We start from the raw sequence: 57,671 nt of genomic DNA, 5'->3' as shown, positions 1-57,671 counted from the left end.
ACAGAAACAGATAAAAACCCCGCTTCACTTTTGGAAAATTGAGTAAACTCTCTTTGTCCAACCGGGCGCAATTCAGAGCCAGCTCCAGATACAAAGTGCTCAACTTTTTTCCCTGCAGATCGGTTATGTTGTAAGTCATGTTCGTGGCCAGCAAAATATGCATCAATTTTATACTTTTCAAATATCGGCTCTAACACACCTTGGATGCCCGAGGTTTTACCATAACGTTTGCCGCTAGAGTACAAAGGATGATGACCAATCACTATATTCCACTTTGCGCTAGAGTGGGCTAATTGATGCTCTATCCAAGCTAATTGTTTAGCGCCATCTTGTTTTTGCGTTTCGGCATATTTAGCTCTGTGTTTATATTCTGGATTAAGTGGATTACTATCAATAAATAACACCAACATTTCAGCGTTGTCGCCAACCTTGAAGGTTTTAGCATAATAAGGATGAGGGAAAACCCAACGGCGACTACGTTGTGAATAGTCAATTTGTGCTTGCCAATTCCCAGCGTAATCATGGTTTCCTAAAGTAGGATACCAATCTACAAATAAATTAGGCCCGTGATAGATATTTTCAAAAGATGTTTGCCAATATGGGTCATCTACAGATGCCACACCCTTAGAGTAAAAATTATCACCTGTGGTGGTAATAAATTCACCGTCTAATTGGTACATGACCACATCCATCATTTCAGCTACAGGAACTTGCTGATAATGACCATTTCTTCCCCAATCTCCTAACACCAAAAAACTCAAACTGTCTTTAGGCATTGCTAGATCGCGCACTTGATGTGTTTGATAAAATTTTTGGTCATGCACATGTGCTGCATTCCCAGCAAAGCTCAATACAGACAAAACCATTACAATAACGATAACGATACGAGTTAACATTTGTTCTCCCACTAGCCTCATTTAACTAGGCCACAAAGAATATTTCAGCTTTACTTCACATATAACTAAATATGAGCATTCAACATTGAATGCTCAATTAAGGTATTGCCCTTCTTACAACATCCAATTAAAGCCAATTTCAAAGGTACGACCGTACTTTTCATACTGAGCATTATTATTGCGTTGATCAAAGTAGTTGTAGAAAGCTTCATCAGTGATATTGATGGCATTAAAATACACATGCATATCCTGATTGATAAAATATTTGCTGGTAAAATCTACTTGTTGGTGGGCATCTTCCATACGGATTAACTCGCCATCAATTTCTTCTAAGTTTTCACTTTTATAGGTCATGGTTAAACGCAGACTTAATAAGTTACTTTCGTAACCTATAGTCACATTACCAATTTTGTCTGATTGATTAGGTAAAGAGGTTTCATACCTTTCGCCGTCAAACATAGTCACAGCATCTGAACTTGAAAACGTACCATTGGTTGACAATAACAAACCATTATCAAACGCTTTAACCCAAGATAATTCAACGCCACTAACACTGGCCGACTCGCCATTAATAGGTTGCATTACTTCATCGAATCCATCCCACTGGGGTAAATCTGCTACATCAGCAATAATCACAAAGTTATCGATATTTTTATAGAAGTATCCAGCAGAAAGCACACCAATGCTGCCTGGGTAATATTCTAAGGTTAAATCAAAGTTATCTGACTCAAATGGCTCTAGTTCTGGGTTGCCGACTTCCGCTTCTCGCTCAGTAACAAACACCCCATCATCTTCTTCTGTTTTAGACTCAATGATTTGGAACGCTGCAGAATCTTCAAATTTCGGGCGCGAAATCGTTTGAGTAAATGCCCCACGACCAATCAGCTTATCGTTAAATTCATAACGGACATTCACACTAGGTAAAATATGGTCATAACTTTTTTCTACTTGCCAAGCTGTATTGACAACGTCTTCGAGATCAAGCTGCTCGTCTTCGATTAACTCAACTCGCATACCTGAAGTACTAAAATCAGTGTCTTCAAAACGTAAGCCAGCAACCAAAGTTAATTTTTCCCATTCCATACGGCCCATCACATAAGCAGCGAAAATGTCTTCGTTATTCACAAAAGACGCCCCATTAGATTCAAGCTCAGAATCTAATTCAGCTAATTCAAGACTAGAACGATTGTCTGCAAAATGACTACGCATAGCCGCTCTGTCTAAACCTGGACCAAAATCACCTAGCCCCCAATCAGGTTGGGCGGTGGCAAACATAGCCGGGTCAATTCCATCAAAATCACCGTCATAGATAAAAATATTGGCGGTGGCTGATTTTTCACGAGCACGGTATTTAGCCCCAAACTTCAATTCAACACTTTTACCCTGTATATCCCACAAACGAGTGAAGTCGATCTTCGCCATAGTTTCTGTGTCTTCGGCAAGATTCCTTTCAAAGCTCACTTCATCCAATTCATAATTACTCAAATCCATCGCCGCTGCATCTTGAGTAATCTGCGGGATTTGCCCCTGCATGTCAGAGTCGATAGCCATTTCGTCACCAACAAAGGTGTAGTAAAGGGCATCTGGCTCATCTTCATCTGCTTTTGAATAACCTAACTGATATTCCAGCAACCAGTCGTTTAATTGATGTTCAGCCCCGGCGGTAACAGAAAAAATAGTTTGGGTTTCTTCTCTGTCTTTACTGCCACGTTCGATTTCAGAGTCTTCGCCATCAAAAGTAAAAGTATTGGCCATACGATATTCATCATCGGCAAAGCTGCTATACAAGGTGCGTAGGTAATACTGATTGTTAAAATCAGGACGGTAATCCACATTCACTGCCGCACCGATTCTTTCCCGAGAAATACTGTAGTAACGTTGTTCTATTTCGTCGTCACCATTGGCTTCGATATTATCTGAACCAAAATCTCGTTTGGCATAAGACACAGCGCCGGCTACACCTAACACCTCGTTAAATACATGGGTACCACTGGCTGAAATTTTAGGGCTGGTTTCTGAACGTAATTGGTTTTGGCTCGCCTGCACATTCACACTGGCACTGGTACCTTGACGGTCAAAAGCACTAAGGCTTTTCACTTCAATAGAACCACCAATGGCATCGGCATCCATATCGGATGTGACTGACTTAGACACTTCTAAACTTTGAATCAACTCAGAAGGAATAACATCTAATGCTACAGAACGCACACCAGACTCAGGCGAAGGTACATTGACACCATTAATCGTCACATTATTTAAATTCGGATCGATTCCACGAATGCCAACAAAACGCCCTTCCCCTTGATCTCGCTCAATGGATAAACCAGGTAACCTTTGCAAAGCCTCAGCTGCATTGTGATCAGGAAACTGGCCAATAGCATCAGCCGACACAATAGACTTAAGCGTATCTGCCACTCGTTGTTGATTAATGGCACTGGCTTGCCCTTCTCGCAATCCATAAACAATAACTTGATCTAACTCTTTATCGGCTTTAGGTAATGTTATTTTTTGTTGTACTACTTGGCTACCTTTTACTGAAATGGGCACTTCTGTAGTCGGCACACCTAGATATTTCACCACTAAGGTGTAATCGCCATCTGCTAAATTAGCAAAACGAAAACTACCGTCTCGACGAGAAACAGTACTTTGCGCTAATTCTTTAATTTTGATTTCGGCGCCTTCAACAAAGCTGGTTTGACTATTGTTCAGTAGTGAACCTTGAATACTGCCATCATCAGCCAAGACTGACTGACTAGTGAATGCCGCTAGACATGCTAACGCTAAAGTGGTTTTTATCATTTTCATTGTTAAGCCTTTGTTTTCGCTTTTGGTTATGTTTGTGCTAAGTGATGGCTCGACAAACTAGACAGCAGGAGTGACAGTTTTATGACAGGCATAAAGTTTGTTGCAACATATAGCACTAAAATAGCGATTTAAGCCGTTTATAATTCAGCTATTGAGCTTATTTGACCTCCCTACAACAAGCTTATTTAAAGGGCTAATCTAGATTCAAAGACAAAATTAATATGCCGATATTCATCATATTGTCACTTTCCTGAGCCAATATGACCCGTGATAATAAAACTTAACCCCATCACTATGGGTGAATAAAATTAAGCAGTAAAAATTGAGTAGTAAAATGAACATCTCTTTATTAGCCCGCCACCAAAGATTATTTTCTGTGGCCTGTGCTTCTTTAACCTTGTCTTTAACTCTAGGAATAGGATTAGGTAAGCTAAAGCCCTTAATGGATATCTCTTGGTTAGATATTTTAGGGGAAGGCAGCATTGCTTTACTTTCACTGTTCTGGATATTTTTTATCTTGGTTAGCAGACCGCCAGGTAAAGTCACCACAGCTTTAACCTTAGGCCTAAGTTGCTTCTTATTTTCGGCTAACTTAGACTTAGTGGATGAATTCATTTTCTATCAAGAGTCAATTAGCTGGTTAAGCATGATTGAATCTATTCCAGCCGGCGTGGGCATGTTAACCATGAGTTATGCGTTATACCAATGGCACCAAGAACAATTGATCCTCAATAAACAATTACAAAAACGTGAAGCCAATTTTCGCCAGCACCAACAAGTCGATTTTATTACCACCCTATACGACGCAGAATATATGCGTCATCAAATAAACAGCGAATTACAAAACAAACAACAAACGAATTTTTCAGTGGTGATGTTAGATATCAATAACTTTGACCTATTTAACCGTCGTTTTGGTCATCAACAAGGCGATAGTTTACTCCGTGAGATATCAGATTTAATTCTAATGAATTTACGCAGCACAGATTTAGCCTGTCGCTATGCCGGCGACCGTTTTATCTTATTATTTCCTAATACTGATTTAGCATTGGCACAAAAAATAGCCACACAAATAAAAAAAGCGATTAGCAATATCGCCTTCAAACCAGAATTAACCGCAGATCCTGTTTACCAACAACTCACCTATGCTGTAGAAACAGCCATGTCAGGTGATGCGGCAGAGAGCTTATTACAAAGAGTCAGCCGGCGTTTAGAGTTATTTAAACAAGGTCAACAGCTGCATGAATAAAAGGCCCTATTTTTGTGTAGACGACAAAACGATCCCTGCCCACCAACTAGCGGCCAGTGTGCTAGATTTTTCTCGGTCAAGACAGGTCAATAAAGACAGGTTACTCAGAGGAACCGGCATATTTACTGAAGATTTGCTGTCCGAGAAAAAACTCAGCATCCAACAAGTATTAAAACTCCTGAATAATGCACAACAATTAACGCCAGGCAATGACTGTGCTTTTTTACTAGGCAAACGCTTGTTTCCCAGTAATTATGGAGCAATATCCAATGCTCTGATGCATAGCCGAGATTTAGCAGAAACACTCAGGGTATTAGCTGTATTAGGTAGTCAAATCTGTCCTTTTTTTGCCGCAAAAGCCCATTCAACCGCTGAACGTCAATATTTATTAATTACCGATACAGTGGGCTGTAAAAACCAATTACAGTTTTTAGCTGAATTATATTTTAGCGCCTTAGTTTCGGCCACAAAGTTAATATTCGGCCAACGTATCCCCTTTCACTTTGACTTACCTTTTACAAGGCCTATATACATTCAAGAATATGAAGTCCATCTAGGTCATAGGGTTCGTTTTTCACAACCTATGATGAGTATTAGCTTCGATAAAAAATGGTTAGCCGCCAAATGCCAACACCCTAGTCACAGTTTAAAATGGCATGCCATCAAACAAGCTAAACAATTAACCATACCACAACAGGGTTTTTTACAAGCCGTACGCCGCTGTTTAGTAGCACAGCATAATATTGGCTTACAACAAATAGCTGATAGGTTTGAGATGAGCCCAGCCACATTCAAACGAAAACTGAAACAACATGGACATAGTTTTCAACAACTACATGACGAGTTAGGTAAACAACAGGCCATATTTTTACTGCAAATTCAGCAATTAAGTAATGAACAAAGCGCCAGCTTAATGCACTTTAACGACCTATCTAACTTTAGACGTTCAGTCAAACGCTGGACCGGCCTCACTCCTAGTCAATTGAGATTTATTAACTGACACTTGACCTAACTAGCTAGAGTCAGCTACTCGTTTTCCTGTGGTTTATGCTATCGTATTGACATCACCAGACCAGAATTCAAGTTAACTAGAAAATTGGGAGGTTCAAATGGCCCAGTGGCTAAATGCAACATTAATGAGCAGGACAGATTGGAATGACCATTTGTTTAGTTTGCGGGTTGCCTGTGATGATTTTCCTAGATTCAAAGCCGGACAATTTACTAAGTTTGGTCTTGAACAAGATGGCAAAGTTTTGTCTCGACCTTACTCGCTGGTCAACTCCCCTGATGATAATGAGTTAGAAATTATCGCCGTCCCTGTTGCAGACGGTGAATTGTCCCCCAAGTTACACCAATTACAAATTGGTGATCCTTTAAAAGTGATGGCACCGGCAACGGGTTTTTTAGTGATGGATGAAATACCTAAAAGCCGAGACTTATGGTTAATGGCTACTGGCACAGGAGTGGGTCCTTTTTTATCAATTTTAGCCACTCAACAAGTGTGGCAAGATTATGAAAACATTATCTTGGTCTATGCCGCTCGTTACGAACACGATCTAGCCTACAGCCAACTGATTGACTCTTGGTCTACCAAATATGCCGCCAAATTTCACTTTGTGCCAATTGTCAGCCGAGAAAATAAAGAGGGTAGATTACGCGGCCATATCCCAAACCTACTAAAATCAAGACGTATTCAACAACAAGTAGGGTTAGATATTCACCCTGCTAACAGTCAAATTATGTTGTGCGGTAACCCTGACATGCTCAAAGACGCCACACAAAGCTTAATTGAAATGGACTTAACTAAACACCTTAGACGTTCACCCGGGCAAATATCTTTAGAACGATATTGGTAAAAAATCGCATAGACAAACTAAAAGCAATAAACAGGAAGTAGGAGATAGAAACCAGTAAAAAATGAGATTAGAGAGAGGATTATCGCCAGACATCAAAGCCCGTTATTCCTGCATGTAGTTAGCAGGGATCCATTGCAAGCAGCCGCTAGTTTCGAGCTTAAAAGCAAAGAACTAAAAGCGATTCACCACAGAGGAAAAGAAGCAAACAGCTGACTTAATAGGATTATTTATATGATCCGTTACAATGAGTTCCGACTTATAATGTTCAAAGAACCTGACACAGAAGGCTGGTTAGAAGATTAAATCAAAAAATTATTAAATTTGAACTCAGACTCTTTTTATTTGCTATGTTTTTAAGGGATCTAACCCCGATATGTTTTCAATAATAAATTGAGCAACCACTACAAAACATAACCTGCTCAAATATATAATTCAATCATTCAAATCAACTTGCCCCTTGCCCAATTCCGTTTAAACTGGTTATTCTAAAAAACTGTTAAGGCGCTATTATGAGATTTATTTTTGGGTTAATGGTTTGCTATACGTTAATGGCTTGCCAATCAACTGTAGTCGATGCCAAAAACACAGCTAGCGAAGCTGAATCAGTAGGGTTTTCATCCGAACGCCTAGCTAGAATTGCCCCTGCGATTCAGGAGTATATTGACCAAGGCAAATTGGCAGGCACTTTAACCTTAGTAGCCAAAGATGGGAAAATAGCTTACCTCAACGCTCAAGGCATGCAGGATAAAGCAGCAGGCATTTCCATGCGTGAAGATAGTATTTTCAGAATTTATTCAATGAGTAAACCTGTCACTGCAGTCGCTGCTATGACGCTCTGGGAACAAGGCAAGTTTCACATGTTAGACCCCATCTCTAAATATCTACCTAAATTCAAAGACATGAAGGTCTATGTCAGTGGGTCGGGTACTGAAATGGTGTTAGAAGATGCTAAAAGCCCTATCCGTATCATCGACTTGTTCATGCATACCTCGGGATTAAGTTATGGTTTTACCGGTAGTGAAGTGGACAAGTTGTATCGACAGTTATTTTCAAAACCCGAAGAACTCACACCAGAAAATTTTGCCGGAAAAATTGCGGCCCTACCCCTTAATCATCAACCTGGCACAGCATGGCATTATGGTTTGTCAACCGACCTAATTGGCTTTTTAGTGGAAAAAATCAGTGGTAAAAAGTTGGGTGAATATATGCAAGAAAACATATTTTCACCACTGGGTATGCTAGATACAGGTTTTTATGTGCCTACAGATAAAGTAAACAGATTTACGCAGATTTACACCGCGGATCAAAAAACAGGTCATACCATAGTGATGCAAAATGAACCTCTAGGTGACTTCAAAAGTGATCCCGCAATCCACAATGGAGGCGGTGGTTTAGTATCTACCATTCAAGACTACTTTACCTTCGCCCAAATGATGCTTAACGGTGGTGAAATTAATGGGGTTAGAATTTTAGGCCGAAAAACAGTTGAATATATGACAACCAATCACTTGCCCAAACAACTGATACCTTTTGAGCATTACGCTCCAGGTGAAGGATTTGCCCTAGCTATGTCGGTAACAGTTGCCCCTGAGATGTCTGGTTTTATGAGTTCGAAAGGAAACTTTGGTTGGGCTGGCGCGGCATCAACGTACTTCAGAGTTGATCCAGTAGAAAAAATTGTAATGATCACTATGACGCAATTTATACCCGGTGGGTTTCATCGGTATAACGATGATTTTAGAAATCTTGTTTATCAAGCTTTGGTTGACTAGCTCCCATAAGGGCTGCGTTTTAATAAGCACAATGAATTTTTATCAGCAAAAATTTGTTATAAATTGTATTGCTAGTCTAATAGGTTTATCGGTATTTAGTTATTTTGTAGTTAAATTGAATACCGATAAACCTATTGAATTATGTTGTTAATATTTAGCTTGAACGATACTTCTTATCCAGAATTCAGGTTAAATAAGTCAGTGTCACTTTAAAGGGATATTAGTAAAAAACACACCAATAAAAACCCCGTAAACGTTGCTTTAAAAAGCTTTTATGTCATTGCGTTACAATAGGTATTTCTGTAAATATTCCTGTGATTTAACGTTCATTCTGCCCCCAATATTTACAGAGCGTTCAGCTCTGCGTTCTCGCAAATTGCAAAGTAAACAACCTCCTACAAGGACTTTAGTTATTTCTCACTAGATATTCGTATATTCAAGTGCCTCAGTTCTTCCAAGCATCATAGATCTATCGATTATCCAAAAGGTACTCTGTCACCTGAATACAAAAATGATCAAAGCGACCACCAATTGCACCTGCAAAGTAGAGCGCTAACTCAGATAAATTTGGTTGAATATATTAGGTTACGGAATATTAAAATTCTAGAGTAAATAGTTGCACTCAATATTTAATTTAGGGTAAATTATTTTGAGTGCTTGGTAAAAAAATTAATGACTTACACCATAGGTACTGATTAGCAAAATAAATTGATACTAGAAGGAGTCAATCGATGCAACGTGGATTTACATTAATTGAATTAATAATTGTTATTGTTATTTTAGGGATATTAGCGGTAACGGCCTTGCCGAGAATGGTTGATTTGTCCGATGATGCTAATCTGGCAACAACCAAAGCGTTTGTCGGTGCGTTTAAATCTTCTGTTTCACTGGTGCGAACAACTTATTTGGTTCGGGGTACCAATCCTGTCATAGTCAAAGGTGGGTCTGTACCAATAGATTCCGTATCTGAATGGCCTACAGGCAGTGGCAGCGGAACTCAGTTCTGCGTCAATTTATGGAATAGTCTGCTTGATCAGGATGAAGCGGTCAACGGTGTTGCAAATCCAAACGCAGCTTTATCCGAGGGCTGGAACGCATTTGGAACTACCAGTTTCTGTGCCTATGGAAAACAGTTTGGTGATCGTACTTTTTCGGGTGGGGATTTACCGCATTTTGTTTATTACATAAGAGATGTGGGCTCATTTTCTTTTGGGGGGCAAACTTACGGTGGAAGTGCTGGCGAAATTCAAAAAATTAATTTGTAATGTTTTAGTGAATTCAATAATTATACCAATCCGTATTGATAAGTGTGCACTTAGCGAGAATTTAAATGAGCTTAATTAAGGCGCTTGAATGAAGGAATAGTGGTGCTCTTTATTTTCACAAAAAGATTCATTCAAGCGGATTGGTATAAGTTGGGTCTGAACATACAGCGAACAAAATATTAAAGGCTGTGTGTATATCCGTTTATTTATATGATTTACTGAGTCAGGTTCAATACGCCTCTTTTATTCCCTTCTACAACAATTTGCTAAACACGTTACTCAAGTACTTTATTAAAGTTTGTGTTCTTCACTTTTTCGTTTAGGCTGTATTAAGTTTTTGTTTCTGAATATTTTAGCTACCGATACAATAACTTCAGTCATCTCGTGAATCATTTACGTTATAAGGTTTAAGCACCATGCTAGCACTCACAATTAAGCAAAAAATCGTTGTTACACTAATACTGTTAGTGGTTATAACAGCGGTGTCCATAGGGACCTTGAGTACTTTTACAGCACGGAATACCATTTCTGAGAGAGTATTAAATACTGAGTTGCCTAACACTGTGATCAGAATTGCCTCCGATATCGATTCACAAATCAATAAAATGCAATTAATTGCAGAGCAGATTGCCAGTGACCCATATATTCATGATTGGATTAAACAAGGTGAAGGCCCTAAAGGCGAAGCGTTATTAATTGAAAAGTTAAACCTATTATTAAATGAATACAGCTTATCTTCAGTGTCTTTTGCTGACAAGGTAACCAATAAATATTGGAGTCATGAGGGCTTTAAGCGAGTCTTAACCTCAGGCAAAGCTGACGACTGGTATTTTTCATATAAAGAAACTAATACCGAAAATATGGTCAGTATGCATACCTCTTCTAGAACTGGAAAAACTAACCTTTTTGTTAATTCGCAGCAAATCGATGGTCGAGGATTAGCGGGAGCGGCTCGTTCATTTGATGATGTGGTCGAGATGATAAAGAATTATCAATTAGAAAAAACGGGGTTTGTGTATTTACTCGATGCAAATGGTTTTATTCAATTGCATAGTAATTCACAAGTAAAAGCAAAAACCACGCTCACCCAGCATTATGGCAAAGAACTAGGTGCAGATTTACTGCAAAAGAAAGCCTTTAGTTTGGTTGAATTAACACACAATAAGGAAAATATACTATTAGCCACAGGCTACATTCCCAGTATGGATTGGTATTTAGTTGCCGAAATCCCTAAAGGTGAGTTATTTGCATCAATAAATAGTGCAATTTTTACAATTATAATTTGGTCTTTAATCATAGTTATCATTAGTTTTGTATTGGCAAATATTATTTCTTCTTCTGTGGCTAAGCCTATTAGTGAACTAGCAAGCTTGTTTCAACGATTAGGTGAAGGAAAATCAGACTTATCTTACCGTTTATCAACCAAAGGGCAGAAGGAGATAGCGTTGGTCGCAGATGGATATAACAAGTTTGTGGATAAATTGGAAAAAGTATTCAATGAAGTAGCAGAAAACGGTATCGCATTACGAGATGTGTCGAAAAAATTAAAGCTAGATGCTGAATCGACTATGCACGATGTTGAACTAGGCACTCAGAGTACTATTCGAGTAGCCCAAGAGCTAGAAAATGTCAGCGCCAGTGCAACAGATGTGGTTTCCAATGCAGATGCAGCTAATGAGATTAGCCAAAAAATTGCCCATAATGGCAAAAAGATCGCTGACGTGATATCAAATTCACAACAAGAGATTACTCAATTAGCGAGTAATATTAATGAAGTATCTGCGGTTATCAAATCATTGACCACCAATACAGAAATTATTGCCGGAACACTCACCACGATTCAAGGGATATCAGATCAAACTAATTTACTGGCCTTAAATGCTGCAATTGAGGCAGCGAGAGCTGGAGAGCAAGGACGAGGTTTTGCAGTGGTTGCAGATGAAGTACGTACCTTAGCTCATAGAACCGCAAATTCTACTCATGAGATTCAAGGGATCATGGATGAGCTTACACGATCTTCTGAAAATGCCACAACAGAGATTAATTCAATTGTTGAACAATCCAAATCATCTTCCGCTTCAATTGGGATTGCCCAAAAAATCATTCAAGAAAATCGTGAATTATTTGAACAAATTGGCATCAGCTGCGGGCATGTATCTAAAGCCGTTGGAGGACAATCTAATGCTATCGAGACAATTAATAGTCACATGGATGAAATACGTGCAACATCCTCTCGTAATGTGGACAGTGTGCACCAGATCACTAATCAAATTAGTAGCCTAGATAAATTAGCAAGTGATTTAGAATCGTTAACGAATCAATATCAAAAATAACCTTATCTGTGGGGTCATAGCATTTTCATCAACAGGGGAAGCTGTGCCAACACTGATTTGAACCGCCAACTCATTACATTAATGGGTTTCATCAGCCTGCTTATCCCCTTTTTAAAAACGGGGACGAAGGCTAGTAAATCCACCCCACTTTGAGCATAGGCTGTAGCTTATTACAACATATAGCATTTTTCGTTAGTCAAATTTACTCCACCGTGGAAATACATCCATCACCCGTGATCTTGCGTATATACGGGGTTGAAACTATTTCTAACAAATAATCATGGCTGTTACTTTAATCACCAACAAATATAAAAAGTAAACCATTGATTTAAACATGTTTTTATTATTTCTTCACAATAAATATCACTGTAAATAGTTGTAGAAAAAAAGGTAAAATCTGTAATTAGAGAGAAGATTATTGCCAGACATCAAAGCCCGTTATTCCTGCATGTAGTTAGCAGGAATCCATTGAAGTCAGTCGCTAGATTCGAGCGACGAGCTTAAAAGCAAAAGATTAAAGCCTCCTGTGTCAGGCTAGTTGTCGCCTCTGATTTAAAAATAAAGTGGATTAATGCTACTTAACCTGAATTCTGGATAAGCCGAGCCTCTCGATAACGCTCTTTTTGCGCCTAACTGCGTTGGATTGTCTAACAATAGCACGCTATTGCGTACGACAATCCGCCTTGCTAGGCACGAAAAATTTCGTCACCGAGTAAACTTTAGGTTCTCATAAAGCAAATTAAATTAGTAACCATTTGAATTTCATAAATAAATCAAGTTGAAACGACACTTGTTATCCAGGACTCAGGTTACTTATCCTGATGTGATGGTCTCCAATTATAAAAAATACACTTGTGGATATTCACATCTGAAACATAACCCCCTAAACTACGCCCCTTAATGAATGCAGAGGTGTAAATGTTTAAGGCAGTTTCAAAAGGGACAATAGTCGCACTAGTCTTTATTGCTTTTATTGGGCAAACAATGGCCCTGATTATGACGACGCCTTGTGACAATTCATTAGACGCGCACCACTCTGCTGTGACTGAACGAATAGCACCTACAGATCTCACTTCAATTGATACTGAACTAGTAACCCCATGCTGTGATGTAGAATGTTGTGACCTCGATTGTATTTGTATTGCCAATGCCTGTTCATCAATTATTTATCTACCAACGTTTTACAATTTAACAAGCGCTGACTTTGCCACCTTGCTAATTTTTAGACAGACCACGGAGCAAACGATCTCTTTCGCCTCTTTGCTATACCGCCCCCCTATTTTTGCTTGATAAGCACCCCACAATTAATATTTTAGATATTCAGTAGGACTATTGTCTGTACTGAATGATTAGCAAAGATCACCCAGAGGTAACCATGTATAAAACGTCGTTAATAACAGCAGTTGTCATACTGTTAATTCCCACATTTAGTATTGCAAATGAGGAGCATCATCAATCAGAAAAGTATGCTAAACCGCTACACCAAGAAGACCAAAAACACCATGATGAACATGAGCATCACCATGATCATGACGAAACAAAAATGGAAACCATTCAAGTTCGAGCTTCACGTTTAGGGCGTATCGTCACTAAATCTGCCACCCGAACCGAAATAATCAATGGCGAAGAAATCCAAGAAAAAGCCCTAATGCGCCCGGGTAATATTTCTATGTTAGTGGCTGAAACCGGAGGTGTCAGAGTGCAAACCACGTCACCTGCATTAGGTAGTGCTAACATCAGATTGCAAGGGCTTTATGGTCGATATACACAGTTGTTGAGTGATGGCTTACCTTTATATGGTGGCCAAACGGCATCCATTGGCCTGTTACAAATTCCCCCTACCGATTTGGCAAATGTAGAAATAATTAAAGGATCGGCGTCTTCTTTATATGGTGGCTCTGCGCTTGGTGGAGTGATTAACCTTATTTCTCGCACACCTAGAGATGAATACGAAGGTGAGGTGTTAGTGAATCTTACCTCTAAAGACGGTCAAGATATTACCTCTTATTTTGCAGCACCGTTAATCAAGGGTTTAAGTGCATCCGTTACAGCCGGCGTTCATCACCAAGCAAAACAAGATTTGGATAACGATGGTTGGCTCGATATAGCGGGTTATCAAAGAGGCAGTGTACGCCCACGTTTATATTGGAGCGACAATGACGGAGCCAATTTATACGTCACTCTAGGTGTTATGTCTGAACAAAGAAATGGCGGCACCCTAGCTACAGCTACACTACCTGACGGCAATGGATTTACCTTAGCTCAAGACACTAAAAGAACTGATATTGGTTTTATTTACGATCAAGCATTGGGTGCAGACATGAACGTCAATGTGCGTGGCTCGGCAATGGGTCAACAGCACCAACATCAATTTGCTAGCCTACTTGAAGATGATAACCACCAAAGTTATCTAATCGAATCGAGTCTATCTGGCTATTCTGATAAAACCGCATGGTTAGTGGGAGCAGCGTTACAAACTGAGCGTTTTGACTCAGAGACTTTTTCAGAATTCAATTACTCGTACAAGGTGCCTGGGATATTTTCACAGTTAGATTATGATGCAAGTGATGATGTTTCTATGTCGTTTAGTGCTCGTACCGATTGGCATAGTGAGTACGGCACTCAAGTCAGTCCGCGTATTTCTTTGTTATATAGTCCAGACAACTGGACCATAAGAGGCGCATACGGACAAGGCTATTTTGCCCCTAGCCCTTTTATTGAAGACATAGACGAAGTGGGTTTGTCACGCCTTGCGCCACTAGAAAATCTACAAGAAGAGCGCGCTTCTACCGCATCCATAGATGTGAGTTATGCAATGGGTAGCCTAGAAAGTAGCGTGACATTGTTTGCCTCAAATATTGATAACGTCACGGAGTTAGACCTAATAGATGGCGCCAATGAGTTTTCCGAAAAACAAGTGCGTATCGTTAATGCCATGGGCGAAAGTGAAATTCGCGGCGCGGAATTATTATTACGTTATAAGTGGCAAGATATTAAATTTACCGGTAGTTACTTATACACAGACGCCACTAAAGAAGCAGAGTCTGGCATTGGCCGCCAGCCATTAGCTCTAACCCCAGAACACTCAGCCGGTCTAGTGATTATGTGGGAAGAACATGGCAGTCATTTGCTTGGTTTTGAAGCTTATTATACCGGTACCCAAGAGCTAGAAAATAATCCCTACAGAAATCGCAGCGAGGCCTATTGGCACTTAGGGTTACTAGGTCAAATTACCATAGGAAAAATCAGCTATTTTGTGAACGCCGAAAATTTGTTAAATGTGCGCCAAACGGAACACGAGTCACTGCTGCTGCCACAACAAGCCCCCAGTGGCCGCTGGACCACAGATATTTGGTCACGCAATGATGGCTTTACAGTTAACGCAGGGTTACGTTTTCAGTTTGGCGATTGAAGCCCTTAGATAATTATCGGTAAAGACGTTTTAAATGCTTTTAGGGGAAATTGTACTTTAGACAAGAGCTCCCCCTAAAGGCAAAACATGTGCTGTTTACTTTAAAATCAAGGAATAGCGGATCTTGTATCAAGGGTGATTTTATTCGCATGTATATCAGCCCATATGGGCGATATTTCCATGTTAAACACGGCACCGGTCATCATATTATCGACCCTTCACCTTGTTATCCAAACAGCCCCAAATAATCATGGCTGTCACTTTAAACAGTCACCAATTGAGTATTTTACTACTTTGGGTGTATTGGTAAGTTGTTTTTTGCGGCTAACTTAGGCAACTTGTTAGGCATTCCGCTCCTGAGACCTGACAAACTTAATTAAATCCGATACAAGTAACTGTTGTAATATTCGTCTCGCAGGCTCTTTACGTAATCCAAATTTATGCATTAACCACTTGTATAGATAAAGCAGATCAAGAAGCTCACCTTCGGAATGACAGCAACTTTCAAGATTACCTATACCCTTTAAATCAATTCCATAATTGTCGATAAGGTCGAAATATAATTCGTCTAAGTCGTCACCATTTAGGTCTAAATCAATAACAATAGAGTCAGATTCAATTATCTCTTTCTTAAGAGAATGTTTACTCAAAATTGAAATCAACTCATCAGAATTCATCGTATGCCTAACAGTTATTAGTCGGAAGTCGGGTTAAATCCAAATTATTAACCGCCCTATTTTATTCCCAACAAATTGCTTTTTTCTATCTTTTCATAATCTTACACAACTGCAAAGAACAAATTTTTAGCGATACATTCTGCAGTAACTAAGATTAGGGTTAAATCTATGTCTGTTTAAGCCTGAATTAAAATAAAAAATGTTATAAAACAAACTGTTAAAATAATTATACTGGGGAAGTGAAGTGGCTTATTTTTACTCTGATTTCAATTCCAACTTCAATTTATTCACTAACAAGAGTTTTAAACTGCCCCAAACTATTTTATCTACTTCAAAAGAAATGGATTCCGGCCTAAAAGCTCACCGGAATGACGTAAGAGGAATACGACAGGATTAGTTACAAGGACAGGGGATTAGTTACAAGGACAGGCATAGTAACAATTAGTGAGTCGCTTGAATTCTTTTGCTCAACTGCCAAGTCTGCCTCATTCTGTAGTATTCTGCTTTTCTCTGTGTAGCGCAGCCTCTGTGGTTTAAGGCTTTTGACTTTTTCGGGGCAGCCGCATTTTTAACCTCTGTGTAACTCTGTGATAAATTCTTTGCTTTTAAAAGAATGGATTCCGGCTCAAAAGACTACCGGAATGACTAAAATTGAGTTTGCACGGGGTCAATGGCGAAGCCTCTCTCTTTGCGCGCAACACATGCTTTGTGGCGCAGCCATGCTTTTGATTTTTTCGCGACTACAAATTCCCCATCAAATTATTGGCTTGTCAGATGGCCAGATATGGACATCTGGACAAGGCAATCTTTTATAGCTGGGAGCGGCTTATTGCCATTCTGACATAGAAGCCAGAAATTTTATGGAATAGGAATTTGTTTGGAGCGCGGCATTTCTTGTTTACTTCTTTTTGCTGTTGAAAAGAAGTAAATCGGGCCGCAGGGATGCGGCTTGAAAAAAGGCATGGATGCCATAAGCGTAGCGCATAAGTGGCGAAGCCATGCTCTGTGCGCGCAGCGCATGCTCTTAAAAAAGAAAAATCCTATGACGATTTATCGTCAGCACTAATACGACTAGCGATTGCCCCTTCTTGATTTTTGTATTTAGCATCAAGACGTGCGTTATAAGGTTTCTCAGCAAAGTCAGACAATACTTCAAAACTAATGGCACCGATTTTCATCCCAGGCTTTAACGCTAAGGGTAATTTACCACTGTTATAAAACTCTAAAACAATATTACCAGACCAGCCTGGGTCAATTCTGTGGGCAGTTACGTGCACCATTAAACCTAAGCGAGCTAAAGATGAACGACCATCTAACCAGCCGACAATATTGGCCGGTAAGGTTACCGATTCTAAGGTGACGGCTAAGGCTAATTCACCTGGATGTAAAAAGAATGACTTGTCAGCCGCGATTTCAATTTCGTCACTCATTACATCATTCAGTGCGGCTTGTACTTCGGCTTTAGGACCGCTCAAATCAATGTATGGTGCGCTGTGGCTTTCAAATACACGAAACTTACTACCCAAACGCATATCGACGGTCACGCCACTTATTTCGGTGTAATCTGGCTGTGGAGTGATCTTAATTTTACCGTCTAATAAATGTTGGTAAATGTCTTTGTCGCATAAGCGCATTAGCTTTTCTCGTTAGTTATTTTCTTGGTTGTAGGCCGATAGGCTTTTTGATTAAAAGCAATATTTAGGCCCGTAAGCCTTTTAAGTAGCAGTATTTTGCAGTTTGTCTGGCTAATTGTCGATAACTTTGACTTAAGATATTTTCTGGCTCAGCTATTTGCAATGGCGTGCCGCCTTCAGCATGTTGTCTAATTTGTATATTCAGTGGCAATTGCGCTAACAAAGGCAGTTGATATTTTTCTGCGAGTTTGTCACCACCATGTTCAGAAAATATCGCTTCTTGGTGGCCACAATTAACACATTGGTGATAACTCATGTTTTCTACTATGCCTAACACTGGGGTATGCACCTTGTTAAACATAGCTATGCCTTTGGTGGCATCGGCCAAAGCCAAGTCTTGAGGAGTGGTGACAATCACAGCACCACTCACCGGTATTTGTTGCGCTAAGGTCAGTTGAATATCTCCTGTACCTGGTGGCATATCCACAATTAAATAGTCTAATTCAGGCCAAGCCGTTTCGTTAACCAATTGATGCAATGCTTTGCTGGCCATAGGGCCGCGCCACACTGTGGCATCATCTGCAGATACAAAATAGCCAATAGAGCTGGCAACTAAGCCATGAGACTGTAAAGGTTCAACTCTTTTGTTATCTTTACTGGTAGGTTTTTGCTTGCCATTACCTAACATTAGGGGAATAGATGGTCCATAAATATCCGCATCTAAAATCCCTACTTTGGCGCCTTCGGCCATCAAGGCAAAGGCTAAATTGACACTGGTGGTAGATTTACCCACACCACCTTTACCGGAGGCTACGGCAACCACATTTTTAATATTCGGAATTTTCGGCAGTTTAGTGGGTAGCGCACTGACTTGCGTGTCAATTTTAATGGATAGCTGTTCGTTAACCACCAACTTTAGTGCAGCTAACAAATCTTGATGCTCAGACAAACAGACAAAAGGTAAAGTCACTATCACTGTTTGTTTTTCGATTGTTAGCCAAGTTGCCACTTGTTCAACCGTCAGTGTAAAAAACGTACTCAAACACTGGGTGATTTTTTGCATATTCTGTTGTTTCTCTTTTGTTTTGTCGTTTTTAGCACCAAATAACATGTCAACCCTTCTTTTTGTTTATACAAAGCTAATTTCGTAATGCAATGATCGCTTATTTTCGCTACTATTTGCGCCCTTTTTCCTAACAAGTCAAACAAACAATACAATGTCACAAACGAATACACAGCATTCACGAAAAATATTAGTCACTAGTGCCCTGCCCTATGCCAATGGCTCCATTCACCTAGGTCACTTATTAGAGCATATTCAAACGGATATCTGGACTCGTTTTCAACGAATGCGTGGTCATCAATGTTACAGCGTATGTGCTGACGATGCGCATGGCACTCCAGTTATGCTCAAAGCTCAGCAGTTAGGGATCACGCCAGAAGAAATGGTCGGCAAAACCCGTGATGAACATTACCAAGATCTACTCGATTTTAATGTGCAATACGATAATTACCACATTACCCATTCTGACGAAAACAAAGAATTATGTGAGCTAGTATACAACCGCTTGAATGAAGCAGGTTATATTAGCCAACGTACTATTAGCCAGTTATACGATCCTGAAAAGAATATGTTTTTGCCTGATCGTTTTGTTAAGGGCACTTGCCCCAAATGTGGCGCTGAAGATCAAAATGGCGACAGCTGTGATGTATGTAGTGCTACCTATGACCCAACAGAATTAAAAAATCCTAAATCTGTGGTATCAGGGGCCGAGCCAGTATTACGTGATTCTGAACATTATTTTTTCGATTTACCGCAATTTCAAGATATGTTGCAAGGCTGGTTACAAAGTGGTGCAATTCAACCCGAAATAGCCAACAAGCTTAAAGAATGGTTTGCAGAAGGTATGCAGCAATGGGATATCAGTCGTGATGCCCCTTATTTTGGTTTTGAAATTCCTAATGCGCCAGGCAAATTCTTTTATGTGTGGGTTGATGCTCCTGTTGGTTACATGGCAAGCTTCAAAAATTTATGTGATAGAGACGGCTTAAACTTTGACGAGTTTTGGGCACAAGACTCAGACGCTGAGCTTTATCATTTTATTGGTAAAGACATTACTTATTTTCACTGTTTATTCTGGCCTGCCATGTTAGAAGGTGCCGGCTTCAGAAAACCGACAGGCGTTAATGTACATGGTTTTGTTACAGTTAACGGTGCCAAAATGTCTAAGTCAAAAGGTACCTTTATTAAAGGGCGTACCTACTTAGATCATCTTAATCCTGAATATTTACGTTATTACTTTGCCTCTAAATCAAGTGATGCGGTGACAGACATTGACCTTAACTTTGAAGATTTTGCGCAAAAAGTGAACTCTGATTTAGTGGGTAAAGTGGTGAATATCGCTAGTCGTTGTGCCAGTTTTATCACTAAACGTTTTGACGGTAAGTTATCGACCAACGTACTTGAGCCTGAGCTAGTAGCTGAATTTCATCAAGCCGAAACCAGTATTGCTGAAGCCTTTGAAAAACGTCAGTTTAGTCGTGCTATCCGCGAAATTATGGCATTAGCCGATAAAGCTAATCAGTTTATCGATGCAAATGCGCCTTGGGTAACAATTAAAGACGAAAGCAAGCAGCAGTTTACCCACGACGTATGTTCTTTAGGCATTAACTTATTCCGTATATTGGTGACTTACTTAAAACCTGTGGTACCTGCCCTAGCAGAACAATCAGAGCTGTTTTTAAATGACACCCTTAGTTGGGAAAGTTCACAATCAGTATTAACCGATCACAGCATCAATAAGTTTAAAGCCTTATTACAACGTGTGGACATGGATAAAGTTAACGCTATGGTAGAAGATTCAAAAGAAAATCTAGAGGCGCTTGAGCCACAAGGGGCACAATTAGATCCAGACAGCCCACTGGCTAAAGATCCAATCGCTGAAACCATTAGTTTCGAAGATTTTGCCAAAATCGACTTGCGTATTGCCCGTATAGCAAAAGCGGAACATGTTGAAAAAGCCGATAAACTATTGCGTTTAGAGTTAGATTTAGGCGGCGAAACTCGCCAAGTGTTTGCCGGTATCAAGTCTGCTTATCAACCTGAAGACTTAGCAGGTAAGTTAACCGTTATGGTGGCTAACCTAGCCCCCAGAAAAATGCGCTTTGGCCTGTCAGAAGGCATGGTATTAGCCGCAGGCCCAGGTGGTGAAGACTTATGGATATTAAATCCAGAAGAAGGCGCACAACCGGGTATGAAAGTTAAATAAACCGGGCTTTTTTTCATAACAAGTTAAGGCCTTACCTAACAAGGCCTTAACTTGTTAACTACGTTGATAATTAATGCCCATCTAATCCCTCAGTTCATCACCAAATATTAATACCCAATCACACCTAGAAAATCACTCCAAAAATCTTTTGCAAATTTAGTATAGACAAGTCTGTCTACCAACTGTAATCTACACAGGTAGACAGGTTTGTCTACTTTTTATTAATATTAATTACTTTATCTAACAATGAAGAGGTTCTCATCATAACAGCTAACACACGTCCCCCTTTGCCTCCCTTTACTCATGAGTCAGCTGTGCAAAAAGTACGTATGGCTGAAGATGGTTGGAATAACCGCAACCCAGATAAAGTAGTATTGGCGTACAGCGAAGATACCATTTGGCGAAACCGTAATGAGTTTCCTATTGGCCGCGCACAAGCCCATGCTTTTTTAACCAAAAAATGGGCAACTGAACACGAATACCGATTGATCAAAGAATTGTGGGCTCATAGCGACAACCGTATTGCTGTGCGTTTTGCTTATGAATGGCACAATGATCAAGGCCAATATTACCGCTCTTATGGCAATGAAAACTGGCAATTTAACGAGCAAGGGTTAATGACCCATAGATTCGCTAGCATTAATGATTTAGCCATTGAACAATCAGAACGAAAGTTTTTTTGGCCGCTTGGTACATGTCCTGCCGATCACCCTAGTTTGTCAGACTTAGGTTTATAGGTATTGACACTTAGTTAAAATAAGCGACTTATTTACCCATAGGTAACTGGCTGGCAATGCCGGTTACCATTAAGCCCACCACAATAGTAATAGTAAAACTGGTTAAGGTACCCAGCATCACGTATTCCGTCATTTTTTTATCTTTATCACGACTCAGATCACCAAACCTAAATACCGATTTAGCGGCTAATAAAAAGCCGATGGCAGAAAACTGATTTAATAAAATAAAGGTTAATATGAGTATTCTTTCTAAGTAACCAATTCGTTTTCCCGCAGATTGTAAGTCACCGTCTGTTTGGGTAGCTGATAACTCTGCTTCATTTTTTAACTTTTTGCTCCAAGGTTGTAACAACATAGTAATTACAATAGACGAAGGTTTAAGTACCAATAAATAACCAATGGCAATACTTGCCTGTTGGTAGCTGATATTTTGCACTGACAACAAAGAAAATAATTCTGTTAATTTTCCTGTAGCCATTGCCCATACCGCCACAATGATTAATAGGTGGGCCAATTGATCGCACAAAAATGTCACTGTGTTTTGCTTACTATAGGATTTCACTAAATCAATTAATAAATGACTAAACAACACAATTAGGCTGTATAGCAAACAAGCCCAAACACCTTGTTTACTGAATAAAACAAATGCACATAAAGTAATGACGCCATGCACCGCCACGTGATAATACAAATCTTCAGATTTATAATGTTTGGCTAAACGTTGTTTTACCCACCCACTTGGCTGTAAATAAAAATCACCAATAACATGGCCTAATATTAATATTGCCAATAAGGTTAACTCAGGCATGTAAAAACTCCTCTGCCACACAATCTTCAAAGTGTTGAATATAATCCACAATTAATTGGTAACGGCTGGTATTAAGGATCCGTGTCACGTTACTTCTGGTTTTATTCAAAGCTGTAGCAATCGCTTCGTGAGATTTATCTATTGCGGTTAAATAACAAAGTAGTACTTCAGATTGGATCACAGTTAAGCCAGCTAAATGATTATCGACAAACCGAGTCAAGAGCGCTAACTTAAGTTGAAAACTAGGTTGATGGCTATGTACCGCCAGCAGATTATTCTTAATATTATCTAAGCCAACTCCCGATAAGACAAAAGCTTGTCCGGTGGAAATTTTGCTGTCAGAGCGTAACGAAGTAGCCTGACCTATACCAATACTTTGTCTTGCAGATAAACTAGGTTTAGCAATTTTAAGCGCAAGTCTTAATATAATGGCCGAACTTATCACCATTTTCGCATCAGTAAAAATGGCCTGAAATGAGTCACCTCTAAACAGATCAAAAGTAATCTCTGTGTTGTTGGCCAACATTGCAAAGGTGCTTTCTAGGGTATACAACATATTGTCATAATTTTGCGGGGCAATTTTTTGTGAGCCGACTATGTCACCCGTTAAAACAGCTATGATTTTTTTATCCACTATTTTAATCCTGCTCAAGAGTTTTAGAAACAATCACATGGCGCAATGCTACTTAATTTAATCACTTTTCGCAATGTGATTAAATTTAATCACATTGCAATATGTTACTCAAATAAGTCACATAAAAAGTAATTAAAGAATATTTTTATGTGATATCCCAGTTCGAGCATTAGCGTTAGCGTTCACCGCTGAAAATTTAGGTTTGGTTTGCCATTTAGGTTTTATCAAAGACAAAGGAATTTCCCGTTTTCTGGCCACAATCACATATAAAGTAGACAACATGCCTAAATGCTCAGAACCCCATGTATTCCACTTTGAGGAGGTATGTATTGGCCTGCGCAAAAACAACTCATTAAATAATAAATGTTTACTTTCTATTATTTCAAAACCTAACAGTTGTAACCAATCCTTGACTCGGCCACAGCTGAAAAAGCGCGCATCATGTAATACATTACCTTTATTAATGGGCAAATATTTAAATAAACCACACAAGCTAAAAGGGTTAAATCCCGACAACACCAGATAGCCATTAGGCATAATAGTACGGTCAACTTCTCGTAACACTTGATGAGGATCATCAGAAAAGTCCAGCTCATGAGTTAACAAAAAAGTGTCGACACTTTTTTCGGCAATAGGCAAAGCTGTCGATTTAGCCAATAACCCCGTATGGGTTTGTTGGTCACTGGTCACATTTACCTGATGTTTAATCGGACAATTAACTAATTGAATTTGGCTGCTTAAATTGCCAAGACGGATTAAATGATAACCAAAGAATTTTCGACTGACCTCAGACAATTCGTTTTCAATCAATTCCTTGACTTGATTACCAAGCGGTAAGTCTTGCCATGAAGCAGGAGGAGTTAAAGTATTTGGGAATAACGCTGGTTTCATATTTTGTATGGTAATCTAATATTGTTTAAATTTCATGTCACAAGGGGATTAAAGTGTCTTTAAACGTGGTACCTATTCAAGCCTTCAATGATAATTACATTTGGTGTATTCGTAATCAAACAGATTGTGTACTGGTTGATCCAGGCGATGCGGCTCCAGTATTAGCATATTGTGAGGCTGAACAACTCTCTATAGCCGGCATACTGATTACCCACCACCACTGGGATCATACTGGCGGAATCGATGAGCTATTAAACGCTTATCCCAACATACCAGTTTATGGTCCAACAAATGAAAAAATCACACAAATAAACAATAGATTAGTAGATACACAAACAATTCTACTGGATATGTTTGATTTGACACTATCAGTGATGACTGTGCCGGGACATACACTAGATCATATTGCCTATTACTGCGAGATAGGATTATTTTGTGGCGATACATTGTTTTCAGCGGGTTGTGGTCGATTGTTCGAGGGCACACCTGTACAAATGTATGACTCATTACAAAAACTGGCAAGTTTACCCGCCAGCACTAAAATCTATTGTACCCATGAATATACCTTAGCCAATATTGATTTTGCGTTAGCAGCCGAGCCGAATAATCAAACACTTAAAGAATATAAACAGTGGGCTGAAAATAAAAGGGCAGCGCAACAAGCTACCCTGCCCTCTACATTGGACAAAGAAATAGCTATTAATCCATTTTTACGTTGTGATAGTCCAGAGTTAGTTCAGCAAGTCCAACAGCATTGTCAACAGCAGTTAAATTCACCACAAGCAGTGTTTACTGCCTTAAGAGGGTGGAAAGATAATTTTTAATCCGTAAAATGAACTATCTAAAATGAAACACACTCAAAATTAGAATAAAAAATGTGTGTTTCATCGCCATTCAACAATAATAATATTTTTTAGGGAAATAAATTGCGTACCCATTCTCTCGCTATAATTATACTGGCTAGCCTACTGTCTGCTTGCCAACTTACAGCCGATTCATCACAACAAGATGCAGAACAAGCTCAGAACCCTCCAGATCACATGGCTTTTACTTGTTCTGAATCAGAAAAACACGCCGAACAAGATTTAGATTGCGATTCTGCCAATGAAGGTACGTTTCCAATATCTCACCCAGTAGATCCAGTTGATGTCGCAGTAGTAGTGCCAGATGAAATTGTCGAAGCTGCTGCTGAAGAAGAAATTAAAGATTTATGGCACAGAGTGCGTTCACAACTTGAGTTCGAATATCCCGATAACAAAAGAATTGCAGCACAACGTAACTGGTACTTAAAACATCCAGAATATATGCAGCGTGTAGCCAAACGAGCTAAACCATTTTTGTATTTAATCATTGAACAATTAGAACAACAAAATATGCCATTGGAACTGACATTACTGCCTGTAGTAGAAAGTGCCTTTGACCCCTTTGCATATTCTCATGGTCGTGCAGCAGGTATGTGGCAGTTTATTCCAGGCACAGGAAAACGTTTTGGAATGAAACAAACTTGGTGGTACGACGGCCGTCGTGATGTATTAGCCTCAACCCAAGGGGCTATTGATTACCTTAATTACCTATTAAAAATGTTTGATGGTGATTGGTATCATGCTCTAGCAGCTTATAACAGTGGTGAAGGACGTGTCCTCAGAGCAATAAAGAAAAACAAAAAGGAACACAAAGCAACAGACTTTTGGTCTTTAGATTTACCCCGAGAAACTGAAGCTTATGTGCCAAAATTATTAGCCCTAGCCGACATATTGGCTAACAGTGACAAATACCAATTTGAGTGGCCAATCATTGACAATATAGCCATTACTCAAGAAGTAGAAATAGGTTCACAAATTGACTTAGCTTTAGCAGCAGAAATGGCTGGCCTGACGTTAAAAGAATTACATGCTTTGAATCCTGGATTTAACCGCTGGGCTACGGATCCAGATGGTCCATTCAACTTGTTATTACCTATTGATAAAGTTGAAAGTTTTGAAACTGAGCTAGCAAAAACCGATAACAAAAACCGTTTAAATTGGGTAAGACATAAAGTGAGAAGTGGCGACAGTTTACTTAAACTTGCAGCTAAATATCACACCACGGCAGATATAATCGGTGATGTGAATAAAATAAAAGGAAACATGATCCGTGTTGGGGAGCACTTAATCATTCCCGTTGCCCTTAAATCTTTAGATGCTTACACCTTATCTCAAGAACAACGTTTAGCTAAAGTTCAATCAGCTAAAAGTGGTTCATCTAAATTGACCCACAAAGTTAAAAGTGGCGATACATTTTGGGATCTGAGCCGAAAATATAAGGTTAATTTGCGCAGTCTAGCCAAATGGAACGGTATGGCTCCCACAGATCCGCTGAGACCAGGTAAAGAACTAGTCATTTGGCAAAAAGAAAGCAGCACAACAGCAAACCAAGACTCAATAATGCGTACATTAACTTATACGGTACGCAACGGAGACTCGTTAGCGCGAATTGCCAGTAAATTTAAAGTGAAAGTAAAAGATTTAGAAAAATGGAACCAAAGTAAACTGAAAAAATATTTACAGCCAGGTCAGAAATTAAAAATATATGTGGATGTCACTCGCACTTAACCATTAATAATAGCTTATTGTGGCTGCTTATTTTTAACTTAATAAATAAGCTGTCAGTATAAAAATAAAGAGTAAACAGATGGATAAACTTAAGCTAAAAGTTCCACCTGTGCTTGTATTACTAGTATTGATTTTATTAGTGTATTTTCTTAAGCGCAGTGGGCTAGTTTTCATAGTGTCAATGAATACAGTTTATTCACCCTATATCTTAACGATGATAGGTTGTGTAATAGCGGTATTAGGTGTGTGGGAGTTCCGGAAGAAGAAAACCAGTGTTAACCCACATAATCCCAATAAAGCCTCTAGGTTAGTGACAGGAGGCATTTATCGTATCACTCGCAATCCCATGTATTTAGGCATGTTATTGGTATTAATCGGAGTGATATTAAGATTCGAAAATATACTAGGGTTTGTCACTATTCCCATCTATATACTTTATATGAATCAATTCCAAATAAAACCGGAAGAGCAAATAATTGAAACGAAGTTTGCTGCAGAATATATTGCATATAAAAATAAAGTACGCCGCTGGCTTTAAAATTCGCCGCGGCCTTTAAAAAAGTAGTACAGATATAAGAAACCTAAATATCTATTTGAGAATAAATAGATATTTAGGCCTTTTATAAACTTACTTTATACCGTGATATTGACTAAAGATTCTCCTTCTGCCAAACCAAACTTCTCAGCCAGTTTAGCGGTAATGCTAGTGTTATCATTTTCTGTTTCTGCTTTTTCTTCAAACAAAGTTTCAAGATAATCAACAGCAGAAGTCAAATCCAGATTAGATGCAGCATCTGCAGGAGGTGGCGGTGGTCTTTGACCCGCTTCTGGACCAGAAGCTTTTGCTAACTCGCCTATTTCTCTGGCATCAAAGCCGACTCCTGCTAATTGATCAGCAAATGTACGGCTAGGTGTAATACCTGCTTCAGCAAAGGCTTCAACCATACTGGCGGCATCGGCTTCAGTTAAATTATCGGCGTCGTAATTCGCTAAAGTTTCTTCAATTAAAGAGGTTTGCTCTTCAGTTAAACTTTGTTGGCCACCACTTCTAGGAGGCGGAGGAGGCATTCCTGCGCCGCCGCCAATTGAATCAATCATAATATGTCCTCATTATTTTAAATTTAGAATACGTACCAAACTCAAAATTACCTTGCCTCCTTCACCTCAATGAAATATTCGGTAAGGTACATAATGATTAAAACAGACAAATGTGCAAAAAGTGAGGAAATGGCGTTTAGATAAACGCCATGAGTAGTCGATAAGATGTTATCCGTAAATCAAGCCTGGTAACCACATAGAAAGTTGCGGAATAAAAGTCACCAAGAGCAAGACAATAACCAGAGGGATCACAAAAGGTATGGTTGCTTTCGCGCATTCTTCAAAGGGCACCTTAGTCACCCGAGACAAGACATACAGCACCATACCCACAGGCGGTGTTAATAAGCCAATCATTAGGTTAAGTACCATGACCACACCAAAGTGTACGGGATCTATGCCTAGACTAACCGCGATAGGTAATAATACTGGGGTAAGAATGGTGATCGCTGCTATCGTTTCCATAAAACAACCCACCACAAATAGGATAAAAGTGATCATTAACAACAATAAGGTTTTATTGTCAGTGATGGTTAACATCCAGCGGGTGAAATCTTCAGTCACATGTTGGCTGGTTAATACCCAAGAAAAAATCGCGGCACCGGCAATAATCATCAAAATGATACTGGTGGTTTCTATGGTTTCCATGCTCACTTTAACCAACTTCTTAATACTTAAAGAACGATAAACTACAGTGCCCAAAAATAATGAATAAACCGCAGCGGCAATTGCAGCTTCGGTAGCAGTAAACACACCAAATAAAATCCCCCCAATAATAATCACTGGGGTCAGTAAAGATAAGAAAGCTGATTTGAATGTTCTACCCAAACGAATTGGGCTAAACCCTGCATCTTTAGGATAGTTACGTTTTTTCGAATAATAGGCCACCATAATCATCAAAGACACAGCCATTAATAAACCAGGAATAAACCCTGCGGCAAATAATTGGCCAATAGAAGCTCCCGCCATCACGCCATAAATAATCATAGGTAAACTGGGGGGGATAATTGGTCCAATAGTAGAAGATGCCGCGGTAATACCCACAGCAAATCCAGCGTCGTAACCTTTTTCACGCATGGCTTTCACTTCGATAGCACCTAAACCACCAGCATCGGCTACAGCAGCACCAGACATACCAGCAAACATAATAGAAGCACTGATATTGACATGACCTAAACCACCACGCATCCAACCCACTAGCGCATTGGCAAAATTAAAAATACGATTGGTAATACCGGATGAATTCATTAATCCACCCGCTAAAACAAAGAACGGAATAGACAACAATGGAAAGCTATCCATACCGCCAACCATACGATGTAAAACGATTAATTCTGGCACTTGTCCATCATATAAAATAGCTAATAAAGCCGACCCTGCTAAGGCAAATGCCACAGGAAAACCCAGCATAATCATAATGAACAAAGACACTAATAATATTGCAATAACCATAAGTTAATTCAGCCTAATCTAAAGATTTTTGAGTGTTATTGGCAATGGCATCAGGGCCTGACGTTAACATCTTAAATAAATGTTGTATTGAGCGAAAAATCATCAGCACCAAGCCACCAAACACCACTGAATACAGTACACTAACAGGCACATCTAAAGACGCCATTTTGTGAATTTCAAGCAGAGGTATAATTTGCCATGCAAAATAAGCTAAGGCTGATAAAAACAATAAATTACACAAGGCAATAAACCGATACACATTCAGCGATAAACTGGCTGGCATCCAACGATGGAATAAACTGACAAAAATATGGGTATTTTTACGCACGCCCATACATGAGCCAATAAAGCCTAAGGCCACTAACTGGTATCGAGCGAGTTCTTCAGTCCAACCTAAGGGTGACGAAAATACATAACGACTAAGAAATTGTGAAAACAAGGTAATAGCCAACAACCAAAATAAAACAAAGGCAAGCCAGTCTTCTACGGCGAAATCAGCATAAGAAAAAGGTTCATCATCCTCAATTTCAAAATTCAGTGCATTAAACTGCTCGGGATCATCGGATGTTTTGTAGTCTGTCATACAGATCGGCTCCTATTTTTTGTTTGGCTTCTACATGAGTAGGCAACACTTTTTCGCGGAAAGCGTTTCGATCAACAGTCAAAACAGTTACTCCTTGTTCTTCAAACCAAGCGATCAAGTCTTTTTCTGATTGACGGGTATCAGCTGACACCTTCTCAGCCGCTTCTTTAAACACTTGGCTGAATATAGCTTTATCCACATCTGATAACATATTCCATAATCTGTCGCTGGCGACAGAAAGCACAGTACCTTGTAAATGCCCAGTTAAACTAATGTACTCTTGCACTTCATAAAACTTTTTAGCTTTAATGGTAGGTAATGGATTTTCTTGTGCGTCTACCACTCCTTGTTGCAAAGCTAAATACACTTCTGAAAATGCAATGGGACTAGGGTTAGCGCCTACGGCCAAAGGAAACATTTTAAAAATAGTCGCGTTAGGTACACGCAATTTTAGGTTTATCATGTCATCAGGAGTTTTAATTGGCTTATTCGAAGTAACATGTCGTTGGCCATAATAATTATTGCCAACAATACGATTTCCTCGTGAAGCCAACCTGTATCCTTCTGCCAGCTCAGCGAACAAATCACTATCATTAAATTTTTGCCAATGCTGGAAATCTCGATAAACATAAGGTAAATCAGGTAAGGCAATAGGCGGATAATTTTGCGCAGCAAAACTGGTGCCGGTATAAATAATATCTAAGGTGCCCAAACTTAAGCTTTGATTAAGTTCGGCTTCTTTACCCATAATTGAAACAGGAAACACATCAATACTGTAACGCCCTTCTGTGCGTTTGTTGATTTCATCTGCGGCCCAAACCGCCCATTTATGTAATGGTTCAGAGGTTTCATAGACATGAGCCCAATTCAGGTGTTTTACGTCCTGTTTGGCCATAGCGTTGAAGCTAACAAAAACAGCAAAGGCGAACCAAAGCATGACTGCTTTTTTGATATCGACTTTACAAAGGGAGTGCTGTAAATAAGAAAATGGCATAACAATGTTTAAATATTATTGTTTTTATGTAAACAAATTTTGTTATGAATCGCCCACTTTGTCAATTGTTTAATGTAGTACAGTTAACAAAGCCCGGTTGAGCTTAAGCCAATATTTGTGAAATTCGCCCTGTACTATTAGAGAATTTATCCACCGGTGTACCCAGCTGCTGTAACAGAGTTAACAACAAATTAGTCATAGGTATACTTTCATCAAAGTTATGGTGGGCGCCGTGAGCTAGACCTAAATTACTGCCACCAGCGACGATCAAAGGAAAATTACGGGGATTATGCACTGTACTCGTTCCCGAGCCATACAAAATTATGGTGTTATCTAACAATGAACCTTCAGCATAAGGATCATCTGTTTCAGCCATTAGCTTTAAAAATCCAGCAAAACGTTGGGTTAAAAAAGCATCATAGGTGCCCCAACGCTCGTAGCCCCCTTCTTCATTAAACCCATGAGACATTTGGTGATGATGAGGCAATCCCAACACTTCAGGAAACCTTGCAGCCAATCCCCCCGCCGCTTCTTTGACTTTTTGGTAACACACTGTCCGTGTACTGTCAGTTAAAAATGCAGTGTGAATTAATTGATACATGCTATCGATAAAGGCAGTTGGCCCATCTTGAATAGGATCTATATCTAGTTGGAATTGATTGGCATCCACATGCGGTTTGGGCACATCTAACCACTCTTGTGCTTTTTGTTGGCGACTCTCTAAAGAACGAATAGCAGTGAGGTATTGCTCTAATCTAGACTTATCTTCACTGGCGATAGTGTTATGCAAACGTGTTAAATCTGGTGTCACTGCATCTAATATCGAACGATTACGAGTAAACGATTGCTCGATGGATTTTTTGTCACCTTTTTGTTCACCAAATAACTCATGGAAAACACTTTGTGGATCGCCAAGGGATGGAATGGGTTGACCTGCTGCATTGTAAGACATGGTATTGGGTCGACGGAAGTCTCCTAAACCACCTTCAGAGCCCATAGTAATAAAAGGATACCGAGTTTGTGAACCTACATGCATGGCATACACTTGATCAGCTGAAATTGAGTTTCCTGCAGGGGTCAGTGGATCAGCGCCGCTTAGAAAATAGCCCCCTGTTGAGTGGGCATAAATCCCTCGAGTACGAGGATGAGATAAGCCTGATAAAAAACTAATCTGTTGTTTAAAAGGTTTAAGGGCGATATTCGATTTACTAAAAGTGTAATCTGCCCCATATTCCTTGGGAAACCAGTGCCAATCTTTGTAAGCTACATGATCTTCTGGCGGCAAAGACACCCCCATACCAAAAAAGATACAACATAAACGTTTAGCTTGTGTGGCAGTACTGATGCCTGACTTATTACTAGTCGCAATAGAAGGTAAAGCGGGCAACAATAACGATGATCCTGCTGTTTTTAAGAAAGTACGTCGATTAAAATTTACAATATTACTAGCCAACTTTTTTCTCCTTATTGCCGCTTGTTTGCTTAGATTGCAACTGTCGATTGGTAAAACCGTCACTATTTACTATAGCTTGTACTAATTTAGACAATTTATAGCCCGATGCACGAAAAGCGGCATAAATAACCGCTGACTCTTGCTCATCTAAAATATCTAAATCCCGGCCTAAAGCATACATCATCATATGTTGCACTAGCGCCTGCATTAATTCTGTTTGCTTATGTTGTTGTAAATATGTAGATAAGTCTGCAACAGAAGATACTGTAGTGCCGTCTGGTAGAATTGAGCTTGCATCAACCTCCATTTTATTAACCACTTGCATCACATGTCTTTTACGTTGTCGTCTGCGCTCAGCTTCATCAAGTTCTACTTTTTTATAGGTACTCACTTCATTACGCCACATACCTGTCGCGTCATAGTTTTCCATCAAAATCCCCCAGGGATCTATTTTCTCATGACAGCCAGAACAGCCACTTAATTTACGGTGATGTTCAATTTTTTGTTTCAGACTTAAGCCTGCTAAAACAGGATTATTAGGATCGAGTTCAGGTACAGAAGGCGGCGGTGGTGGTGGTGGATCATTAAATAATCGTTCTAACATCCATACTCCCCGCTTAATCGGATGAGAGTCTTCGCCATCAGAATTCATCGCTAAAACACTCGCTTGAGTCATTAATCCTAAACGAGGTGGATAGCTATCGGTTTTAACCCGAATTAAGTCGCCACCACTCACATTAGGCACTTGATATAATCGAGCCAATTGTTGATTCAACATCATATGATCAGAAAAATATAACTCTCTAGCGTCTCTATTATGATGAAAAATATCTTGAAAAGTCGCCACAGATTGTTGAATGGTTAATTGCGCTAACTCATTGCCATATTCGGGATAGATATCAGGCGAAACAGTAACATCTTCTAGCTTGGCTAACTGCAACCATTGTTTGGCAAAGGTTTGAGTAAAGCGTTGTGCTTTAGGATCGGCCAACATACGTTCCACTTGCTCAGCTAATACCGCAGGATCAGTTAATTGTTTTTTATCTGCCAACATGGTTAAAGTATCATCTGGCATAGATGACCAGAGATAATAGGATAAGCGAGAGGCTAGGTACTGATTATCATAACGCAGCCTAATATCTAGCTCATTTTCGTGCTCTTCAGCCAGATCAAAACCAGCTTCATTTTGGCCATAGCCAATATATAAAAACTCTGGTGCAATCAAAGCTGCGGCCATAGTTTCTTTTACCGCTACAGTAAAGCTGTCTCCTTGATTTCTCAATTTTTCGAATAAATTCAAGTAGGTTAAGTAAGTTTGTTGACTGACCTGTTGTTTGCGAAACACTTTAGGTAAATAAGTTAGCAGAACACTTTTAAGGCGAGCTTTTTCTTTATCTAAACCGGTATTTTGACCTGGATACTTGATAAACCATGGGCTCGTTCCACCAGCTTCCACTGGAATGACTTCTGCTTGCAGTGAGTCGAGATACAACATAGGGGTTTGTTTATCTCGCCACTGTTTGATCCCAGATTCTTGTTGTTGTTTGGCTTTTTTGCCTTGCTGTTGTAAAGCTTCGCCTACAGTACTGGCCGAAGGAAGACTAAAGTCTGACTGACCGTAAATAGAAGCGGCAAAGACTCCATCTGCATGTCTGGAGACATTAGATAAAACCAGTAATATCCAGCGATCGTGCGATTGATGATCCCCCCTAACCATTTTCGGCTCAATTACATCTTCTAATCTAAAGCGAAACTCAAAACTTTGTGGATTGGTCAAATCTTGGGTAACATCATATTCACCGACATTCTTAACTCGTAAGCTTTGTTCGTTTCGCCAACCAGCTTCTAACCTTAAGCGAGGCACACTGGTGTCCCCCTGTTTACCTGGAGTCATAGCTGCATTTACTTTAACCACTACTTCTCCTACAGTATTTGAAGTACGTAGTAACATAAATTGTTCATGTAAACGGGCAAAACCACGACCTTCCCCAGCACTAGATTTTCCTTGGGGAATATCACCATAGGGTAAAGGCCCATAAGTTCGTTGACGATAAATTACCTTTTGTGTTTTACCTTGTTGTTTAATTGTAGCCAGTTCAGCATCAGTTAAAGGTTGTCCAGCCCTTTCATATGACAATCTATCACCTTCAGCTCGCCCAAAATGATAAACATCTTCTAGTTCAACAAAGTATTTTTCGGTTTTTTGTGGTTGCCGTTTACCGAACTTCACGTAACGGTTAACAGCTTGACGAGCAATATCGTGATAAGCGCTAATATCAGACATAGACACCATCAACAATTGCGCGTCATTATCGTAACCATGAGCTGATTTAGGATCGGCAGGTAATTGACTGACAAAGTCAGGATCCACATTAAACAAATCTTGGTAGGTATAGTTAAGTTCTCGTTTATTTAAGCGACGTAAAGGAGCTTTGGCCATATCCGCTCGTCTGCTATATGCATGTTCCTCTAAGGCAGTTTGGATCCAATTAATGGCAGTCATTCGTTGTCGATCAGAGGGTTGTTTAGCTGAATCAGGTGGCATTTTATGTGAACCCAACACACCTAATATTCTTTGCCATTCATGCTGGCTATTAAAATGATTAAATGACGGGTCCGCTTTATCGAGTCTTAAATTAGCTTCTTGTTTACTCTCGCCATGGCAACGCAAACAATAACCTTCAACTAAAGAGCCCACCTCTGTATCAAAACGATTAAAGGTAGTTTCTGAAATGTAATGTTTGGTCTGATTTTCATAGTCACTATTTTGTAACAGCAGATCGTTATTTTCGGGTAAGTGGTTGGTTAATATAGGTACTAATATTTTGGGTGAATGTTCAGCTAGATAGTTTGGCCCATGTACAAGCGCTCCTCCATCATGAGCAGCTAAACTCATCATACAAATTGCGGCAAACAGTGTGGCTCTATATCCCCACGTCATCAATTTTATCGCCAGTTGATTTTGTGCAGACACATACATCACCCAAGCCACACAAGACAACACCGCAACAGTTATACCAAACATTCTATGACGTTCGATTAATGCCCCTTGATGTCCTTCGTTGGCCGCTAATAAAAGCCCCAACACAACGGTCGATACAGCACTGAACGCGGCGCAAAATAATATAGGGCCAACTAAACGTTTTAGAAAAGCAAAAAGCTTGACGTGAGCCATTAGCTCGAATAAACCAGCGAGAATTAAACAAGTAACAGGAAAATGTAAAACTAGCGGATGGAAACGCCCCAAAAATCGACCAAGGCCCTGCCCTTCAATCCCATCTAAAGGATTCAGCTGAGCAATATATATAACACTGGCCACTGCAACACAGGCAAGTAACAAGCTTAATAGAGTTAAAAATTGACCACGTTTATTAGACAAGAATACTATTCCCTTACTTGGCATTGTTAAAAGCCTAGTTAAAACCGGCCATGGAAATAAATTTATAGATAAAAATAACGGTTTAAATCTGCCACCAAGAACAACAAAATACAAACATTATATTAACACTTTGCATAATATTTACATTCGTAATGACAGTTTATAGGAATGAGCAAATAACAGTGACGGAGAGAGTTTAGAACGAGGTTTAATAGGATAGCGAAATAATACTAGACAAAATGGCACGGCTTTAATTGATTCAAAAAAATCATAGCCGTGCCAGCAAGTAAGCGTATAGATTATTCGTAAAAAGCTTCAACTGTGCCTTTTACCGTAATCAAAAGAGGTTGTCCTCGACGATCTAAAGCTTTTGGTGAAGGTATTTTTATCCAACCTTCACTAATACAGTATTCTTCAACATTAGTGCGCTCTTTGCCATTTAGTTTAATGCCAATATTGTGCTCAAAAATCTCTTCCACATAAAATTTACTGCGCGGGTTGCTAGAAAGGTGATCGGGTAAATCAGGCTTCGAAGAATTGGTATCGTTCATAATAAAAGTCTTAAATAGATAAAAAAGTGCTGCATTGTAGTCAATACCAAGCTAACGCTCAAGCATTAGCTAGCGCTGCCATTATGTTTATCAGCAACATTCCAGTACAGCTAAAATCAGCGGATGTAAGTCATAGTTCATTGACCTTGTCGCTTGCTTGTCATAATTGATTCATGCCTCTGTAATACATAGTCACTAGCCTACCTATATATTCATTTAATAATCATTTAGGAAAAATTTTGAACAAAAATGTATTGAGTGCGGCAGTGGTCGCAATATTTGCTTTATCTTCATGTGTTGACGATGGAGAGAATGGCAGTAATGGGATGGATGGAAGTAATGGCAATAACGGATTAAATAGCTTAATCAACCACCAAGTTTTAACACATGGTTCTGAGCAATGTTTCTTTGGCGGTACACTCATCCAGTCAGGACTAGACAACAACAGCGATAATGTCTTATCTGATGATGAAATCACCCACACCAGTACAAATTGTCATGCCAATACTGTCAGCACATCAGGCTCACGCCTGCCTTACTCTGTATTATCTGCGGATATCGACAATGGATTGCTACCAGGTAATAAAATGGAAATTCGTAACGGAGGGTATGGCTCGGACATGGTGGCCCACCCTACTAATAGTAATCAGTTTTATGCCCTCACTGATCGTGGCCCTAATGCGTCTTTTACTGGTTCACTTGGTACTGGTAAAAAATTTCCCACCCCAGATTACACGCCTCGTATAGGCTTATTTGAACTACAAGCCAATGGTAGTGTGAAAAGAATCAAAGAAATTTTATTAAAACGTCCTGATGGCACAGAAATCACAGGTTTACCTAATACATCAGCTTTGGGTGGAACAGGTGAAACGCCATATGATGCAGACGGTAATGTGATTGTTGAAGATATGTCGCAACCTTATGACGAGAACACTAACCCTATTAAATTAGATGATTCCGGTTTAGACGGTGAAGGATTAGTCGCATTATCTGACGGAACCTTCTGGGTAAGTGACGAATATGGTCCACATATGGTGCACTTTGATGCTGATGGCAAAGAAATTGGTCGTATTAATGCCTTTGCAAACGATCAACGTAACACCTTCACTTTACCTGCTGAATTTGCAAACCGTCGTGCTAACCGTGGCATGGAAGGATTAGCTGTTACACCTGACGAAAAAATCTTAGTGGGTATCATGCAATCTACTATGTATAACCCGTCAAGTGCAGTGAAACTCAATGACATGGTACGTATTGTCACTGTTAATTTAGAAGACGGTAGTGTCAGTCAATATCTATATAAACAAGAAATTGATCAAAACTCACAATCAGGTATTGTTGCCTTAAGCGCCACTGAATTTTTAGTGATAGAGCGTGATGGTAAATTCTACAATCAAGATGCAAGCGCAATGAAGCATTTATATAAAATTGACCTCAGCCAAGCCACAGACATCGAAACTATTACCGACAACGGTAATATTGTGCAAGATGACGCTTTAGGTTTAACCATTAATGGCGAAACCCTAGAGCAAGTTACTGTTGCAGACGATGGCTGGTCAGTGATTGAAAATGCAGGTATCACTGCCGTAAGCAAAACATTTATAACTGATTTGGTGGCTGAAGTGGCTTACCCTCACGATAAATTAGAAGGCTTATGGCTTATCAATGACTCGACAATTGGTGTGATTAACGACGACGATTTTGCCACTTGGTCAACTGGCGGCGTGTTAGAACAAAAATACTTAGATGCAGGTTTTACCAATATCGATGGTAATACTTTGTACATAATTGAAGACTTAGATCTTTAAATTAGTTTGATGAGAGTGAATAACAAGGATGTTATTCACCAATATCTTCATTCCATAATGCAGGGTTGTTTTGAATAAAAGTTTGCATCAGTTGATAACATTCTTCATTATCAACCACTTCAAGTTCTACCCCTCTAGATCTAACATATTCTTCAGGTCCACAAAAAGTACGGTTTTCTCCTACTACCACTTTAGGTATCCCATACAATAAAACTGAACCACTACACATGTCACAAGGCGATAAGGTTGAATACAGTGTGGCTCGTTTATAATCTGCGGCTTTAATTCGCCCGCTATTTTCTAAACAATCCATTTCAGCATGCAACACTGCACTGCCTTTTTGTACTCGTTGATTATGACCACGGCCTACTATTTCGCCATCTAATACTAATACCGAACCAATAGGAATACCGCCCTCAGCTAAGCCCTTTTTAGCTTCATCAATTGCCGCTTGTAAAAATTTATCCATTTCAATTTTTTTCATTTATGCCTTTTGTATTCAATACTACGCAAAGTATTCGACAATAAAAGATAAATAATCACTATTAATGATTTACGCCATTTCCCACAGTTTTCTGACTGTATTGACGTCTCTTTTCATGGCATTAAACACTGTGGATTGCTCAGCTTTTATGTTTTTAGCACCATGTTCTGCACCTCCTAGCTCATATTCAAAATGCAAAGACACGGGCACATGTATTTTTAATTTTTTGAGTAAAGAGAAGTAACTATTAAAATCCACCATCCCCTGGCCAATTGGCACATTTTTTAATTTCCACTGCCCGTTTACTTGTTGCCATTGGTAATCTTTTAACACAATAGAATTGATTTTCTGACGCAACATATTAAAGGGAATGGGCCAAGATTTAGCGCCTTCAACTGAAGCGTGTCGAATATCATATTGGCAACCTAGATAATCACTATCAATACCTTCTAAAAGATGCCAAATATCCCATATTTGGGCGCCAACATACCCCGCCCCTGCATGGTTTTGATATGCCCCTTTAATTTCCGATTGTTTATTAAGCTCAGCTAATTGTTGGCATTTTTGATTAAAATCATCTAAGGCTTGAGGTGCTTCTATATCCTCTGGGAAACGGTAATACCCCATTCGATAATAGTTAAAACCAAGCTCACCAGCTGTATTTAATATTTGTGCGGTAAAGTTTTGCTGGGTATCAGTAATGGCAGTAGTCATCATGTTAGGGGTGAATCCCACCTTTGACATCGCTTCTACCGCTTTAGGTAAATCGTGCTCTACCCGTTCAGGTAAAACATGCCCTTTGGGACGTACAGTCAAGTCAACACCATTAAAGCCAATATTGGCAGCGGCATCGGCCATATCGGCGTAATCTAAAAACTGTAAGTGTTTGGAAAAAATATTAATGTCTAAATCACTTAAGTCATTATTATGCGAATGACTTTCACCGACTAAGACTTTACTATGCAAACCGCTACTGGCTGACAATATACCAGTTAAGCCTAATGCGGCACTTGATTGGATAAATTGACGTCTTTTCAAAATAACTTCTCCATCTAAAATATTCTACAAACCACACAAAGTGAATTTTATTTATTTGCGAATATAGGCAAATAAATCACGGATTTGTTGTTCGCTCATTTGTTCAGTAATGCGTTCAGGCATCAGTGAGGTATTTTGTGCTTCTAATGTAGCGATTTCTTCCATTGCAAAAGTAATAGCTTCTTGGCCTAAAGGTTTTAATAACACATGATTAATGCTTCTATCTTGCATCACACCAAGCATTGTTTGACCATTTTTTAAAGTAACCCGATAAAGTACATACCCTTCACGTATATCTGCATTAGGGTTGACGATATTTAATATAAAGTTACTCACGTCTTGTCTATCGTAACCGGTTAAATCGGGCCCTAAATCCCCACCTTCGGCAAACAATTTATGACAAGCGCCACAATACCTAGCAAATACTTTTTGGCCAGTCGCCTGATTGCCACTGCCAGTACTCAATGCTTGTTTAATTTTGGTTATTTCAGCTGATTTTTCGGCAGAATTAGTCACTTTCACTTCAGGCCAAATGGCATCCACTTGGGCCGTTAAGATAGGATCGTCTAATAATGTAAACTGGCGTACAAGGTTATTAGACACATCAGATTTTTTCACTTGCCTTGTTTTAGATATCATCAATAAGAAGTGTTTCGCCCACTCAAGCCTGCTGGCATATAAAGCCAAAGCGGCTTGACGTAATTCACTGTTTGCGCGTAATTTATCAGGATAATAAGCGACTAACTTTTTGCCCAACCCATCAGTATCGTAAGCCCCTAAGGTTTGTAGTGCCGCCAGTCTCACGCCAATAGCTTCATCTGCATTAGCTACAATTTTTAGTAATATTGGCACCACTTTTTCATCCTCTACCTTCGCAAAAATATTGATATAAGACAATCGGGCTAAAGGTTGTTCACTACCTTTGGCAATAATCAACAGAGCCTGTGCAGTTGCAGTGGGATCTTTTTGTTTAATAGCTAAAGACAATGGTCCTTCACCAAATTTGTTTTGTAACACTTGCATTTGTTCAATTAAATTGACTGGCAATAAAGACACATCAACAGACTTAATGCTTTGTTGTAACGCCGCTAACAATATCTTTGAATATTTATCAGCCGGAGACAAACTTAACAAGCTTGCACTGCTTTTATAATTTTCTGCTCCCCCTGCTAAAGCATACCTTTGCATGATACGGCTGAGTAACACCTTTTCGACAATGGGCAATCGCCACAACTGTGGATTTTGCAGCATGTCTAACACCTCTTGTCTATGACTAATGGCTTTAGACTCTAGGGCCCACCATATAAACATTTGGTTTTCTTTATCTTGTTGCGAAGCTGGATTCGTTATTAAATTTTGAATCATAGGCAAGGCAATATTGCCCGGTAAACGTTTTGCACTTGAGGCCAATTGGCCTATGGCTTCTAACTGCTTTTCATGTTTTGATAACACACTCAATTTAGCCGCCACCAAAGAAGACGCTTTGTTACTGTCTCCCACTAAACGTACAGCCCAAAGACGAATGTAGGGATCTTGATGATTTAACGCTTCAATAATCAAGGCATCACTTAACCCCGCAGATAAATTTATCGCCCATAACGCTTCAAGGGCATATTGCGGCACAGTAGAGCGAAATAAGGGCAATAACACCTTGATAGCGGCTGGATCTTTTCGATCTCCAAACAGTCTTAAAGCTTGCTGGCGAAACCACTTATTGTCGCTTTTTAATAATTCGGCCAGCTGACTATTGCTGTACTGACTAAGGTCAAAACTTGCCGTATGTGTGTGTTGTTTATTTTGTTGTTTATTACGTAGCCGATAAATACGCCCAGTAGATTTATTCCAAGTGTCTCTGGGATCAACATGTGACAGGCGACTGTCATACCAATCGGCAATGTATATGCCACCATCAGGTCCAGCTTTAATATCTACCGGTCGAAACCAATGATCGTCACTTTTGAGTACTTTGTTTTCATCTATGGCTGTAAAGGTTGAGCCTGCTTCTTCGAGTCGGCTAAGTTGTACAAAATTGAGTAAGGGGTTTAAAGCAAACAGCTTATTATGATATTGGGCCGGCAAACTGCCCCCTTGATATTTAACCCAGGCATGGGTAAACCTGATCCTATCGCCTTCTAGCGGAATACCGGGTAAATAACCTAAGGCATAGGGGTTAGTTAAGGCCCCATGTTTACCCCAATTTTTTTTGAAATAACCACCTTGTTTATAATAGTAACCACGGATCACTTCATTGGTACCAGAATAAAAACGCCCTTTGTCGTCTATTTCAACATAAAAAGTATTTCCCCCACCTTCTGCATATACCTCAAATGTTTTCAATTCAGGGTGATAACGCCAAAATGCCTGTCCTTTAAAATGCACATTTTTGCTAACAACAGAATTCACTGTAGAAATAGCGGTACTGCCTTGAGCGCCATATAACCAACCATCTGGCCCCCACCTTAAACTATTGGCAATAGCATGGGTATCTTGTAATCCAAATCCATCAAGATGCACTTCTGGCTCACCATTGGGTAAACCATCCCCATCAGGATCAGGATAAGCCACTAAATAAGGCGGGGTGAGTACCCATATTTTACCTCGACCTAGAGTGACACTAGTGGCAATGTTTAAGCCCGTTATCGCATCAGTCGACTTATCAAATAGGCCATCGTTATTGGTATCTTCAAAGATAGTGATTTTGTCTGCCCCCCGTAAACCTTGGCCGGGCGGCTTGGGTGTTTTGTCAAATACAGTGCGATTATGGTTATCAATATCTACTACCTTCACTCCTTGAGGATAAGGATATTGATTATATTGCACCACCCACATGCGGCCACGATGGTCAAAATTAATAAACACAGGTTGGTGTATTTGTGGTTCAGACACAATTAAATCTAAGGCTAGATCCTCGGCAAAACTAAAACCTTTTAAGGCTTCTTTGGCTGGCGTAGGCAATGAGTCATCAGTTTGAATACCTTTACCCGCAAACACCCGCATATAGTTGGCAACTTCATCATTACCGGCAATTTGTTCGATAGATGCATTTTTAGCGCTTTGGTTTGCTAACTTTATTTGACTAGCATGTTGCGCCAAGCAACTAAAGGAAAACAAAACAGTCAGAACTGACATTAACTTGAATGAGGATATATTTTGCAAAAGCATAATGACTAAACACTCTAGAACGTTAAATAATTGTAAACTTTTCCTAGAATACATTTATTTGTTTAATTGTTTTTGTGTTTTTTAATTTGAATATACGAATGCATATCTGAAGTACCAAATAATACCGATTAAAAAAGGGAGTTAATTGAATGTAGCCAAACAATTGAACTCCCTTTTATTTATTCCACTTTAGTATCTTTTATTAACTAGCCCTAATCTATGACTTTTTAGCTTTTCTAATAGCTAATAATCCAAGTAATAAAATGGCTACCATAGGTGGTTCAGGTACGTCATTTGGTTTTGTACCGACGGCATTTATTTTTAGCGTTTGACTACCAAATAAGTTGTCATCATAAAAACTCCCAACGTCCATTAGGTAGGCGCTTGTTATGTCAAACATAAAGTCACCAGCATCTTTAGCTACAAAACTCAAAGTCCCTAAGTCAAGCAACATATCAGCGGTATCGAAGGGCGCATCAGTACCGAAGGTGCTTAAACTGTATAACCATTCATCACTAAATGAATCATAGTCAACCGTCTCGAAAGGGTCGGTGTCTGCTGTGTATTGAGCAGGCAAAGATATACTAGCAAAATCAGCTGTACTGTCTGTAAAAGTAAACCAAGTCAGCGCATCAAAGTTTTTGTCAATAAGCCCCCCCAAGGGGGCATCAGCTTGGTAGCTTAAGTTAATATTAATGGTGTCACCAACTGTATAATCAGAGGCGTCAGCGGTGACAATTAAGCCAGCCATACTCTGTACGCTGAAGCTTAAACATAATAATAATGTGGTTAGTTTTTTCATTTTCAAATATCCAAGTAAGGCTTATTCAGCACAATTAGTTTTAGTACAAATACTACGTAACATACTGATGTCACGGCTATTAACACTGCCGTCGTTATTAAAGTCAAAATCGTCTCGTACTTTAGATGGGTCACGTATTGCGCGAGCAAAATAAGAAAGATCTTTACGGTCAACGTCATGGTCCCCATCAAAATCCCCTAATACGCCGTACATTGCATCGTTTGGAAAGTGGTCAACTGTATCTTCAACACCATCGTTATCGTCGTCTGTATCAGTTAAATCACCTTCTCCATCATTATCAAAGTCACTATCAATATTTAATCGTGCAATAGCTCTATCGTATGTTGTGCCATTTGAAGCAGCAAACTGAGCATATAAGAAATAGAAATTACCTTCTGGAAGGTCTGCAGTAGGTGTGATCCCCTCCAGTGGAATTGACACATTGGATGCTGCTGTCTGTTGACCAATCATACTGTCGTCAAACACCACTATGTCCTTTACCACTCCCCATGCAGAAGTCAGTTCTCGCAAAAAGACTTTTAAACCGCCCACACCATCAGTCACAACATTGCCAGTACCCGCTTCAACATTGAGTGTCACATTCATTGGCTGAGTAGTTAAATGTGTCACGTTGCGATATTTAGCGTCATTATCAAATGAAAGTGATGGGGCAACAGGTTCTGGCTCTGGCTCTTCATCTACGCATCCTTCACATAACAACTTGAAAGTACGTACATATTCATATGAGGTAGTACGCTGCTCTTCTGTGCCAGCTTTAACCATGCCACCATCTTCTGGAACTGGGTTCCAATCGTAGGTTTCTATAGCCATTTGTATCCACATTTCCTGATTAAAGGCAACAGGATGCACTAAGCTATAAACCAGCTTACCGTCTAGATAAAAGTCGATTTCATTCTGTGATTTCCAGTGAGCACCGTATACATAATAACGGTCTGTCGTTTTTTTACCTGCAGGTACCATAACCGAGTTTTGACTTCTGTTTTCTTCATTACAGATTGTTTGACGGTGAAACATATTTGAGTGATAAATATGCTCCCAATCCATTGCCCAAGCAGCAGTTAAACCTTCATTAACTTTGCCTATGGTCTCCTGAATATCAATCTCGAACATAGTATTACAATCGCTATTTTTACTCATTAACCAGAATGTAGATGACATTTCTGTTTGGTTAGCTTTCATTTTTGCTTCGTAATAATAAGATACGCCATCAGTTGGAGCGCTGGTGGGGAATATCGAACGAACGATTGCGCCTTTATATTTAAAGTAAGCTTGCTTAAAGTTACCGTCTGCATCTTTATAAGGGGTGTCTAACCATTGCGGGCCACCTTCCAATTCCTCTACTGTAATTTTTAGCTTGTCATCATTAATACTGACGGTATCTGTAGTAAATAATCCTGGTGGTCTACCATTCCACAACCAACCATTGCCGATTGGCTCAACTTGCCATTTGTCAGTATTTACATTTGAACCTTCAAACTCATCAGACATATTGTCTATCTTCAGCCAATTCATCCCTGCAAATACTGGCGTTTGTGCCCCTTGGAAAAATGGAGTATCAGTAACAGCACCAACACTAGGATCCATTGGTGCTGGATCTAACTCATCACTGGCACCATCATTATCGTCGTCTGTGTCAATTGAATCGACAATACTATCGCCATCAAAATCACTGTCGATATCTATGTTAGCAAGACCCGTGTCATAAATATTGCCATCTGAGGAACCAAACTCTGCAAATAAGTAATAGAAGTTTCCGCTAGGAAGTTGGTTAGTCGGTGTCAGCCCGTCTAATGGGATGAAAATAGTTGAAGAGCTGGTTTGTTGGCCGACAATATTGGCATCATAAACAACGGTATCGTTTACTGGTATCCAATCAGAGTTTAATTCACGTAAATAAACTTTAAGGCCGCCTACAGAGTTATCAATAATATTGCCCGTACCGGCTTCAACATTAATGGTCACGCCAAGTGCACCAGAATTTGCGTAGACATTAGTATTAATTTGCACACTATTTTGAATGGACACTGATGGTTCTACTTGGCCAGCTTCTATATTAAGATTAACTACATTTACTGTGTGACCTGTACCGTCTGAAGCGATAAATTTCACAAATAGAAAGTAGAAATGTCCTTCTGGGAGATTTGCAGTAGCAGTCAAACCTTGCAAAGGAATTTCTACATTTGAAGTCCCACTGGTTTGACCGATAGCTAATGCATCAACCACAATAGTGTCCTTAACCACCCCCCAACTAGCGTTCATTTCTCGTAGAAAAAATTTAATTCCTCCTTCTCCAGCACTTACTGTGGTGTCGATTCCGGCATTGTAATGCACGGTAACGGGCAATACACTGTTTGTTTGATAGACATTCGTCTTATATATTGCGGCGTCATCAAACGTCACTCCCGCAGTGGCTTGAGCATGGCTCTCAATTGGTAGCCAAGCTAAAACAAGCGTAAAACATACTGCCAACGCTGTTATTACTTTATTCATTATAGTTATCCTATTAGTGAAAACTAACTTCCCCTTAAATAAAAGGGTAAATTAGTAATCAGATGTTGAATTTAGTGTTTTTGTTACTTTATTTTTATTTAACATTCACTTGTTTACTAAGGTTTATAAGATGACCCTGCAGTGAAATGTTAGAAAAACTATGCTGTTTTTCTTGAGTCACTGAAATAAAACTAGCGGTCTAATTCAGGTCAAAGATAAATCCCGTTTTATTCATAAATTCTTCAACTTTATTTATTATTGCAAATAAACTGTTAATGAAATTATTGTTAAATGTTATCTGTATAGCTTTAACCAGATCAAATGATTTACTTATTTTTAACACGTAAGCTTTTGTTTTGATTGCGTTTACCCTTCGTAAGGAAAAGTAATGAAGCGTAGTCCACGTTTGTTTAACGTTAAATATTTGGTGGTTGACTTAAATAGAGATAGGAACACATACAAATTAACTAACTGGAAAATGTTAAGCAGAGTCTAAGTTCTAGATTGAGCGATAAAGAGCAAAGCTCAGGAGTGATAGTGATAACAATAAAGATAACTCACAGCTCCGTTGCTATATAATTTATATAACGGAACTAGAGATTATTGGTGAGTAAATATAACTGCCCTTATCTAATAGCAGCGATTTACAATTTTAATTATTCCAAATTGCTTTTGTATCCACTTTGTCGATACTCAGAATTTTTGAATTTAAATGAGAGTGATTAAAGCTAGCGACTTCAAAAAGTATTTCAAAATTTGTGTGAGATATATCAGCCGCATTGGCTGAGCCTACATTCAAATTAACTGAAGAGAAATTATCAGGATTAGTGACAAATTGAGAAACGGCCATAATAGCTGCATCAGTATACCCCGAGATTATGTAAATCGAATTGCCTGATGTACCTTGGTATTTAGCAAAAAGCCCGTAGTCGGTATAGCCAGAATAAAATGGCGGAATTAATTGATAATTTTTAGCGGTATGTTTATTAATAAAATTTGTCTGGGCACTTAAATAGTAATTTGAGCCATCATAAAAGCTATACAGCTGATTAAAATCGGTGAATTTACCGATGTACACAATATTGTAATTATTAATCTCCTCGGTTGTTAGATCTGATGACATTTTCACTTTATATAGCTGCTTACTTTTAAAAATAGGGGTTATGTCTGCTAACGCAACAACTACACCACTAGGTACAAATTTATTATTTGGAATACCCAAGAAGTTTATCTCAGGTTTCTCTTTAAGAAATAACATTAACTCACTAGTCACGTTTACAAAACTATTTCTCACTAAACTTGCAATTTTTTTAGGTGAGTTATCGATGACTTGATAAAAAAATGCATCACCGATCACGATAAGTGTTTTTTTATTATTTTCGTTTAAATCTTTCCATATAGAGTGACTTCTTATAGCCACTTCAGAATGACCACTATTAGAAATTATCAAGATATTTAGTAAGATTGATAAAAAAGAAACAGCCGCTAAGCCCAAAATTAATGGCGAACGTGTTAACTTGTGTTTTCCTGCATGAACATTTGAAGCAAAATTATCGTCAGATTCTAGTGTTTTAATTTCAGCAGATTGCTGTGCCGTATTAATAAATATTAATTCATACTTACCGTGCGGGATCATTATTTGAAACGTTTCAGCATCGCCTTCAGTGCCATAGTATTTAGTCAGTTTTTTTCGTAAATTTGAAATATAAACTCTGACCGAAGCGTCGTCAGAAGGATTATATTCATCCCCTTTATTAAATACGCTTTTGGCTATCATCACTTCACTAGACGCGGAAGAAGTATCTGATTGTCCTGTTATTTTTGCTAACGTGTTGTCTACTAGATAGCTAAGCAAGGCTATATATTTATCTGAACGCCCAAACGACTGACTATCCTTTATCCGTTCTAATTGAGCAAGTAACTCCTCCCTCTGTGGAAAGAACTTATGTTGCTTCATCAAACACCTCATAGTTTTGTATATAAATCCATAATGCCATATTCAACAAGCCAAGATAAGATATTAATCTATAAAATGATCTATTGTAGAGTAAATACTTTTACATAATTAGCGAATACACAACACTTGGAGAAAACTAGCCCATAGGCTCAATAGATATCCATACAGACTAAATTGAGTTTATATTTACAATGTCAATTTAACTTTTAAAATATTATTTTTAGCTTGTTACAAATACCTGCGATAAAGATTAAATTTAACGATAATCGGATAATGTTTATCCAAAGGTTGCCAAGAGCAAGCCATAATAAACCAGCTTAGTGCTAACGGACCAAAGATCTTTAAATCGCTAAAGGTCGCTCTACTTCTGAAATAAGTAATGCCCCCATTAAAAAACAAAGAAGCGAAATCGATGACAACAAGTAATCGTATATATGAATTTTCATGAGATAAATTGATAATAAAAAGCTTTGCCTTTCGGCTTTATGACTTAAATCATTTAATCTTCGAAAAAAACCATAGGCCTATCAATTAAGTATGCTTCAGCTTCTTGATAAAAAAGCTTACTAAATTGGTAAAAAGCGAGGGATTGCTCATAATCCCCTCTAAAACAAAGGTTGTGGATATCCAGCCAACTTTCATTAGCCCAGTAATAACTTAACTCGACATCCTGTATGTTGGCCTTTTTATTCCCCAAATACTGATTATTTTTAACTAGCTTTTTGTACAAGCGGGCAGCGTTAGTTAAATGTATTGCATTGTGTAATGGGTCACCACAGTCTTTAATAAAGTGCTCTGGTAATATCACCATTTTACCATTATCTTGCAACCAGAAAGGCACTGAATTTGTAACTCTAGCCACGGGAAATGTGCCCAAATCAAAATCTGAGGGCGCTGTCGTATTAGCCATACGAGTTCCAGTAAAGCGCAGCGGACCTGCCGGTAACATCACTTCAATTTCATGATGGCTAACCATAGTTGCCACTGGTAGTTTAAAGCTAAATTCACTGATATTCGGTGGTAATTCGAAATAACCTTGCTGATCAGTCATAACCTTTTTTTTTGTATGTAAGTCCCGAACTTCAAGATTTATTAATGGGGCCCCTGTTTGCATATCAACAAGCGTACCTTGCCAACTTGGAGAAGTATATTCTGTTCGAATAATGGGGATGCAAGCCGAAAATATAGAAGCTAAAAGCACCAGCATTAGACTTAAACGGGGTTTTATAAAAATTAAATTCATCAGGCGCAACCTTCAACCAATAATACAGTAGGCACTAATCCGGCTTTTATTAGCTCTATGTCACCATTAATAAAATCTACAACAATAGCTTTAGATTGATCTTTATTGTACCAACGTAAGTAGAAACCATTTTCATATTCATGAGGGGCGATTTCAATTTCTGGGTATGTTTTTCTGAAAGATGCCAAAGTCATTGACCCCGTATTTAAAGCGTAAAAAGGACTATCTTGTTTAATTAATTGAGTATTGCTGGTATCTAGTCGCTCAATAATGCCATCAACCACCATCACGTCTATTCCAGGATAGGCAATCATTTTAATATACTGACAGCCTTCAAGAATTGCTCCGGATGGTTGAAATATTAGCGAGCTTGTAGCCAGTTTTTCGCCAAATATAATATCACCCAAACGGTTATGCTGTAATGGCTGTGTTTGGGCATCGACAATAAAACTGATAAACAAAAAGAAGATGAAGCTAACACATAAATTTCTGATAAGGCTTGCTCTTTTATATAAAGTCACTAGCTGTTTTATTTATCAGGCTATGACGATCTTAAGACTGACTGTAGATATTACTCGGTAAATAAATTAAATCCAAGTAAGGATAAATATGAATAGGAGCAGACAAAAGCAGAAGCAATTGGATAGGAAATAGATACTAGTGAAAAGAATGATCTAATAATCACTTCTAAACAACCAAAAAAATAATACAAACTACTAGAGAATAAGGGGTACATTTCTAGTTAAATCATTGCCGTTTGGGCTATTACTAAAAGCCACCACAATCGTTATTTGAACAAAGTCTTAACTTGTTAAATTGCACATTCAACCGCTTTTTGCGCGTGAATATATGTTGTGTCTAGAAGTTCGATTTCAGAATCTTTTTGATCAACCAAGATACCAATTTCAGTGCATCCAAGAATGACAGCTTCTGCACCTTGTTTGGCTAGAGTGTTAATAATTCGCAAATATTCTGCTTTAGAAGCTGGGAGTGATTTCCCTAAGCAAAGCTCTTTATAAATCACGTCATGAACAATGATCCTATCTGCTGCATTAGGAACTAAGACAGTTAAACCATAATTTTCACTTAACCTGCCTTTATAAAAATTTTGTTCCATCGTGAAAGCAGTACCTAATAGTCCTACTGTTTTGATTCCTTTTTTTACAAGCACATCTGCAGTTGCATCCGCTATATGTAGCAAGGGGATATCAATAGAGTCCTCTATCTGGGGAGCCACTTTATGCATAGTATTTGTACATATAAGTAAAAAATCTGCGCCGGCAGATTGTATCTTTATGGCTGCATCTGTGAGTATTTTTGCTGTACCTTCCCAATCACCATCTCGCTGTAACTTTTCAATTGGCTCAAAATCGACACTATACATTGCTATCTTTGCTGAATGCAGGCCACCGAGAGAACTTTTAATACCTTCATTAATAGCTCTATAATATCCAACAGTACTTTGCCAGCTCATACCACCTAAAAGACCGATTGTTTTCATATTTTCTCTTTCTATTTTGCAAACTAACTCCGCATTATACAGCACCTGATTTGTGTCTATTTTTTCATAAATGCCTTGTTAAGTATTTTCACTGGCCTCGCGGACTAATACTAATAACTAGTTAAAGAAAACCTTAGGTTTGACTCTCGTTAATACTATTTGAGTTGCAAATTTACCCCAAACTTTTTTAATTTACCTCCCAGCTGCTCATTCTCGAGCAAGAGTTTCAGAAATAGAATCAACTCCCGACTTTCATCGAATTTAAGATCGGAGATAAAGGCCTTGATACCACTCCAGAAATCAGATTTAATCCAAATATCAAATCGCCCCAGTTTATTATCGGCTGATTTGACTTTTATTTATAGACCGCCTGATGTTGCTAAAGTTTGCTCTATTCTTCTCTACGCTGCTTATTATTCTTTTAAAACATGCACCACTTGTTTGGCAAACAATCCACCTTGCAACTGTCGATGTAACGCTTGAGTAATCTCATCAGCTTCAAACGGTATTGAGATAATAGCAGGCGCTTTAATACTGCCATCGTTAACACTATTCATTAAGAGTTTACCCATAAAGCTCATTTTCTGTTGGGCACATAAACTATGGGTTAACCAGGCTCCGCTGAGTGACACTATGTTGATCACAGGGGCTTTTGAAAACAGTAGTTCAGGGGGTAAGGCAGGTAAACCATTGAGACAGGCAATTTTTCCGCAAAAACGTACTAGGCCAATATTACGAATGGTATTGTCGCCGCCTATGGAATCAATTACCGCATCAAACTCGCTATGGCCTAGGGCCATCTTAAATTTTTTCAGTAGATTTTTGTCTTTGTAATCAAAACATTCATCAGCCCCTATTTTTTTCAAATAAGCATGAGTGTTTTTTGCAGCGGTACTGAAAACCGTAGCCCCGCGTTGTTTGGCAAACTGAATGGCAAACTGGCCTACAGCGCCAGCGCCTGCTTCTACAAGTAGGTTTTCACCTTCTTTTATTTGTAACTTATCTAAGGCGAACAGTGCGGCCATACCCGCGCAAGGTAAAGCTGCGGCGGTTTCTCCAGATAAGCCTTCGGGTAATTTAGACACTGCAAAATTAGGTACCGCCACATATTCAGCCAACATACCTTGTTGTTGAATATTGGCATGCCACATAACTTGGTCACCAATATTGGGGCTAACACCAAGAGGTGCATCGACCACAGTACCCACAGCGTCTAACCCTAGAATGTGTGGGTACTGCCAATCTGTGAAGTCACTTTTAGCCAACTTGGCATCAATAGGATTAAGGCCAACATATTCAACACGGATCAACAGCTCGCTGTCATGCCTCTGGGGCATGGTGATTGGCTGTTTTAGCAAAGTAAAATCATCTTCAGCTTTGGCCAAAGTGATTGCTTGCATTGTGTTGGCTAGGTTAACCATAACTACTTACCTTCTTTTCTTATTATTTGCCTCTTATCTAATTATATAGAGGCATTCGAGCTTTTAATAAAAAGCCCTAAATATCAAACATTAATTATTGAACTAACGTTCTGCTCCATCCGCCACTAAACGCTTTGTAAGTAGATATTTTTGCTAGCATAAAGGCTATTTTTGCATCTACAGAGGCTTGCTCTGCAACTAATGCATCTTGCCTAGCAGACAACAAATCTAAGAAAGGCATTTGCCCTTCCTCGTACATTGCTTTGGCCTGTAAGTGAGCTTGCTCAGCATAATATAATCTTTTGTCAGCAAATTCATGCAAGGTTTTTGATTGTTTCATACTCACTAAGGCCGTTTGTGACTCGGCGATAACACTAATAATGGTGTTTTCGTAGTCAGCCAAAGCTGCTTGGCTCAAAGAACTTTGCGCCTTAGCTTGGGCCTTTAACGCAGGCCAACTTAATATCGACCAATTAAGTTGTGGCGTCAGTGACCACGCATCATCGTTGCTAGATAAGTCGATACCAATAGGGTTAAGCAAACCGGCAAAACCTGATATTGAAATATCTGGATACAAGGCAGCATCGGCGGCGTCTGCTAGTGCACTTTGTTGTAATAGCTGATACCGGGCAATACTGATCTCAGGACGTAAACTAACGGCTTTATCTGGTTGGATTAATGCCACTGGCTGTATCAAGTTTTTACTTAATAAATCAGCGCTAAAGCTCAATTCAACTTGCTCAGGGGTAGTCCCCAAAAATACCGCTAAGGTCGCCTTATTTTGATACAAGGCTGTTTCTATTTGAGGCAACAAAGCTTTTTGTTGGTTTAACTGAGCATAGGTGCGATTAACATCAAGTTTAGAGGCAAAACCTTCATCCACTCTAGCTTGTAACACATCAATGCTGGCCACTAATGCGGCAATTTGTTGATTAATAATTTGCAGTTTTAATTGATTGCCTTGCCATTCAAAAAAACTACGGGCGACGCCACTTACTACTTCTGCAGCAAGTTGATGTCTTTGTTCTTGTGCTTGTAAACTATTGGCTTCAGCAGCTTCGATTAATGCTGAAATACGACCAAATAAATCTAACTGCCAGTTAATGCCCGCACCAATACTGGCACTGTTTTGCACACTACCAGCAACTGATTCTCTAGAGGCTTCGCCTTGTAATCCACCTTGAGGCCAGTACTGGGCCTCTTCGTAGCCTAGCTGTTGCATAGCTGCTCGAAAGCGTAACTGTGCAGCAGCTAAATTACGGTTAGATTCTAAAGCTTGTGTCACTAAAGAATTGAGTTGCATACTTTGGTAACTTTGCCACCATTGGCTATTTGTCTCACTTTGAGCCAGCTCTTGAGCATAATTTTGTTCTGCAAAAAACGTATTGCTTAGGGTACTGTCTTGCGTTGCTTGCTGACTGCTTACGCAGCCAGCTAGTGTTAATGCCAGTACTAATGTTGATAACTTAGTATTTATTGTCAAATTAAGCTTAAACATGTGGCAACTCCTTATTAGCAATATCTTTTTCGCTGGCTACTGTTTCGCTAGTTTCTTTTGCGACTAACGCATAAAACACTGGGGTGAACAACAAACCAAAGATAGTCACACCTATCATGCCAGAGAATACTGCAACCCCCATAGCTTGACGCATTTCAGCCCCTGCACCAGATGCCAACACTAAAGGAATAACACCAGCTGTGAAGGCAATGGATGTCATCAAAATTGGACGTAAACGAGTTCGACCAGCTTGAATAATTGCTTCTAGTCGACTCAGACCTGCTTCTTGTTCTTCTTTGGCAAACTCCACCATTAGAATGGCGTTTTTACAAGCTAGTGCCACCAGCACAATCAAAGCAATTTGAGTGAATATATTATTGTCACCGCCGATTAACCACACGCCAAATAAAGCAGAGAAAATAGTCATAGGCACAATTAGTATAATGGCTAATGGCAAACGCAAACTTTCATACTGAGCTGCCAATACCATGAACACTAAAAACACCACTAACGGAAAGATATAAACCATAGTGTTACCAGCGATAATTTGCTGATAGGTCACTTCTGTCCATTCGTAATCGATACCGTCGGGTAAGTTTTTGGCTAATACTTGTTCAATGGCTTGTTGTGCTTGATCAGAACTGTATCCCATAGCTGGACTACCGTTTAATTCTGCACTTGGATAGCCGTTATAATGCATAACACGATCAGGACCTCGAGTAGGCGTAGCACTAAGTACCGCCCCTAATGGCACCATGTCGCCTTTGGCATTACGCACTTTTAAACTTAAGATTTGTTTCGCATCTAATCTATATTCAGCATCTGCTTGTGCATTCACTTGATAGGTACGACCAAACATATTGAAATCATTCACGTACATAGACCCTAGGTATATTTGTAGTGCATCAAAGACTTGATCCAATGCAATGCCTTGCAACATAGCTTGTTCACGGTCTATTTCAATATCCATTTGTGGAACTTGGATACGGAAACTTGAGAATAAGCCCATTAGCTCAGGACGTTGATTCGCTTCTTTAATCACTGTTTGCAAAGTATTAAATAAGGTTTCAAAACCTTGGTTTCCACGATCTTCGAGTTGTAATTTAAAACCACCCGTTGTACCTAAGCCTAAAATGGGCGGAGGTGGGAATACAGCCACAAAAGCTTGATCAATAACTGAAAAACGTTTATTTAATTCAGCGGCAATTGCGCCAGCAGACAAACCGGGACCTTGACGTTCAGAGAAGTCTTTCAGTGGAGTAAATATCACCGCACTATTTGGACTATTGGTAAAACCATTAATGGACAAACCAGGGAAACCCACAATATTAGCCACACCAGGTACTTCCTTGGCAATAGCAGACATTTGTTTTACTACATCTTCGGTTCTGTCTAAGCTTGATGCATCAGGTAATTGCGCAATAGCCACTAAGTATTGTTTGTCTTGAGCAGGAATGAAACCACCAGGTACACTATTAAATAATCCGGCCGTTGAGCCTAACAAGGCAAAATAAACCACAGCCACAATGATGCTAAAACGGATCAATTTTTTGATGGCGTTTTGGTAAGCCAAAGACCCTTTTTCAAAAACACGGTTAAATGGTTTAAACAAAAAGCGACCAAATATCTTATTTAATACCCGAGTTAAAAAGTCAGGTTTTGCGCCATGTGGCTTTAATAATAATGCCGACAATGCAGGTGACAAGGTTAACGAGTTAAAGGCCGATATCACAGTAGAAATCGTAATAGTTAAGGCAAACTGTTTGTAAAACTGCCCCGTTAAACCAGTAATAAAAGCGGTAGGAATAAACACAGCTAACAGCACTAAAGCAATAGCAATAATTGGCCCTGTCACTTCTGTCATAGCTACTCGGGTTGCCTCATAAGGGGTTAAACCTTTTTCAATATTCCGCTCTACGTTTTCTACTACGACTATGGCGTCATCTACTACTATCCCTATGGCTAACACTAAGCCAAATAAAGATAAAGTATTAATACTCACGCCCAACCAATGCATGACTGTAAAAGTACCAATTAGCGATACAGGCACTGCAATAAGTGGAATAATTGAAGCACGCCATGTTTGTAAAAACACTATTACCACTATCACTACTAGGGCAATAGCTTCTAACAAGGTAGTAATAACCGCTTCAATCGAACCACGGACAAACACAGTTGGATCATAAACAATGTCGTAAGCTAGATCGGCAGGGAATGATTTGGATAATCTTTCCATTGTAGCGCGCACTTCGTCAGACAATTCAATAGCGTTTGAACCAGGACGTTGGAATACCGGCATAGCCACGGCATCTTGGCCATTCAATAATGAACGTAATGCATAATTATCTTGGCCTATTTCAACTCTGGCGACATCTTCTAAACGGGTAATCGCGCCGTCATCGGCAATTTTGATAATGACGTTTTCAAATTCTTCGATACTACTCAAACGACCTTTAACATTTAATAATACTTGGAACTGTGCAGCATTAGGTGAAGGCTGTGCGCCCAATGAGCCCGCAGCTACCTGTTGGTTTTGTTCACGTAATGAATTAACCACATCTGTTGCTGTTAATTGACGGGCAGCTAAGGCATCTGGGTTTAGCCAAACACGCATTGAATATTTACCGCCACCAAACACACGTACTTCACCTACCCCACCGATACGGGCTATTTGATCTTTTACGTTTAAGTCAGCGTAATTAGATAAATAATCAGTTTCTCTAGTTTTGTTAGGTGAATACAAATGTACCACCATAGTTAAATTGGGAGACGCTTTTTTAGCGACTACCCCTAGACGTTGTACTTCTTGGGGTAAACGTGGCAAAGCACTGTTTACACGGTTTTGTACCCGTACTTGGGCTTGATCTAAATCAGTGCCTAGACCAAAAGTCACCGTTAATGTCATCCGACCATCACCAGTTGCTTGTGAAGACATGTACAACATGTTTTCAACGCCATTAATTTCTTGCTCAAGCGGCGTGGCAACCGTTTCTGATATAACTTTAGGATTCGCACCAGGATAATTAGCAGTGACCACTACAGTTGGCGGCACAACTTCAGGGTATTCACTAATAGGTAATTGAAATAATGAGATTGCACCACCGATTAAGATAATCAGTGATAATACGGCTGCGAAAATTGGCCGTTTTATAAAAAAGTGAGAAAAATTCATAATTCGTTTCTTATTGCTTAGCAGCTAATAAAGGTTGAGATAACTGCGCATCTAAGGTCAACGCAATTGTGTCGATAGTTAATTCTGTGTTGCGAGGCGCAATAGGCATTCCTGGACCTACGCGAGCAGGACCATTTACTGCGATTCTATCCTCAGCTTTTAAACCAGAGGTTATGGCACGAAACTCACCATAACGATCACCTACTGTAATTAAGCGATACTGCAAGGTGTTATTTTCATCCACTGTCAGCACAAAACTATTTTTTAGATCCGTGCCTATGGCTCTTTCTGGGATCAATATTTGTTGTTGTGCTTCTTGACTGGCTAAACGAATTCGAGCAAATGCCCCACTTCGTAATTTATTATCTAAGTCATCAAAAGTTGCACGAATTCTTAATGTACCTGTTGAGGTATTAATTTGGTTATCGATAAAATCAACACGGCCTTGATAACCAAACTTATCAGTACCCACTAATTGCATCACCACTGGCAAGTTATCGCTGGCTTTAGTTTGTTCAAAATGACGATTCCAGGTGCGTTCATCTATATCAAAATAAGCGTACATTTGTTTATCAGAAACAATAGTCGTTAGAGTGCTTTGATTAGCATTAACCGTATTACCTTTAGTAATTTCTACCCGAGAAATTACCCCATCAATGGGTGCGGTAATTTTGGTAAACTCTAAATCAAGTTCAGCTGTAACTAGTTGGGCTTTTAAAGCAGAAATTTGTGCTTTGG

The 57,671-nt window shown here is 39.3% G+C and carries 42 protein-coding genes (2 of these 42 only partly in view); 14 read left to right on the top strand and 28 right to left on the bottom strand.

Annotated elements, in window-relative coordinates:
* Both GQR87_RS09060 and GQR87_RS09055 read right to left on the bottom strand, forming a co-directional pair.
* Window positions 1–896: the 5' portion of a metallophosphoesterase gene (locus GQR87_RS09060; RefSeq protein ID WP_158968589.1), read on the bottom strand. 85 nt of this gene lie to the left of the window's left edge; only the first 896 of its 981 coding nucleotides appear in the window; the start codon lies at window positions 894–896; its stop codon lies off the left edge, out of view.
* 114 nt (window positions 897–1,010) lie between these two features.
* Window positions 1,011–3,701 carry a TonB-dependent receptor gene (locus tag GQR87_RS09055; protein WP_158968587.1) on the bottom strand — a complete coding sequence of 897 codons (2,691 nt, stop codon included), beginning with the start codon at window positions 3,699–3,701 and terminating at the stop codon, window positions 1,011–1,013.
* Between the two features lie 334 nt (window positions 3,702–4,035).
* Between GQR87_RS09055 and GQR87_RS09050 the strand changes: the two genes are divergently transcribed.
* The 8 genes from GQR87_RS09050 to GQR87_RS09010 all read left to right on the top strand — a co-directional run bounded on the left by GQR87_RS09050 (window position 4,036) and on the right by GQR87_RS09010 (window position 15,588).
* On the top strand, window positions 4,036–4,950 hold the full coding sequence (locus tag GQR87_RS09050) for a diguanylate cyclase domain-containing protein (protein ID WP_158968585.1): 915 nt from the start codon (window positions 4,036–4,038) through the stop codon (window positions 4,948–4,950).
* The gene (locus tag GQR87_RS09045) at window positions 4,943–5,950 is read left to right on the top strand and encodes an AraC family transcriptional regulator (protein ID WP_158968583.1); all 1,008 of its coding nucleotides are present in this window, start codon (window positions 4,943–4,945) and stop codon (window positions 5,948–5,950) included. The genes GQR87_RS09050 and GQR87_RS09045 overlap by 8 nt, the downstream gene beginning before the upstream one ends.
* Window positions 5,951–6,059: 109 nt before the next feature.
* A complete protein-coding gene (locus GQR87_RS09040) occupies window positions 6,060–6,806 on the top strand; it encodes a ferredoxin--NADP reductase (protein ID WP_158968581.1) in 747 nt (248 codons plus the stop codon).
* Between the two features lie 509 nt (window positions 6,807–7,315).
* A complete protein-coding gene (locus tag GQR87_RS09030) occupies window positions 7,316–8,578 on the top strand; it encodes a serine hydrolase (protein ID WP_158968577.1) in 1,263 nt (420 codons plus the stop codon).
* A gap of 731 nt (window positions 8,579–9,309) precedes the next feature.
* Window positions 9,310–9,843: a prepilin-type N-terminal cleavage/methylation domain-containing protein gene (locus tag GQR87_RS22580; protein ID WP_158968575.1), complete on the top strand. Its 534-nt coding sequence runs from the start codon at window positions 9,310–9,312 to the stop codon at window positions 9,841–9,843.
* Between the two features lie 497 nt (window positions 9,844–10,340).
* Complete coding sequence (locus GQR87_RS09020) at window positions 10,341–12,176, top strand: methyl-accepting chemotaxis protein (RefSeq protein ID WP_158968573.1); 1,836 nt, start codon at window positions 10,341–10,343, stop codon at window positions 12,174–12,176.
* 918 nt (window positions 12,177–13,094) lie between these two features.
* Window positions 13,095–13,466: a hypothetical protein gene (locus GQR87_RS09015; protein ID WP_158968571.1), complete on the top strand. Its 372-nt coding sequence runs from the start codon at window positions 13,095–13,097 to the stop codon at window positions 13,464–13,466.
* 85 nt (window positions 13,467–13,551) lie between these two features.
* On the top strand, window positions 13,552–15,588 hold the full coding sequence (locus GQR87_RS09010; RefSeq protein WP_158972946.1) for a TonB-dependent siderophore receptor: 2,037 nt from the start codon (window positions 13,552–13,554) through the stop codon (window positions 15,586–15,588).
* Window positions 15,589–15,929: 341 nt separating this feature from the next.
* On the opposite strand, the gene GQR87_RS09005 is transcribed toward GQR87_RS09010, so the two are convergent.
* The 3 genes from GQR87_RS09005 to apbC all read right to left on the bottom strand — a co-directional run bounded on the left by GQR87_RS09005 (window position 15,930) and on the right by apbC (window position 19,010).
* On the bottom strand, window positions 15,930–16,265 hold the full coding sequence (locus tag GQR87_RS09005) for a hypothetical protein (RefSeq protein ID WP_158968569.1): 336 nt from the start codon (window positions 16,263–16,265) through the stop codon (window positions 15,930–15,932).
* 1,040 nt (window positions 16,266–17,305) lie between these two features.
* The gene (dcd, locus tag GQR87_RS09000) at window positions 17,306–17,899 is read right to left on the bottom strand and encodes a dCTP deaminase (RefSeq protein WP_158968567.1); all 594 of its coding nucleotides are present in this window, start codon (window positions 17,897–17,899) and stop codon (window positions 17,306–17,308) included.
* A gap of 64 nt (window positions 17,900–17,963) precedes the next feature.
* Entirely contained in the window at window positions 17,964–19,010 is a 1,047-nt protein-coding gene (gene apbC, locus GQR87_RS08995; protein ID WP_158968565.1) for an iron-sulfur cluster carrier protein ApbC, read from the bottom strand.
* 106 nt (window positions 19,011–19,116) lie between these two features.
* Here apbC and metG point away from each other — a divergent pair, with 106 nt between their 5' ends.
* Together metG and GQR87_RS08985 are read left to right on the top strand one after the other, a co-directional pair.
* Window positions 19,117–21,168, top strand: coding sequence for a methionine--tRNA ligase (metG, locus tag GQR87_RS08990; RefSeq protein WP_158968563.1), 2,052 nt, complete (start codon window positions 19,117–19,119; stop codon window positions 21,166–21,168).
* A 263-nt stretch (window positions 21,169–21,431) separates the two neighbouring features.
* A complete protein-coding gene (locus GQR87_RS08985; RefSeq protein ID WP_199271743.1) occupies window positions 21,432–21,905 on the top strand; it encodes a nuclear transport factor 2 family protein in 474 nt (157 codons plus the stop codon).
* Window positions 21,906–21,933: 28 nt separating this feature from the next.
* On the opposite strand, the gene GQR87_RS08980 is transcribed toward GQR87_RS08985, so the two are convergent.
* From GQR87_RS08980 to GQR87_RS08970, 3 genes are all read right to left on the bottom strand, one after another.
* Window positions 21,934–22,713 (bottom strand): DUF3307 domain-containing protein, encoded by a 780-nt coding sequence (locus tag GQR87_RS08980; RefSeq protein WP_158968561.1) that lies wholly within the window; start codon window positions 22,711–22,713, stop codon window positions 21,934–21,936.
* Window positions 22,706–23,347, bottom strand: a complete 642-nt coding sequence (locus GQR87_RS08975) for a hypothetical protein (protein WP_158968559.1) — start codon at window positions 23,345–23,347, stop codon at window positions 22,706–22,708. Before GQR87_RS08975 ends, GQR87_RS08980 begins: the two co-directional genes overlap by 8 nt.
* A gap of 132 nt (window positions 23,348–23,479) precedes the next feature.
* On the bottom strand, window positions 23,480–24,238 hold the full coding sequence (locus GQR87_RS08970; protein WP_158968557.1) for a methyltransferase domain-containing protein: 759 nt from the start codon (window positions 24,236–24,238) through the stop codon (window positions 23,480–23,482).
* Window positions 24,239–24,291: 53 nt separating this feature from the next.
* On the opposite strand from GQR87_RS08970, the gene gloB reads away from it, so the two are divergent.
* The 3 genes from gloB (at window position 24,292) to GQR87_RS08955 (ending at window position 27,367) form a co-directional block, all read left to right on the top strand.
* On the top strand, window positions 24,292–25,062 hold the full coding sequence (gene gloB, locus GQR87_RS08965) for a hydroxyacylglutathione hydrolase (protein WP_158968555.1): 771 nt from the start codon (window positions 24,292–24,294) through the stop codon (window positions 25,060–25,062).
* A gap of 102 nt (window positions 25,063–25,164) precedes the next feature.
* Window positions 25,165–26,829 (top strand): LysM peptidoglycan-binding domain-containing protein, encoded by a 1,665-nt coding sequence (locus tag GQR87_RS08960; protein WP_158968553.1) that lies wholly within the window; start codon window positions 25,165–25,167, stop codon window positions 26,827–26,829.
* Between the two features lie 79 nt (window positions 26,830–26,908).
* Complete coding sequence (locus tag GQR87_RS08955) at window positions 26,909–27,367, top strand: isoprenylcysteine carboxylmethyltransferase family protein (protein WP_158968551.1); 459 nt, start codon at window positions 26,909–26,911, stop codon at window positions 27,365–27,367.
* Between the two features lie 95 nt (window positions 27,368–27,462).
* Here GQR87_RS08955 and GQR87_RS08950 read toward each other — a convergent pair whose 3' ends face one another.
* From GQR87_RS08950 to GQR87_RS08920, 7 genes are all read right to left on the bottom strand, one after another.
* Window positions 27,463–27,927 (bottom strand): hypothetical protein, encoded by a 465-nt coding sequence (locus GQR87_RS08950; RefSeq protein WP_158968549.1) that lies wholly within the window; start codon window positions 27,925–27,927, stop codon window positions 27,463–27,465.
* A 168-nt stretch (window positions 27,928–28,095) separates the two neighbouring features.
* On the bottom strand, window positions 28,096–29,376 hold the full coding sequence (locus GQR87_RS08945) for a TRAP transporter large permease (protein WP_158968547.1): 1,281 nt from the start codon (window positions 29,374–29,376) through the stop codon (window positions 28,096–28,098).
* Between the two features lie 13 nt (window positions 29,377–29,389).
* Entirely contained in the window at window positions 29,390–29,959 is a 570-nt protein-coding gene (locus GQR87_RS08940) for a TRAP transporter small permease (protein ID WP_158968545.1), read from the bottom strand.
* On the bottom strand, window positions 29,934–30,953 hold the full coding sequence (locus GQR87_RS08935) for a sialic acid TRAP transporter substrate-binding protein SiaP (RefSeq protein ID WP_233267438.1): 1,020 nt from the start codon (window positions 30,951–30,953) through the stop codon (window positions 29,934–29,936). The genes GQR87_RS08940 and GQR87_RS08935 overlap by 26 nt, the downstream gene beginning before the upstream one ends.
* 103 nt (window positions 30,954–31,056) lie before the next feature.
* On the bottom strand, window positions 31,057–32,406 hold the full coding sequence (locus tag GQR87_RS08930) for a DUF1552 domain-containing protein (protein WP_158968543.1): 1,350 nt from the start codon (window positions 32,404–32,406) through the stop codon (window positions 31,057–31,059).
* Window positions 32,399–35,785: a DUF1592 domain-containing protein gene (locus GQR87_RS08925; RefSeq protein WP_158968542.1), complete on the bottom strand. Its 3,387-nt coding sequence runs from the start codon at window positions 35,783–35,785 to the stop codon at window positions 32,399–32,401. The genes GQR87_RS08930 and GQR87_RS08925 overlap by 8 nt, the downstream gene beginning before the upstream one ends.
* A 299-nt stretch (window positions 35,786–36,084) precedes the next feature.
* Window positions 36,085–36,336 (bottom strand): DUF3297 family protein, encoded by a 252-nt coding sequence (locus GQR87_RS08920; protein WP_158968540.1) that lies wholly within the window; start codon window positions 36,334–36,336, stop codon window positions 36,085–36,087.
* 239 nt (window positions 36,337–36,575) lie between these two features.
* Between GQR87_RS08920 and GQR87_RS08915 the strand changes: the two genes are divergently transcribed.
* Window positions 36,576–38,144 carry an esterase-like activity of phytase family protein gene (locus tag GQR87_RS08915; protein WP_233267437.1) on the top strand — a complete coding sequence of 523 codons (1,569 nt, stop codon included), beginning with the start codon at window positions 36,576–36,578 and terminating at the stop codon, window positions 38,142–38,144.
* A 31-nt stretch (window positions 38,145–38,175) separates the two neighbouring features.
* Here GQR87_RS08915 and GQR87_RS08910 read toward each other — a convergent pair whose 3' ends face one another.
* The 13 genes from GQR87_RS08910 to GQR87_RS08850 all read right to left on the bottom strand — a co-directional run.
* A complete protein-coding gene (locus tag GQR87_RS08910; RefSeq protein WP_158972942.1) occupies window positions 38,176–38,613 on the bottom strand; it encodes a nucleoside deaminase in 438 nt (145 codons plus the stop codon).
* Between the two features lie 84 nt (window positions 38,614–38,697).
* Complete coding sequence (locus GQR87_RS08905) at window positions 38,698–39,666, bottom strand: sugar phosphate isomerase/epimerase (RefSeq protein WP_199271711.1); 969 nt, start codon at window positions 39,664–39,666, stop codon at window positions 38,698–38,700.
* Between the two features lie 51 nt (window positions 39,667–39,717).
* Entirely contained in the window at window positions 39,718–42,795 is a 3,078-nt protein-coding gene (locus GQR87_RS08900; RefSeq protein WP_158968538.1) for a PVC-type heme-binding CxxCH protein, read from the bottom strand.
* A gap of 250 nt (window positions 42,796–43,045) precedes the next feature.
* Window positions 43,046–43,630 carry a hypothetical protein gene (locus GQR87_RS08895; protein WP_158968536.1) on the bottom strand — a complete coding sequence of 195 codons (585 nt, stop codon included), beginning with the start codon at window positions 43,628–43,630 and terminating at the stop codon, window positions 43,046–43,048.
* 21 nt (window positions 43,631–43,651) lie between these two features.
* The gene (locus GQR87_RS08890; RefSeq protein WP_158968534.1) at window positions 43,652–46,141 is read right to left on the bottom strand and encodes a dockerin type I domain-containing protein; all 2,490 of its coding nucleotides are present in this window, start codon (window positions 46,139–46,141) and stop codon (window positions 43,652–43,654) included.
* 652 nt (window positions 46,142–46,793) lie between these two features.
* Window positions 46,794–48,098, bottom strand: coding sequence for a hypothetical protein (locus GQR87_RS08885; RefSeq protein WP_158968532.1), 1,305 nt, complete (start codon window positions 48,096–48,098; stop codon window positions 46,794–46,796).
* Between the two features lie 499 nt (window positions 48,099–48,597).
* Window positions 48,598–49,341 (bottom strand): hypothetical protein, encoded by a 744-nt coding sequence (locus GQR87_RS08880; protein ID WP_158968530.1) that lies wholly within the window; start codon window positions 49,339–49,341, stop codon window positions 48,598–48,600.
* Window positions 49,341–49,862 carry a hypothetical protein gene (locus GQR87_RS08875; RefSeq protein ID WP_158968528.1) on the bottom strand — a complete coding sequence of 174 codons (522 nt, stop codon included), beginning with the start codon at window positions 49,860–49,862 and terminating at the stop codon, window positions 49,341–49,343. Before GQR87_RS08875 ends, GQR87_RS08880 begins: the two co-directional genes overlap by 1 nt.
* Before the next feature lie 290 nt (window positions 49,863–50,152).
* On the bottom strand, window positions 50,153–50,842 hold the full coding sequence (locus GQR87_RS08870) for an aspartate/glutamate racemase family protein (RefSeq protein WP_158968526.1): 690 nt from the start codon (window positions 50,840–50,842) through the stop codon (window positions 50,153–50,155).
* 413 nt (window positions 50,843–51,255) lie between these two features.
* Window positions 51,256–52,263 (bottom strand): zinc-binding dehydrogenase, encoded by a 1,008-nt coding sequence (locus GQR87_RS08865; protein ID WP_158968524.1) that lies wholly within the window; start codon window positions 52,261–52,263, stop codon window positions 51,256–51,258.
* Between the two features lie 94 nt (window positions 52,264–52,357).
* A complete protein-coding gene (locus GQR87_RS08860; RefSeq protein WP_158968522.1) occupies window positions 52,358–53,761 on the bottom strand; it encodes a TolC family protein in 1,404 nt (467 codons plus the stop codon).
* Entirely contained in the window at window positions 53,754–56,933 is a 3,180-nt protein-coding gene (locus tag GQR87_RS08855; RefSeq protein WP_158968520.1) for an efflux RND transporter permease subunit, read from the bottom strand. The genes GQR87_RS08860 and GQR87_RS08855 overlap by 8 nt, the downstream gene beginning before the upstream one ends.
* A 10-nt stretch (window positions 56,934–56,943) precedes the next feature.
* A protein-coding gene (locus GQR87_RS08850) for an efflux RND transporter periplasmic adaptor subunit (protein ID WP_158968518.1) crosses the window boundary here: on the bottom strand, window positions 56,944–57,671 show its 3' portion. Its footprint extends 457 nt past the window's final position; the window shows 728 of its 1,185 coding nt (coding positions 458–1,185); its start codon lies beyond the right edge, outside the window; the stop codon is at window positions 56,944–56,946.

The sequence above is a fragment of the Paraglaciecola sp. L3A3 genome (assembly GCF_009796765.1).
Classification (GTDB): Bacteria; Pseudomonadota; Gammaproteobacteria; order Enterobacterales; family Alteromonadaceae; genus Paraglaciecola.
The sequence above is the reverse complement of the archived record's forward strand: the minus strand, read 5'-3'. Positions and strand labels throughout refer to the sequence as shown.

Coding starts and splice junctions, on each gene's coding strand:
- GQR87_RS09055 (WP_158968587.1), bottom strand. CDS start 3,701: ATGAAAATGATAAAAACCACTTTAGCGTTAGCATGTCTAGCGGCATTC.
- GQR87_RS09050 (WP_158968585.1), top strand. CDS start 4,036: ATGAACATCTCTTTATTAGCCCGCCACCAAAGATTATTTTCTGTGGCC.
- GQR87_RS09045 (WP_158968583.1), top strand. CDS start 4,943: ATGAATAAAAGGCCCTATTTTTGTGTAGACGACAAAACGATCCCTGCC.
- GQR87_RS09040 (WP_158968581.1), top strand. CDS start 6,060: ATGGCCCAGTGGCTAAATGCAACATTAATGAGCAGGACAGATTGGAAT.
- GQR87_RS09030 (WP_158968577.1), top strand. CDS start 7,316: ATGAGATTTATTTTTGGGTTAATGGTTTGCTATACGTTAATGGCTTGC.
- GQR87_RS22580 (WP_158968575.1), top strand. CDS start 9,310: ATGCAACGTGGATTTACATTAATTGAATTAATAATTGTTATTGTTATT.
- GQR87_RS09015 (WP_158968571.1), top strand. CDS start 13,095: ATGTTTAAGGCAGTTTCAAAAGGGACAATAGTCGCACTAGTCTTTATT.
- GQR87_RS09010 (WP_158972946.1), top strand. CDS start 13,552: ATGTATAAAACGTCGTTAATAACAGCAGTTGTCATACTGTTAATTCCC.
- GQR87_RS09005 (WP_158968569.1), bottom strand. CDS start 16,265: ATGAATTCTGATGAGTTGATTTCAATTTTGAGTAAACATTCTCTTAAG.
- dcd (WP_158968567.1), bottom strand. CDS start 17,899: ATGCGCTTATGCGACAAAGACATTTACCAACATTTATTAGACGGTAAA.
- apbC (WP_158968565.1), bottom strand. CDS start 19,010: ATGTTATTTGGTGCTAAAAACGACAAAACAAAAGAGAAACAACAGAAT.
- metG (WP_158968563.1), top strand. CDS start 19,117: ATGTCACAAACGAATACACAGCATTCACGAAAAATATTAGTCACTAGT.
- GQR87_RS08980 (WP_158968561.1), bottom strand. CDS start 22,713: ATGCCTGAGTTAACCTTATTGGCAATATTAATATTAGGCCATGTTATT.
- GQR87_RS08970 (WP_158968557.1), bottom strand. CDS start 24,238: ATGAAACCAGCGTTATTCCCAAATACTTTAACTCCTCCTGCTTCATGG.
- GQR87_RS08955 (WP_158968551.1), top strand. CDS start 26,909: ATGGATAAACTTAAGCTAAAAGTTCCACCTGTGCTTGTATTACTAGTA.
- GQR87_RS08950 (WP_158968549.1), bottom strand. CDS start 27,927: ATGATTGATTCAATTGGCGGCGGCGCAGGAATGCCTCCTCCGCCTCCT.
- GQR87_RS08945 (WP_158968547.1), bottom strand. CDS start 29,376: ATGGTTATTGCAATATTATTAGTGTCTTTGTTCATTATGATTATGCTG.
- GQR87_RS08940 (WP_158968545.1), bottom strand. CDS start 29,959: ATGACAGACTACAAAACATCCGATGATCCCGAGCAGTTTAATGCACTG.
- GQR87_RS08935 (WP_233267438.1), bottom strand. CDS start 30,953: ATGCCATTTTCTTATTTACAGCACTCCCTTTGTAAAGTCGATATCAAA.
- GQR87_RS08920 (WP_158968540.1), bottom strand. CDS start 36,336: ATGAACGATACCAATTCTTCGAAGCCTGATTTACCCGATCACCTTTCT.
- GQR87_RS08910 (WP_158972942.1), bottom strand. CDS start 38,613: ATGGATAAATTTTTACAAGCGGCAATTGATGAAGCTAAAAAGGGCTTA.
- GQR87_RS08900 (WP_158968538.1), bottom strand. CDS start 42,795: ATGTCAGTTCTGACTGTTTTGTTTTCCTTTAGTTGCTTGGCGCAACAT.
- GQR87_RS08895 (WP_158968536.1), bottom strand. CDS start 43,630: ATGAAAAAACTAACCACATTATTATTATGTTTAAGCTTCAGCGTACAG.
- GQR87_RS08890 (WP_158968534.1), bottom strand. CDS start 46,141: ATGAATAAAGTAATAACAGCGTTGGCAGTATGTTTTACGCTTGTTTTA.
- GQR87_RS08885 (WP_158968532.1), bottom strand. CDS start 48,098: ATGAAGCAACATAAGTTCTTTCCACAGAGGGAGGAGTTACTTGCTCAA.
- GQR87_RS08880 (WP_158968530.1), bottom strand. CDS start 49,341: ATGAATTTAATTTTTATAAAACCCCGTTTAAGTCTAATGCTGGTGCTT.
- GQR87_RS08870 (WP_158968526.1), bottom strand. CDS start 50,842: ATGAAAACAATCGGTCTTTTAGGTGGTATGAGCTGGCAAAGTACTGTT.
- GQR87_RS08865 (WP_158968524.1), bottom strand. CDS start 52,263: ATGGTTAACCTAGCCAACACAATGCAAGCAATCACTTTGGCCAAAGCT.
- GQR87_RS08860 (WP_158968522.1), bottom strand. CDS start 53,761: ATGTTTAAGCTTAATTTGACAATAAATACTAAGTTATCAACATTAGTA.
- GQR87_RS08855 (WP_158968520.1), bottom strand. CDS start 56,933: ATGAATTTTTCTCACTTTTTTATAAAACGGCCAATTTTCGCAGCCGTA.